Genomic DNA, 57,472 nt, shown 5'->3' on the forward strand with positions numbered 1-57,472 from the left:
AACCACGTCGACGACGCCCGAGCCTGCGGTCGGTTGGTCGATCGCCTACCCGGCAGACTGGGACCGAGCCGATTCCGAGCTGATGCCCGACCTGGCGTGGCAGTCGCTCACCCTGGCGACCTTCCCTCTCGAGCCGGGCGGCGTTCGATGCGCCTATCTCCCCGAGAACGCCATCCGTGCCCTCGGCCCGCACGACGCGATGCTCACGGCGAGCTTCACCGGCAACCCAGCGAGCGGCGCGGCGCCCTGGCCCGTTGGCGGCTTCGACGCCCACGTCCTTCCAACAACGGAGAGCACGGACGCCAACGATTGCGCCCTACCTCCCGACCTCGAGGTGCGATCGGGATCCTTCGACCTCCAGGGGAACGAGACCTTCCTGTTCGTGGCATTCGGGGCAGACGTCGATGAGGCGACTCGGGACGGTGTCTGGGCGACCCTCACGTCCGTACGGCCCGGGAGCGATCGCCCTGCGGAGAGGGCGCCCGTGTGTATCGCAACCCGACCTCCGCTGCCTCCGTTCACGCCGCCTGAGCCATACGATCCGGCACCGACGGGTGCGGGGTCGGTCTGGTATGGCACCGACGATCTGTGGACGGTGCTCCCCACGGATGGGACGTTCCGGCCGACGAAGAGCGTGTGGTGGAGCACGCATTTCAGAGGGGGCGCCGTCGAGTCGACGCCGGCGATCTCTGTCACCCACGAACCGGTCGGCTCGGATGACCCGGTCGAGCACAGCGGGGAGCTCGGCACGAACGCATACACGCCCGAGGACGGCTGGTTCATGATCGCCGACATCGACTTCGTGCCGTCCGGGTGTTGGAGGGTCACGGCGAGCTATCGAGACGCCGTGTTGAGCTACGTCGCCGAGGTGCCCTGACCCGGCTCGACGCTTCCCCCTCCGTTCCGGCGTCCCCCCGCCGCGTATGTGCGATGGGGGGACGCAAGAACGGATGGAGGCCGGGCCCCACTGCTCCCGCCGCCTAGTACACCTCGGGCACGAACGTCTGCTCGGAGATCGGCGGCCGGATGTAGCTCGTGTCGGTCTGCCTGGGAGGCAGGTCGACCGGATCCGGGGTCGTGTCTTCGTACGGGATCATCGACAGCAGGTGGGCGATGCAGTTGAGCCTGGACCGTCGCTTGTCGTCTGCGTTCACGACGAACCACGGCGCCTGCTTGATGTCGGTGTGGTCGAACATGATGTCCTTGGCGCGGGAGTACTCGACCCACTTGCCTCGCGACTCGATGTCCATGGGACTGAGCTTCCAGCGCTTCGTCGGATCGAGCATGCGGTCGGCGAACCGGGCTTCCTGGACCTCGTCGCTCACCGAGAACCAGTACTTGATGAGGATGATCCCCGAACGCACCAGCATCCGCTCGAACTCCGGGCACGACCTGAGGAACTCGCGGTACTCCTCCTCGGTGCAGAAGCCCATGACGGGCTCGACGAGGGCGCGGTTGTACCAGGAGCGGTCGAAGAGGACCATCTCGCCGGCCGCCGGCAGCTCCTCGACGTACCTCTGGAACCACCATTGCGTTCGCCTGCGGTCGGACGGCGTCCCGAGGGCGACGAGCCTGACGACTCGCGGGTTGGTTCGCTCGGCGATCCGTTTGAGGACACCGCCTTTTCCGGCGGCGTCGCGGCCCTCGAATATGACGACGACCTTGAGGCCCTGCCGCTTGATCCACTCCTGCAGCTTGACGAGCTCCTGCTGGAGGCGCGTGAGCTCGTCCTCGTAGAACTGGCGCTTCAGCTTCGGCTTGGTGACGGTCTTCTCCGGCTCGACGAGCCTGAAGTGCGACGACGCCTCCGGCTGATCTCGTGGGGAATCTCCGTCCGGCTCCTGCGGTGTTGGCCGCTCCATCGTGCCTCCACGCTCGTGTTCAACTGACCATACCGAGGCGAGGCCGCCGTTGCTCGGTGAGCCGCGCCGCTCGATCCTGACGCCGCACCCAGGCATTACCCTCGCCGTCATAGAGGCACACCAGTCCCCAACCGATGGACTCTCGTCGTGATGAGTCGGGTACCGCGGCGGTCGGTTCACGACCTGGATGAGGTCGTGTCGGTCGTCGCCGCCGTCGCCGCTTCCGGCGATCCGGTAGTCCTCATCCTGGACGTCGACAACACGCTCGCTCCCCAAGGCTCCGAGCCGGAGGAGTTCGGACGCCTCGTCAACGCGGCGATCGACCGGCTGGAGACGATCGAGGCCATCGATCGCCTGATCGTGCTGAGCAACGGTGCTCAACGAGGTGTGCCCCGAATGGTCAGTCGGGGAAACAAGCCGTGGACGACCCGTCGCCGGCTCGGGCTGCGCGGTGGTGACGACACCGTCATCGTGGTCGGCGATCAGGTGCTGACCGACGGCTTGCTGGCGTGGCGCCTCGGGGCGTCGTTCCTCTATCTGGTGATCGACGACGAGACGGAGTCCGCCCCCCAAGCCGGTATGCGACGGATCGGGCGTTGGGTGACGAGGCTGCTGTTTCGCCCCTGGCCGAACCGCTGAACGGCCGAGGCACGGCGCGTTGCCGGGAGGCCCGTGTACCTTCGGATCGTGTCGGGTACATGGCACACCCGAGGCCGGGCCTAGGGACGGCTGGCGGTGTGGATCGCTCGAAGTTCGCTCCGCTTGAGCGCCCCCGGCAGGATTCGAACCAGAAGGCACGCCGGTGCGATCCCGTCTTCCTGTGGATCACCAGGCGAGGGTGAGGGCGAGGTCGATGGTCCTGGCCGGGTGTGGGGACGGCTGGCGGTGTGGATCGCTCGAAGTTCGCTCCGCTTGAGCGCCCCCGGCAGGATTCGAACCAAAAGGCGCGCCGGCGCGCTCCCGTCTTCCTGTGGATCACCGGGCGAGGATGAGAAGGCGAGGTAGTTGACCTGGCCGGGTGTGGGGACGGCTGGCGGTGTGGATCGCTCGAAGTTCGCTCCGCTTGAGCGCCCCCGGCAGGATTCGAACCTGCGACACCCGGTTTAGGAAACCGGTGCTCTATCCCCTGAGCTACGAGGGCGTGAATTGGTGAACCGCCCGTGGGAGGCCCTCTCTGCGCCTCCCATCCAAGTCTACGGCAGCGTCAGATTCGGTTTGGGCCTCTCATGAGATCGATGTAGCCGTTCTCTCTTCATGTGGTCCGCTCTCCATCGGGTTGGTGATCGGGGTTGGTGATCGGGGTTGGTCGAGGGGTTCCACTCGTTCTTCAAGTGCCGTACAATCACCGTACAGATGGCAGCCGCACGCACTTCACGGATCGAATTGCGCGCCGACCCCGAGCGCGAGCGACGCATTCGCTACGCCGCGGAGCTGGAGCGCCAGTCGTTGAGCGCCTTTGTGCTCGACGCCGCTTCCGACCGCGCCGAGGAGGTCATTGCCTCGGCATCGGCGACCGTCGTGCCCTCCGATTTCTTCGACCAGCTCTGGGACGCTCTCGATGGGCCCCCTACGCCGAGTCCAGCCCTGCAACGGCGAGCCCAGGGCCGGCGGCGAGTCGACCAGCGCTGAGCTGTGGCCCGGTTCGTTTCCGAGCGGCTCGGCCCGCACCACCACGTCGGGGAGTTTCGCTGTGGGGTGGAGGCGCTCGACCGGTGGGTGGTCGACCATGCGATCCACGCTCAGTCGATGCGTACCGCCCAGACCTTCGTTTGGCATGCAGGCGACGAACGAGTCGTCGGCTACTTCAGCCTCGCCGCTCATCTGGTGATACGCGGCGAGCTTCCAAAGAAGCTCGGACGGGGATCACCCACGTCGATTCCAGCGGTGATGCTGGCCCGCCTCGCCCTCGATGTTGGGCTACACGGCGACGGGCTGGGAGGAGAGCTCCTCTGGGATGCACTTACTCGAGCTCGGGTCGCCTCCGACATCGCCGCGGCACGACTTGTCGTTGTCGACGCCATCAGCGCAGAGGCGGCCGGGTTCTACGAGCACCACGGCTTCACGCGCATCTCTGATGACCCGAACCGCCTCGCCCAGAAGATGAGCGACATCGCCCGCGCCCTCGACGGGAGACCCGAATAGCGATCCGGGACGGCCGGATGATGAGGATTCTTGTCACCGGTGGAGGTGTGCCACGCACGCCTCACGCCTGATCGTGCACCGGCTCAGCTCGGAGCCTGCCGTATCCGATCAGTGCACAGCCGGCGGCGATCGCGACCAGCGAGATCACAGTCAGCGCTTGCTGGGCTCCGGTGAGCGCCGGAGCATCTTCGAAACCCAGCCGCACACCGGTCGCGTAGGCGACCAGGTAGAGCACGGATCCGAGAAGAAAGGCCGCCCCTGCGATCGATGCCCTCCTTTCCAGCACAGCAGACAACCCCACCAGCCACAGTCCGATGTATATCAACGGCCCGACGGTCAGCAGCCCGGTCACGGTCGCACCGACTCCCACCCTCGTCAGTAGCCGGATGGGCCTGGACGCATCCGAATATCGCGCGTGGGCGATCAAACCGACGCTGAGAAGGCCGATCGAGAGCCCGTGGACACTCAGCGCGAATGCCCAGGGTTGGAGGTCGCCCAACCAGAAGAGGAGGAACACCACGCCGCCGGCGATCATCGACCATCCTGCGACCTGCGTGTTGTCAAGCGCTCTCATCGCGAACCCCGAGTCGGTCCCACCTCAAGCCTGCGTTACGGGCGTGGCGGCTGACCCAGCAGAAGATTCGATCGTGTTTCCTTCAGCTAACCACGACTCGATCCAACGCTCGACCTGCTCCATCCCACGGTAGGTGGGGCCGTGCGACTCGATGACAACACAGTTCGGATCGAGAGCATCCAGAATCATACTGGAGTCACCGGCCTTCCACCCCTCGACATACCGCCGCACCAAGCGGGCACCAACATCGTCTCCTGCCATCAGGGCACCCTACCGAGCGGCAGCCAGTAGACCGCGATCTCCTCAACGGACCGTGGGAGGGTTTCCTGATCGACCGGGTAACACACCACGTTCCTCAAGACGGCTTCTCTCCCGACCGATCAAACACCATCGAGACCAAGGACGATCTCCATGGCGCACCCGGTCATCCGTCGGAGAGAACCTGCAGCAACGTCTGAGCCGCAGCCCGCCGGCAAGCGTCGGCGTGCGGTGGCGGGTCTCGTCGCCGCGTTGATGGTCCTCGGGTGGTTGGGGGCTCGCTCCGCCGCTGCTCAGGAAGAGCGATTGATCTGCCCTGCCGAGTTGGGTGGTCGTGACCTCTCCTTCGAGAAGGCATGGCTCGATGAGGAGTCGTCGGTCGACGGTCAGGAGGCCGATGGGCTCTATGTGGTCACGAGCTTCCGCAAGCTCCTCTGTGGCTACGAGAACCCCAGCTCGTTCAATCTCAACACCGTGGACGTGGTCTGGTTCTCGACGGATCATGCCGATTACACATTCGGCTGTCACGACGGCTACGACGTCGCCGGAGAACCCCCCTCCGAGTATCTCGCCAGCCCCACCCACTACGTGGAGGCGATCATCCGCGTGAAACCTCGGTTGGCCGCCGCGGCGAGCGCGCTCGCCGCCCGTCTGATCTCGGCTGCGGAGGCGGTCGCCCCGCGGTGTGGCGAGCCACCTACCGAGGGCGGGGACGATGTCGAGGACACCGTCGGCGGTGGGGAGCCTGTCGGCTCGACGACCACGACGACCGAGGATGTGGCCGCCAAGGGCGACCCCGACGACATCGGCGCCGATCAGCCCGACGATGAGGCGGCCGCAGGGGGCACCCCGGCCGATGACGATGTCGATGCCCGAGCCGAGCCCGAGCCCAGCAACGAGCCCGGCGATCAGCCCAGCGATGGGCCCAGCGAGGAGGCCCTGCTGATTGCCGCAGGGTTGATCCTGCTTCTCCTCGGTGGGGGAAGCGTCGCCCGCTCGCGGCGGCGGAAGAGACCACCCGGTGAGTCGGTCGGTGATCGCGGGGCACGCCAGATAGGGGGCTTCCTCCTGCACTTCCCGCCCGATCTCCTACTACAACGGCTCGGGATCACCAAGGCGCCGGAAGAGGCCGCCCCAGCTCCTCAGGACCAGCCCGAGCATCGCCCAAGCCGAACCCCGGTACCTCCCTTCGAGGAGCTCGAGCGCCACTTCGCGGAAAGCGTGGCCTACCGCGCCGAGCAGGGATATCGCGTGCGGAACCGAAACCTGATCGAGAAGTCATGGAACACGTTCCTCGATCCGTTCTGGAACGACCCGACAAGCGGACAGTGCGGCGAGTATGCGGAGTGGGGCGAGCAATGGACGCGCGGGTTCGTGCGCGATCGGTTCGGGCCCGACGCCTTGGTGGACACCATCGTCGTCGAAGAGCGTTCGACGGTGACCCCCGACGGCATTCGTGACGGGCTGGACGGGCTGTATCGGGCGAACCATGCCGCAACCCGGGTGATCCTTCCCGACGGCCGGCGACTCGTCCTCGACTATTGGGACGCCCTCGGCCGCAACCTCGGCAGCCCGCCCCGGTTGCGCGACGAATCGGATTGGGCGGCGGACTGGATGGCGGAGATCGGTGAAGGCATGGTGGACCGACCCGAAGCGGAGCTCACCTTGAAAAACTACGTGGAGCAGTACGGCTCGGAGCGTGCCTTCGACGCCTACCGGCGAACCATGGAGAAGGAGGGGCGGGGAGCTCTCGCCGAGGTCCTGATCAGATCGTGGGACCGTCAGCCATGGTGACCGAGAGAACGAGGGTGACCGACGCGAGGGGGGCCCTGGAGCGCCGTCGCACCGAGCTCTGGGACCGGATGGGGCGGGGCGAGCTGTCGTTCGAGGAGGCGATGGGGCGTCTTGGCGATTGGGAGGTCGAGACCGGTGACGGCCGCCTTCTCCTCCACCCTCCGACCGGGGAGTGGCTGGTCTACGACCGACTGCATGACACGTACATCCCGCTGGGGGTGAAGGCGGGTCGGGCTGCATCCGGAGCCGGCCCGTCGATGGTGTGCCCGACCTGTGGTGTGACGTCGGCGCCCGGCGACCTGTTCTGCGGGGGGTGCGGAAGCTCGCTCGAGACCGCCGCACTCTCCTGTTCTCGCTGTGGTGCTTCGGCGCCGCCCGGGGCGTCCTTCTGCGTGTCGTGCGGCTCACCGGTTCGTTCCGTGGGCCGGAGGAGACGGCCCCGCTTGACGACGTTGCTCCGCACCTTGACGATGGTCGGCGGCCTCACGTTGACCGGCATCGGTGTCGCCCAGGCATTGGCCGACCGAGATCCCCCGCCGAGCGACTCGATCGCCGAGGCACCCCTCGTGACTTCGACGGCGTCCCTTCCCCCGACGACATCGGTGACGGCAGAGACCATTCCGGTGACCGCCACCCAGCCGGCCGGGCCCGGCGAAGTCACACCCACGGCACCTCAGGAGATGACGTGCCGCGACGATGGGGTGGGCTTCAGCGTCGACTACCCGTCGGGCTGGCACGTCGCCGGCACAGAGTTGGACGGTCCGTGCGCCTATTTCGACCCCGAGCCTTTCGAAGCCTCCGGGTCGTTCGAGGATCCGGTGGCGATCGCGGTGTATTGGACCGATTGGTCGTTCGCCGACCTGGTCGCGAGCTACGACTCAGATGGTGCCGTCATCCAGGAACGCGAGTCCTTCAGGTTGGCGGGGCGGAAGGCCCAGCGCCTGCTGTACACCTTCACCGGCGACGGCGGCGGAGCGTCGGGATACGACGTCATCGTCCAGCACGCCGGCGGTACCTTGGTGTTGACCACGTTCGAGGCGTTCAGCGGTGACTTCGACGCCACACGGCGCGTGGTCGACGACATGGCCGCCAGCCTCGATCTCGAGTCGCGCTGAACGCTCGGCTCGGAAGGGGACACGCCCCCGCAGGCGGCATCACCTACCCGGCGGCCGCTCCGATGAACCTCCGGAGATCGCCGGCGAGCTTTGCCAACTCGTCGACGTGGACGTACATCATGTGACCGGCCTCGTAATAGCCCATCTCGACGTTCCCGCCGAGGGACTCGTCCAGCCCGAGGTGGCCGAACGTGAACTCGGTTGCATGATGCGGCGTCGCCAAGTCGTAGTAGCCGTTGGCGACGAAGACCTTCATGAACGGGTTGCGCGACATCACCTCGCGGAGCGTCTCGGAGACATCGACGTAAGCGTTCTGGAAGTCCTCGTAGCTCCACGGCCGGACCCGCTCCGAGAGCACCTCATACGGCAGATCGCTCTCGTATCCGAGCTCACGGCGCACGTAGTCGTTGAATGCCGACGTGTATGCGGGCATGACCGCATCGATGGACGGGTCGTTCTCCATCATCTGGCCGCCCCCGAAGCGCTCGATGCCCGTGTATCGGCTGTCGATCCTGCCGACCGCCCGCCCCTGATCTCGGAGCAGCTCCTTGCAGAACCAGAGGATCTCGATCCTCAGATCGTGCTTCTTCACGTAGTCGGCGGAGAGCCCCGTGTAGCGGGCGACCTTCGCCGCCACGGCGTCGTAGCGCTTCTCCGGCAGGCCGGCCCCCGCCAGCAGAGCGGAGGCGTACTCCCCATCGACGAAGGCCTCGACCTCGTCGAGTACTGCCCTCAAGCTCTTCCTCTGGAGGTCCTTGGGGAGCCGCTTGTGGTACCACGCCGTCGCGGCGTACGTCGGCAGGAAGAGGATGTACGGCAGGTCGTTGCCCCTGCGGAAGGTCCACGTGCCCGGGTCGAACCCGGCGGTCTGGAAGTTGAGGATCGAGGACACCAGCACCAATCCGTTGAATGCGATGCCGTGCCTGCGCCACAGGTGACCCGCCAGACCCGCCGAGCGAGTCGTCCCATAGCTCTCGCCGGCGATGAACTTCGGGGACGACCAGCGGCCGTTGCGTGTCAGGAAGATCCTGATGAACTCGCCGACCGACTCGATGTCCTTCTTGAAGTGGTGGTAGTCCTTGGCCTTCTTCTCGGGTATCGCCCTGCTGTACCCGGTCGAGACCGGGTCGATGAACACGAGGTCGGCGACGTCGAGGAGCGAATGCTCGTTGTCGACGAGGCGGCCGGGTGGCGGCAGCGCCATGCCGTCCGGCTGCATCTTCACCCGGCGCGGCCCGAACGCTCCGAGGTGGAGCCACACGGATGCCGATCCGGGGCCGCCGTTGAACGAGAAGACGATCGGCCGGCTCGCCACATCCTTCACGTCCTTCCTGGTGTACGCCACGAAGAAGAACGACGCCTCTTTCTTCCCCTCCTCCTCTGCGAGCACGATTCGGCCGGCCGTCGCCGTGTACGGGACGGACTTCCTGCCGATCTTCACCTCGTGCTCGGTCTCGCTGATGGCCTCCTCGTGATGAGGCGGCGGCTCGACCTTGGCGCCTGCGTCGTCGCCGTCCTTGCCGTTCGCGTCCTTGCCGTTCTCGTCCCTGTCCTGGTCGTCGTCAGGCATGCGTGGTGTCCCCTTCGTCCGGGAAGTACGTGTAGACCCGCTCTCCGGCGAACAGCCGTGCTTCGGGGTCCCAAGGGAAGAAGATGACGACGCGCCAGCTGAGGCGCGCCCCGGTCGGCTCACGGCCGATCCACTCCTTGTGGTGGGTGCCCGACGCGACTGCTTCCTCGCAGACACCCTGCGGACCGACGACGATGCTCGTGAGGTTGAACTCGATGTCCGGGAAGGCGCCGAGCAGGCCGGTGTAGAAACGGGTGGCACCCTCGTGGCCTTCCCACCGGTGGCCGGACTGCACCAACTCGTATACGCAGTCGTCGGTGAGCGTGGAGAGCAATCCTGCGATGTCCCTGGCATCCTCGGCGAGTGAATGACGCTTCCACAGCGCCTTGATGTCGTCGTAATCGTCTGTCGCCCTGGCGAGCAGCTCTCGCACGGCGTCCCGCCTCGATCGCCACTCGGCGTCGAGGGCTTCCGCAGCCGCAGTCATCTGGTCGGTTCCTCCTGGTGGCGGGCCGGCACCGAGCCTACCGGCGCGTCCCCCGACGCTTATGGCCCACAGAGTCCCCACTAATGCCATGGCGCGACGGGTTCGATACATGAGTAAACCCGGCGACCCCCTCCGGCGAGTGACACAGAGAGCAACGTGACGGCCCAGCCACAGCACTCGAGGCGCCGCAGCGCCGCGGCGGCCGATCCCGCACGACGCGGGGTCGGAGCCGGGCCTGCCCCGGTGAAGGCCGTCACGACGTTCGAGTCGTTCTACCAGAGGGAGCTGAAGGCCGTGATCGGGCTGGCATACGCGCTGTCCGGCAGCCGGAGCGCCGCCGAGGACCTCGCTCAAGACGCCTTCCTGGCAGCCCATCGCTCCTGGGACAAGATCAGCCGATACGACAAGCCCGAGGCGTGGGTCCGGCGGGTGGTCGCCAACATGTCGGTGTCGATGTTCCGCAGGAAGATCCGCGAGGCGAGAGCCGTCGCCCGGATCAACCGCAACGAGGCGATCCTCCCGGACCTCCCGGCGCAGGACCACGAGTTCTGGATGGCCGTTCGATCGCTCCCGAAACGCCAGGCGCAGGCGGTCGCCCTGCACTACCTGGAGGATCGCCCGATCGCAGACATCGCCGGGATCCTCGAGTGCGCCGAGGGCACCGTGAAGGTCCATCTCCACAAGGGCCGCATCCGGCTCGCAGAGAAGCTCGGCCTGGAGGTGGAATCGTGACGACGCTCGACATGCGGGCCGCCCAAGCCAGCACGTCACTCAAGAGTGCCGTGGCCGGTCACCACACCGCCCTCACGGTCGACCAGCTCGCCAGGAGGCGCATCTGGAACCAGGCGGCGTCAGCGGCCCTGGCGGTGGCGGCGATCGCCGCACTGCTGGGCATCGCCCTCACGCTACAGGTCGCACTGCCGTTCAACCGGGTTGCCGGCCCGACGACGTCCACGGTGGCGCCCACGTCGACGGTGGCCCCACCGCAGGACGGCATCGTGCCGCCCATCGTGGACGGCCCGGGTGGTGGGGACGACGATCCCGGGTCCACCGTGCCGGAGACGACCACGACCACCACCGTGACGACGACGCTCCCGCCGGAGACGACCACGACCGAGGCGCGTGACTCGGATCCGCCCCGCCTCGTGATCCTCAGTCCCGAGGACGGAGCCCACGTCACCGAGCGGACGGTGCGCTTCTCAGGCGAGACCGAGCCGGGAGCGACGGTCACGGCGGGTCGATACGAGGCAGACGTGACGGAAGGCGGACGATGGTCGATCGTCCTCGTACTCGAGGCGGGACCGAACAGGGCGACGTTCACTGCCGCCGATCCGGCAGGCAACGAGACGACCGCAACCATCGTCGTCCATCTCGACGTCACGGACAAGCCCCCCGACGAACCTCCTCATGAGTTCACGGCGCACGCCGAGTTCGGGTCGTGCTCCGAGGTGCCGCCGTTCGACGTGTATTACGGCACCGGGGCACCGGGGTCGGTCATCCGCATTCGATCCGAGTTCGGCTCCGGCGAGACCGTGGTGAACGAGAGGGGCCGCTGGGAGGTCAAGGTGCTGTTCCCCGAAGCCCCGTTCGGCGAGACGTTCCGCGTCACCGTCCGTGACGACGGCGGACACCAGAAGCGCTTCGAGTTCACGAGCTACGCAGAGCGCTGAGGCCGGCGGCTACTCCAGCTCGAGCTCGCCTTCGGAAGGCAGGACGTCGTCGGGGTCGAACCACTCGATCTCGCCCAATGGGTCGGTGACCTGTCCTCGTTCCGGCTCGCCCTCGGGCTCGACGTCGATCGGCGGTTCCACCGTCGGGCTGGGCGAGGGCTCGCCGACGGCACTCGCTGATCGGGCCCGACGAGTCGAGGTGTACTCCGCGACCTTGGCCCGCAGCTTGCGGATGGCACCGCTGGCCTCCTCGGGCGCCTGCATGAGGATCTCCGGGACGTGGCGGATCCAGCCGACCGCACGCAGCGTCCCGACCATGGCGGTTCCGGTCACCGCGACGATGCCGATGGCCGCCATGAACACGACCGGCCGGGGCAGGGCCAGCTCGAAGAACTCCTGAGCGGGTGGTGCCAGCATGAGGACCACCAGCAGCGCAGCCATCCCGGCGATCAGCCAGCGCTTCCACGCGATGAGCGGGCGCATCACGATCCCGAGGGCGAACAGGCCGAGCGCCGAGAGCACCAACGTCGCCATGCTCCTCGCCTCGACGAGCGACACGCCCTCTCTGATCGCCAGCTCGTAAGCCACGAACGATGCGATCCCCGCCGCCAGCCCGGTCGGAATGGCGAAACGGAGGACGCGCATCACGAACCCCGGCCTGGCGCGCCGTGACGATCGCGAGAGAGCCACGAAGAAGGCCGGGATGCCGATCGTGATCGAACCGACGAGCGTGAGGTGGCGGGGCAGGAACGGGAACGGCCGGTTGACGAGTCCGACGACGAGGGCGATGAAGATGGCGTACACCGTCTTCGTCACGAAGAGGTTGGCGACCTTCTCGATGTTCGAGATGACTCGGCGTCCCTCGCCCACCACCCCCGGGAGGGTGTCGAAGCTGCCGTCGACGAGCACCAGTTGGGCGACGGCGCGCGATGCTGCGCTCCCGCCCCCGATGGCGATGCCGATGTCGGCGTCCTTCAGCGCCAGCACGTCGTTGACGCCGTCGCCGGTCATGGCCACCACGTGGCCGCGCGACTGGAGCGCCCTGACCATGGCGCGCTTCTGTTGAGGCGTCACCCTTCCGAACACCGTCCCCTGCTCGACGACCTCCGCCAGCTGATCCGGGTCGTTCGGCAGTCGCCTGGCGTCGACGACTTCGTGAGATCCCGGCACCCCGACCTCTCTGGCGATGGCGGCCACCGTGTCCGGGTGGTCCCCCGATATCACCTTGGCCTGGACGCCCTGGTCGGCGAAGTACCGGAGCGTCTGCGCCGCGTCCGGGCGGATGCGGTCCCCGAGGGCGACGATCGCCACCGGCTCCACCGCGGAAGGGACCGCGGCGGCGGCGAGCGGCTCGTCCGTGCGCGCCAGCAGCAGCACCCGCCTGCCGCGCCAGGCGTGCTCCCGCACGGAGGAAGCCACGTCGGCATCGTTCGGCAGCAGGATCTCGGGTGCCCCGAGGAGCCACGAGCCCTGCCGCTCGAACGTGGCGCCACTCCATTTCCTGGCAGAAGAGAAGGGGACGGACGACACGCGGCGCCACCCTTGCGGCGCCGCGAACTGGTCCTTGACGGCGCTCAACGTGGCGTTCGGGTCCGGCTCGGCAGCCCCGAGGGCACCGAGCGCCGCCCGCGCTCCATGTTCGTCGGCGGCGAGCACCTCGAGAGCCTGCACGGTCAGCTTGCCCTCGGTGAGCGTCCCGGTCTTGTCGAAGCAGACGGTGTCGACCCGGGCAAGGCCCTCGACGGCGGGCAGCTCCTGCACGAGGACGTTGCGCCTGCCGAGACGGATGACCCCGATGGCGAAGGCCACCGAGGTGAGCAGGACCAGGCCCTGGGGCACCATCCCGACGGCACCGGCCACGGCCGAGCGGAGTGCCTCGACGAAGCTGTTGTGGACCCGCATCTCGCTCCACACGAGAAGCAGCACGACGGGCCCCACCGCCCAGCTCACGGCCAGGAGAACGAAATCGATGCCGTCGCGCAGCTCCGACTTCACCAGGGCGAAGCGCTTCGCTTCCCGGGCCAGCCCGGCGGCGTAGGCGTGGGGTCCGACCCGGGTAGCCCGGTAGAGACCCGAACCCGCCGCGACGAAGCTACCGGAGAGACCTTGGTCCTCCGCCTGCTTGGCGACCGGCTCGGACTCGCCGGTGAGAAGCGACTCGTCGATCTCGAGGCCCCTGCTGGAGATCACGGTCCCGTCGACCGGGAGCTGGTCGCCCGCCCGCAGATGGATGACGTCGTCGACGACGATCTGATCGACGGCGACCTCGCGGGGCTCACCGTCACGCACGACCCGGATGGTCGGCGACGTGAGCACAGCCAGCCGATCGAGGGTCGCCTTGGCCCGCAGCTCCTGGATGATCCCGATGCACGCGTTCGTGATGAGGACGATGCCGAACAGCGCATCCCGCGGCTCACGCACCGCGACGAGGATCACAACGAGGAGCGCCCCGAGGAGCATGTTGAACCGAGTGATGATGTTGGCCCTGAGTATCTCTGCGGTCGTGCGGCTCGGGCTCTCCTGCACGACGTTGATCTCGCCCCGGGCGATGCGCTCACGAACCTCGGCCGTGGAGAGACCGGGGTGGGCCGCAACCTGCTCTCGGGTCTCGGTTGCCATGGCGACGAGACTACCGGGGGGCAGCACTCGGAACGGAGGACGGGACGCTCCAGCGCCGTGGCGGACGATCCGTCGGGGAATTACACTGCTGTAAGTCGCCGACAGGGAGGAGCGCCGCCGTGGCGCTGGTCATCGAGAAGTCCGTGGCCATGAGGGTTCTCGAAGCCGCCGCCGTCTGTTGCATCGGAGCAGGCGATGCGGCGCGAGAGTCGACGCTCGCCGGGCTCGATCTCGGTATCCCCGGCGGCGACGATGCCCACTGCGTCGTCGTCGCCGACCGTCGCCGGATCGAGGTGGTCGTCGAGCCCGGCTGCGACCTCGGTGCGCTGAGAGGGCGCCTCGAGGCCCTGTCACGACGCGACTGGGAGATCGTGGTGCTGGTTCCCCTCACGGACGTGGGGGCGGCCCACGGCGTGCTGCGCGGCACGACCTGCAGGCTCCAGCCGTGGTGGCTCGACGGCGCGACCGTTCAGTTCGGTGCCTCCGAGATCCCTTGACCCGGCGCCCCGATCGGCTTTCGGCTCCCGTCGGCGGGACGATGGGGGACTTCGCGGCTCGACGTTCCTAACCTTCCCGGGATGCCGATCGCTCTGCACACGCAGACCGTTGTCGCCTTCCTGTGGGACTTCGACAGGACGCTGATCGCCGACAACATGCAGGGGCCGATCTTCGACGAGTACGACGTCGATCCGGTCTTGTTCTGGCAGGAGGTGGACGGTCTCGTCGAGTATCACGCCAAGCGCGGCGAGGTGCTCGCCAGGGACCTCGCCTATCTGCTGCACATCTTGTCGTACGTCGAGGCAGGGGCGTTCCCGGGCTTGACGAACGCCAAGCTCAGAGAGCTCGGTGGGAAGCTCGAGCCGTGCCCCGGCATCCCCGAGTTCCTCGAGGCGACGAGGCAGAAGGTGATGGACGTCCAGGCGTTCGCCAGAGAGGGCATCACGGTCGAGCATTACATCGTGTCGACCGGGCTGCGAGCGATGATCGAGGGGAGCTCCATCGCCCCCCACGTCGACGGGATCTGGGCGAACACGTTCGTCTCGGCGAACGCATCCCCCGGTTACCTCGAGCGGCTCCAGGTCGACGATGCCCGCGGGCCGATCAAGCACCTCTCGTACGTCATCGACAACACGTCGAAGACGAGGCCCGTCTTCGAGATCAACAAGGGAGTCAACAAGAACCCCCAGGTGGACGTGAACGCCCGGATGTCGGAGGCGCAGCGGAGGGTGCCCCTGCGCAACATGATCTACATCGCCGACGGCCCGAGCGACGTCCCGGTGTTCTCGATCCTCAACCAGAACGGCGGCAAGACCCTCGGGGTGTACACGCTCGAGCCCCGCAACAACCACAAGCAGGTGAAGCAGCTCTCGGAGCAGGGCCGGGTCCAGGGGATGGCGGAAGCCGACTATCGGCCCGGCAAGGCGGCGTTCCTGTGGCTGATGGACAGCCTCGACCAGATCAGCAGCGAGATCGTCGAGGCGCGTCGCATGGCCTTCGCCGAGATCAAGAACCCGCCCGGCCATACGTGATGCCGGCGGTGTTCCGGGTCCGCGTCGCCGGGGTGGCGGTCCACGACGGTCGGGTGCTCTTCCACAGGGCGGCGCACGACGACTTCTGGGCGCTCCCGGGAGGGCGGGTTGCGGCCGGCGAGACCCTCGCCGAGGCGCTGGTACGCGAGATCCAGGAGGAGGTCGGGGTCGAGGCGGTCGCCGGGCCGTTGTTGTGGGTCATCGAGAACTTCTTCGATCACCCGTCTCTGCTTCGCAGCCCGCCGGCCGGGCCTCCCGTCGCCCACCACGAGATCGGCCACTACCTGCAGCTCACGCTGCCCCCTCCTCTGCGCGCCGCCGGCGACTTCACGGGTGTCGAGATGCGCGGCACCGCCGATGAGTACGTGCTCGAGTTCAGCTGGTTCTCGGTCGACGAACTGGACGGCGTCGATGTGCGGCCGAGGATCGTCGGCGACCTGCTCGCCGAGCCCCTCCCCGCCGGCATGCGAACCATCGTCGTCAGTGAGTGACGTTCAGAAGGCCCGCACCCGATCGACGGCGATCCTGACCGGCACGGGGTAGTGCTCGGCGAAGTAGCCGATGGTCCACTCGTAGCTCTCGAGCTTCTTTCGATACTTGGCGAAGAAGGCGTCGTGCTCGTCGGGGCTCGGCGTCTCGTCGTCGATCCTGGCCGTGCCTTCGATCGTCACGATTGCGCCACCCTCGCCGTCTCCGTCGAGGTTCATCGCCACCTTGGGGTGGGTTGCGACGTTCGCCAGTCTCACCGAACGCTTCGAGTACACGAGGATGTCGCCACCGTCGACGACGAACCAGACGGGAGAGGTCTGGGGTTGGCCGGCAGGCGACACGGTCGTGAACCAGATGATCAGGTCGTCGTCCAGTCGGGCCCTGGCGGCCGGTTTGAGTGTTTCGAGTGTCATGACAGGAGACTATCCGCTGCTCAGACCACCAGGAACGCCAGAACACCGAAGCCGACGCAGTACCCGCCGAAAGGCACGAGGCCGATCCTGCGGATGAGGCGCAGCAGCAACGCGATCGCCATGTAACCGGCGACGGCGGCGACGGCGACGCCCACCCAGGTCTTCGCCGGGATGCCCTGGGTGCTCTGCATCAGCTCGGCGCCCTCGAGGAGCCCTGCCCCGGCGATGGCTGGGATGCCGAGCAGGAACGAGAACCGGGCGGCCTCCCCCGACCGCAGGTCCATCACGATGCCCCCGGTGATCGTCATCCCCGATCGCGTGATGCCGGGAATCAACGCCAGCGCCTGGGCGGCGCCGATGACCACGGCATCGCGGTCGGTCACGGTCTCGATGCCACGCCTTCCCTGCCCGATGAACCGAGTGGCGATCATGACGCACCCGGCCACGACCATTGCGATCGCCACGGCGCTCGGGTCCTCGTTGAGTCGTTCCAGGGGGCCTTTGGCGGCCAAGCCGATGGCGGCGGCCGGGATGGTCCCGATCACGAGGAGCCTGAGCAGTCCCCGGCCGCGGGCGTTGAGCTGCACCATGTCCTTCACGTCCCGGCGGAAGAAGGCGAGCACCGCGATCAGCGTGCCGAGGTGGAGCACGGCCGACGTAGCCAGGTCGGGCCCCTCCCGTCCGAGCAGGGCCGGGACGAGGACGAGATGCCCGCTCGACGAGATGGGGAGGAACTCGGTGAGGCCCTGGATCAGGCCCCAGAAAGCGGCTTCGATCATGCGACCGGGAGACTAACGGCGCTTGGGGACTCACCCACGCGGCTACGGAGAGACGAGGACGATCACGTTGCCGGCCGCCGCCGCCGTCGCCACCAGCACCGATTGCTCCTCGGCGACTGCGACGAGACCCGCCTCCTCGACCCCGAACGTCCCGCTTCCTCCGGGCGACACCACCACCCCGTCGACGGAAGACACCGGATCCGTCACGACGATCTTGACCGGAGACCCCGGAGCGGCGCCGTCCGAGAGCGGCACGGGAACCGACCACCACCCGTCCGGGACCGGCGACTCGGATGCCAGTGCTGACGGCACGAGTGGCTCGCCCGCCGCGATCCTGCGGGAGGCGACCGGTAGGGACAGGTCGGGGTCCGGCAGGATGCCCACAGGCACGTCTCGCCACTCGACCGCCGTTTCGTCGACCACGGCGCCGCGAGGCATAGCGCGGGAGGCGAACGGGTAAGGCGTCGTCTCCCTGCCGCTCAGCTCGAGGACCAGAGCGAGGGCGACGACGGCACCCGCGGCGAGCCACCGGAGGTAGGGCGGCTTGGCGAACCAATACACGCAGGCGACCGTATCGGACGACGACGGGCAACGGAAGCCGTCTCCCGCGGGGATCGACACGAATGGGCCCCTCCCCGTTCCCTCCCTCCGTGAGGAGGGAGGGCGCATCACGCAAGCAGGGGGAATGGTGGGGGACTTGCGATCAGCGACACGGGGAGGGGATCTCGGCGGCACCGCCCAGGGGCGGCGCCGGCGCGGGGCCGGTCGGCCACCTCGAATCAACGCGCTCTGTGGTGGCGGACTCTCTCATGGTGTTCCTGGCGGCCAGGCGGTCATTGTGGTCGGCGTCGATCCCACAGGGAAGGCTTTCACTCCTGTATCGACCCGCGGCAGGAGTGGGTGGCGTCCACTCGGGGGATCATGTCCACAACGGCGGCGCGTAGCGTGTCGAGCGACGCCTCGAACTGCTTGAGGACCTGCGCGTGCGTGACAGGCTCGGCCTCGGCCACGACGCCGGCGTCGTAATCGGTGACGACTGAGATGTTGACGTAGCACATCCCGAGCTCCCTGCTGAGAGCGACTTCCGGCTCCTGGGTCATGTTGATGACCGCCCAGCCGTGTGACGAGAAGAACGAGGACTCGGCGCGTGACGAGAACCGGGGACCCTCGATCACGACGACGGCGCCTCCGTCGTGCACGCGGGCGTCGACGCCCTCCAGCGACTCGATCGCCACCCGGCGGAGATCTTCGCAGTACGGGTCGGCGAAGCTCAGGTGCTCGATGTCGGGGCCGTCGAAGTACGTCCTCGCCCTCCCCCTCGTCCAGTCGACGAGCTGGTCGCACACGACGAAGTCCCCGGGCTCGATCTCGGTCTTCAGGCTGCCGACGGCGCACGGCCCGATGAGGCAGCTCGCCCCGAGCTGGCGCATGCCCCAGACGTTCGCCTTGTAGGGGACCATGTGTGCCGGGAAACGGTGATCGGCGCCATGACGAGGGAGGAAGGCGACCTCGACGCCCGAGACGGTGCCGACGGTGTACGGGGCGGCCGGGGCCCCATAGGGCGTCTCCACCTCGACGCTGCGCGCGTCGTCGAGGAACTCGTAGAACCCGGAACCGCCAAAGACACCGATCATGAGATGTTGAACGCACCCTCCAACCCTCGTGATGGTAGTCACGCAGAGTGGCGGCCACCGCTCCCAACCGGTCCCTCCCAGCTTCTGGCCCATCGAGGGCCGGCGTCGTGAACCGCCGACCACCCTCCACCTACACTCGCCGCGGTGGAGGCTGCCGTCGCCATCGTCGTTGCGTACCTGCTCGGGAGCGTCGATTTCGGTGTGATCGTGCCCCGGTTGCTGGGCGTCGACATTTACCAGCACGGCAGTGGCAATCCAGGCACCTCCAACGTCTTTCGGACACTCGGGAAGAAGGCGGCGGCCGTCGTCCTCGTCGGTGACGTCGCCAAGGGTCTGCTCGCGGCGGCCATCGGTGCCGGGTGGGTATCGGTGCCGGTCGGCTTCGCCTGCGCGACGGCTGCGGTCGTCGGTCACACGTTTCCCGTATGGCACGGCTTCCGAGGGGGACGCGGTGTGGCGACCGCCCTCGGCGCCGCCATCTGGCTGGAGCCGGTCTTCGGCCTGGTGACTGCGGCGGCATGGGGAGGGCTCGTCGCCGCGACCAAGGTCGCCTCGGTGGCGTCGCTCGCCGCCATGGCCGTCTACGTGCCCGGCTTCGTCCTGGCGGGCCACCGAGGATGGTCGCTCGCTTGGGCGGCGGCGACGGCGGCGATCGTCGTCGCCCGCCACGCTCCCAACATCCGCCGCATGATCCGCCAGGACGAGCGGAGGATCACCGGCTGATGCGGCCCCTCGCAGACGCCCAGCGAGATGTTCTCGCCGCCATGCCCGCCTTGCCGGCGATGTCCACCTCGATCAGGGAGTCGCTCGGGCTCGTCCTCGCCGAGCCGGTCGTTGCGTCGCACGACCTTCCGCCATTCCCGAACTCGGCGATGGATGGGTACGCCGTCCGGCACGCCGACCTGGCGTCGATTCCGGCCGAGCTGCCGGTCCTCGAAGACGTGCCCGCCGGGAGCGTGGCGACGATGGCCGTCGCTCCGGGCACCGCCATCAAGATCATGACGGGAGCCCCGCTGCCGGACGGGGCGGACACGGTGGTGCGGGTCGAGGACACCGAGCCGGGGGAGCGATCTGTTCGGGTGCTCGCCGCCCCGGACCGCGGCACCTCCGTGAGAGCCGCCGGCGGCGACATCGAGGCGGGCACCGTCGTCGTGGCGGCCGGGGAACGGCTCGCACCTGCTCACCTCGGGCTGCTCTCGTCCCTCGGTGTGACGGCCCCGGTTGTCGCCCGGCGGCCGCGGGTCGCCGTCATGTCGACCGGCGACGAGGTCGTGGCGCCCGAGACCGCCGTGCTGGAGCCGGGGAAGATCCGCGACTCGAACCGCTTCGTGCTCCATGGCGTGCTCACGGAGCTCGGAGCCGAGATCCTCGACTTCGGCATCATCGGCGACGACGCCGACCTGATCGGTGAGACCCTCCGGAAGGCTGCCGACGAGGCCGACGTCGTCGTCACCAGTGGCGGGGTGTCGATGGGGGAGTACGACCTCATCAAGCAGGAGCTGACCAAGCTCGGCACGGTCGACTTCTGGCAGGTGGCGATGCAGCCTGCCAAGCCGTTCGCCTTCGGGGCGATCGGCGGCGTTCCGCTGTTCGGCCTGCCGGGCAACCCGGTCTCCGTCTTCGTTGCTTTCGAGCAGTTCCTTCGCCCGGCGCTGTTGCGCATGATGGGCGCCCGCAGGTTGTTTCGCCCCCGCACGGCCGGAGTACTCGCCGAGCGGGTGGAGACGGACGCCGAGAAGACCGTCTTCGTGCGGGTTGCCCTGGCATCGGCAGACGACGGCGCCTTCCGGGTGACGCGGTCCGGCGGCCAGGGCTCGAACGTGCTCTCGGCGTTGGCAGCGGCGGACGCCTTCGGGGTCGTCCCGGTCGGGGTCGGGGCGCTCGACGAGGGAGACCTCGTCACGCTCGAGTTGTTCCGCGCCGCCGAGACGCGAACGAGCGAGGAGGCCCTCGGTGGTGGATGAGCCGCGCACCGGCGAGTTGTCCCACCTCGATGCAGAGGGGCGGGCACATATGGTGGACGTCGGAGCGAAACCCGTGTCTGCCCGGATCGCGGTAGCCGAGGCCTTCGTGACCATGTCGGCTCCGGTGCGAGCCAGGCTATTCCAGGGCGACCTTCCGAAGGGCGACGCGGTGTCGGTGGCGCGCATCGCCGCCATCCAGGGCGCCAAGCGGACGTCGGATCTCATCCCGCTGTGCCACCCGCTTCCCCTAGACGCCGTCGACGTGGCCATCGAGCCGACCGAGACCGGCGCCAGGATCGAGGTGACTGCTCGGGTGTCGGCGAAGACGGGTGTCGAGATGGAGGCGATCACCGCCGCGGCCATCGGGGCGGTGACGATCTACGACATGATCAAGGGCCTCGACCGCTCAGCCGAGATCGGCCCCGTGAGGCTGCTCTCGAAATCGGGCGGCAAGTCGGGGGACTGGCACCGATGAGAGCAGCCGTCGTGACGGTCAGCGACAGGGTGAGCCGCGGTGAGGCCGCCGACCGCTCCGGCCCGGCCGCCGAAGAGGCGCTGCGCACCATCGGATTCGAGATCACATCGACGGCCGTCGTGCCCGACGGCGTCGAATCGGTTGCTGCCGCGCTGCGCGGCCTCATCGGGAAGGCCGACCTGGTCGTGACGACGGGAGGCACCGGCTTCACGGACAGAGATCTCACCCCCGAGGCCACCCGTCTGGTCATCGAGCGCGAAGCGCCCGGGCTCGCCGAGGCGATGCGGGCCGCCACGTTCGGCGTCAACCCGCACGGCATGCTGTCGCGGGGAGTCGCCGGGATCGCCGGATCGACGCTGATCCTCAACCTGCCCGGCTCCGTTTCAGGGGTCACCGAGTCGCTTGCCGTCATTGCGGAGGCGCTGCCGCACGCAGTGGAGTTGCTGACTTTGCAGCGATCGGACCACAACGTTTCTTGATCTGAGCGTCCTGATCTGATCGAGATCCTTCGAGATCGCGAAAATCCTTGGTGTCGGTGGGCCTGCGGCCCACGCTCGACAAGGCAGCGGAGTTGCTGAGTGCGCAGCGATCGGACCACAATGCGTCCTGATCTGATCGAGATCGCGAAATCCTTGGTGTGGGTGGGCCTGCAGCCTACGCTCGACAAGGCAGCGGAGTAAGGGACCAACTTGGAGATCGTTGTCTTCATCGTGATCGCCCTTGTGTGGGCGTTCTTCCTGCTGCCATCTTTCTTCGACAACCGCCGCCAGGCACCTATGAGCTCGACGAGGAGCTTCGCCCGCTCGACCGCCCTCCTGGCATCCGTCGCCAACAGCCCGGCCCACGAGGTCACGTCGCGACGGATGGCGTCCACCCGGCGGCGCAGGGTGCTCGTCGGACTCGGCGCCGGCGCCGTCGCCGCCCTGCTGCTCGCCATCACGGGAGGCAGCGCGCTCTGGCTCACCGTCGCCATCCTGTTCGACCTCGCCCTGTCCGCCTACGTCGGGCTCCTCGTCGCGATGCGCCAGCGGGCCTCCGCCTTGGCATCCGTCATCACCATCGAGCGGGCCGCCGAACCGGTCGTCGTGGACGCCCAGCGCCACACCGTTCGTGTCGTCGCCGGCTGACGTGCCGTCGCCGGACATCGGCCTAGACGCTCTCGAGTCTGCGGTCAGGTCCGAGCTGGACGACAAGTACGGGGCTCGCGAGCTGGCGCTCGAGAACTGCCGCAAGATCATCCGGTCATCGGCGAACGCCATCAGAGCGCTCCACCGCAACGAGACCGCCGAAGCTCGCCACCTGCTCGCCGAGGCCCGCCGGCTCATCGAAGAGGCGGAGGGCCCGCTGTCCGAGCATCACGACATCTACCACGCCGGCTTCTTCTACGACGCAGTGAAGGAGTACGCCGAGGCGGAGACGACAGCCGCCCTGTTCGCAGGGGAGAAGCTCCCTCTTCCGTCGGACATCGGCGTCCACTCCGTGCCGTACATGAAGGGGCTCGGCGAAGCGGTCGGCGAGCTGCGCAGGCGGCTGCTCGACCTGCTGAGGGCCGGCCACCTCGCCGAGGCCGAGTCGGTGTTCCGCCAGATGGAGGCGATCCACGATCTCATGACGTCTCTCGACTACCCGGACGGCATGACGGACGGGCTGCGGAGGACCACGGACGTCGCCAGGCAGCTCATCGAGCGCAGCCGGGCGGACCTCACCACGACGGTCGTCCAGGAGCGTCTGCGGATGCAGCTTGCTGACGGCGGCGAGCCGGCGACGAGCTGACGAGAGCGGAGCGGCCGCCGCCTACAATGCTGCGCTGCCAGGGGGTGTAGCTCAGCCCGGCAGAGCGCTTCGTTCGCAACGAAGAAGTCACGGGTTCAAATCCCGTCACCTCCACGCCCCGGGGAGCACCCGGACCCGCCGCCAGCGTGTGAGGCGGAGGCTCACCGCGATCCAACACCGAACTGCCCAACAGCGAACCGCCGAACAGACCGTCGACCGAGACACTCGCGGCCTCGAACGCTGAGCCCCCGCCGCCGGGGCGGGCGCCACATTTCCCACGTATCGGTGCGGTAGCGCCGACTGCCGGTCATGTGTGAGTGATTCGGTGGATTCTTGGTGGTGACGGCCGCGCGTCATGCATCCATTGCGCAAACGTGACTAAGCGGGCCGTAGTCTCAGAGAATCCGCCCTGCGACTCGTGACCGAGTGAAAAGCCATCCGAGGCCGAATGACGCGACCACGCCCAAGGTGAAGACGCTGACGAACTTCAGTTCGGCTGGGACTACGACTTCTCGCAGGGCTGTGGCGAGCAGGATGGTAATCGGGACGTGCAGGAGATAGGCGACGAAGGACGCTCGCCCGAGGCCACCCACCAGCGCGCCTGCACGGTTGGTGCGGCGACGGAACCAGTCGATCAACCACAACGACATGCCCAGCGCGAGGGTGGCTTCGATGAGCGGGATCAGCGTCGCCTCGAACCGCAACCCCCCGAGGAAGGGATCCGGATCGTCGGTGATGGCGATGCCAGCGCCCACGAGCGCGGCAAGGACGACACCGAGGGCGGCGGCCCGCCCGCAGGTCCGCCGCAGCTGTGACGGCAGAACGTCGGACAGCCAGCCCCGCTCTCGAGCGAGGACGCCGAGCGCGAAGAGCGCGGACATCTGCGGGTACTCCCAGAGGTTCAGCGTCAATAGCGCCTCGCCGCTGAGTACCGGGAACTCGAGGCGCACAAGAAACGACGCCACGGCGATGAAAATGCCCACGTTCACCAGATCGCTACGTCGGAGCGGGACTATGCCCTCAGTCCGGACGGGACGTCGCGACCGCCAGGCGGCATAGGCGAGTGAGAACATCAGGAGAGCGGCCATGAACCAGGCCACGCCAAGCTCGACGTCGTCCCAATAGGTGCGACGGAAATAGTCGGCGATCGTCTCCCCCTCGCCCATCGCCCGGGCGCCGAAGAAGTTCATCGCCGGGTTGACCATGAAGAGATAGACAGCCGTGGGGATGCCGAGACGCCAGAGCCGGTCGATGACGAAGCGACGAGCACCCTTGCGTTCGAAGGCCGGAGGGGTGAACCACCCTGCTACGAAGAACATCAGGCCCATTCCGAAGAGCAAGCCAGGCGCGAACACCCCGGCGAGAACCGCCTTGGCGATCTCACTGGCGGTTCGCTCCTCGTACCACCATCCGACATCGAGGGCGTAGATCACACTGACGTGCGAGCCGATGACTCCCACGATGATCGCAACCCGCAGGTTGTCGATCCAAGTTGCGCGACGACCGGCCCTGTCAGAGACCGCCGGACCACGGGCAGGTGCCGTCTGCGTCATGTGCTGATCGTGTGCCAGCCGTACGATCCGCACGAGAGGCGAACGTCACCTCTTCCAAGGGTCCTCGCTCGCCTGACCCCCCGGTTCTGAACAGCACTGCAACGCCTCAGCAATCGCAGCGGATCTGTGATCGCGGCGGGCGGACCCATCACGCGGACTCGCGGAAGTCACGGAGATCGCACTCGAACCGAGCGCTACTGGGTCTCGGCGGCGTACCAGTCGGCGGACTCGCCGGAGACCGACTCACCCCCGGCCGGCTCGGGCTCTGCATCGTCGACGGCCTCGACGGCGTCGAAGGCATCGAACGTGTCATCCCTGTCGGCAGCCGCGGGTGTGGCAGCGTCGGCCTCGGCGCTCTCGCTGGCAGCGTCGGATGCGGCGGCGGCCTCGGCTGCGGTCGGCGGGACGACGGTGAGGCCCCTCGTCGGCGTCTCGACCTTGAGGGCGCCGGCGTCTGCGTTCACGGAGGCCTTCGTCACAGATCCGTTCTCACGGAGGGTGTCGAGGGCCGGCTCGAGGCGATCCAGCAGATCCTGGAGCAGCGGGAGCTTCTCGGCGAGCATGGCACGCACGTCCACAGCCTCGTCCGTGAGGACGCCGATCTGCCGCTCGGCGTCGGCGAGCATGTCGCGTGCCTTGTCCTGGGTGGCGTTGACGACGGAGTCGCCCTCAGCACGGGCGGTCGTGCGGATGCGCTCGGCCTCCGCTTCGGCGCCGGCGACGATCGCGCTCGCCTCGGCCCGCAGCTGGTCGGCCTCCTGCTGCGCCTTGGCGAGCAGATGCTCCTTGGTCTGCTGGGCGGCTGCCAGGTTGGCACGCACCGTCTCGGCGGCCTGCTCGGCCTCCGCGACGATGCGCTCCATCTCTTTGTCGAGAGCGCCGAAGTCGCCCGGTGGCTGGAATGCGTCGTTGTCCATGAAAGCGATCTCCTCTTGGGCTACCCCTCGCTCAGGTTCCATCGGAAAGAATGCAGGCCGGGGTGAGTAGTTCTTGCGGCCCGGCGCGCAGACTCCCACACACGACAACGCCTCGTTCCACTACCTTGCCGATGTGGCAGCGACGCCGAACCTCATCGCGCTCGTCCTCGCAGGCGGCGAGGGGAAGCGGCTCTATCCCCTCACACGGGATCGGTCGAAGCCTGCGGTCCCGTTCGGCGGCGCATACCGGCTGATCGACTTCGCGCTCTCGAACCTGGTCAACGGCGGCTACCGCAGGATCGCAGTGCTCACCCAATACAAGAGCCACAGCCTCGACCGGCACCTGGCGTTGACATGGAGGATGTCGACGATGCTGGGCAACTATGTGACGCCCGTCCCCGCCCAGATGCGTCGCGGGCCGCACTGGTTCGCCGGGTCGGCGGACGCCATCTTCCAGAACTTCAACATCCTCACCGACGAGCAACCGGACCACGTGATCGTGTTCGGCGCCGACCACATCTACCGGATGGATCCGAGTCAGATGGTCGACCACCACCTCGAGACGGGAGCCGGAGTAACGGTGGCGGGGATCAGGGTGCCGAGGGAGGAGGCGACGGCGTTCGGTATCATCGCCGTGGACGCCGCAGGGAAGATCGTCTCGTTCGACGAGAAACCGGCCGACCCGCGGCCGACCCCGGACGATCCCGACGTGGCGTACGTGTCGATGGGGAACTACGTGTTCGATACGGCGGTGCTGCGTGAGGTGATCGAGGAGGACTCGAACGACCCTGACTCACGCCACGACATCGGCGGCAACATCATCCCGCGCCTCGTCGACCAGAAGGTCGCATACGTCTATGACTTCGCGACCAACGACATCCCGGGACAGACCGAGAGGGAGCGCGGCTACTGGCGTGACGTCGGGACGATCGACAGCTACTACCAGGCGAGCATGGACACCATCTCGGTCGATCCGATCTTCTCCTTCTACAACCTGCAGTGGCCGATCTACACCCATCAGCCTGCCCTCCCACCGGCGAAGTTCGTCTTCGACTTCGCCGATCGGCGCGGAGTGGCGGTCGAGTCGATCGTCGGCCAGGGAGTCGTGGTCTCGGGGGGGACGGCCAGGCGGTCGATCCTCTCGAAAGGAGTGCGGATCCATTCGCACTCCGCCGTCGAGGACTCGGTTCTCCTCGACGACGTCGACGTCGGTCGGGGGGCAGTCGTCAGGCGGGCCATCATCGACAAGAACGTCGTCGTGCCGGATGGCGCCGAGGTCGGAGTCGACCTCGACCGAGACCGGAAGCGGTACACGGTGACGGACAGCGGGCTCGTTGTCATCGGCAAGGGCGACACCGTCGAGGTGTGACCCTCACGACCGGTGGCGCCGCCGCAGGGAAAGGGCGCCGCTTCGGTAGCCTGCCGTCCGAATGCGCCCCTTCCGACGTGAGCTCCTCGTTTGCGCAATCGCCGGCGTCCTGGCCGCGTGCACTCCGGTGGCTTCCACCACCACGACGGTGGCGCAGTCGCCGGCGACGACGACGACGGTCCCTGCGCCGTCGAGCACCACGACCCAGTTGGCTGAGGGCGTCGATGCGGCGGCTGCGGCAGCCAAGGAGGGCGAGGTGAGGGCGCTCCTCCCCGAAGTCGAGGCGCTGCGCGGGTTGCCGTTCCTCGTCGAGGTCGAGGTGGCGTCGGCGACCCCCGAGGGAGTGTTGGCGAGGATCGAGAGCGAGGTCGACCGATTGCTGCCGGCCGCCGAGCACGACGCCGCGGTGTACGAGTTGCTCGGGCTCCTCGACCCGGGGAGCGACCCGGGAGCGGTCCTCACCGCGCTGTACGCCGTCGCCACGCCTGCCTACTACGACGCCGCCGCCCACGAGCTCGTCGTGGACGCCGCCTGGGGTGACTGGTCCCCGTACGACACGAGCATCGTGGTGCACGAGCTGATCCATGCCCTCGGCGACCAGCACTTCAGATACGGCGCATCGATCGACGGCCTCGCCGACCGTGGAGGCGACGCCCTGCAGGCCTTCCAGGCCCTCACCGAGGGAGACGCCACGTACTTCCAACTGCTGTATCTGCAGAGGCTGGCACCGGAGCTCCAGGTCGCCGCCGCCGAGGCTGCGCTGGGGCGGAGGCTGCCCGCCGGTGTGCCCGAGGTGATCCTGGAGGACCTCGGATTCGTCTACCAGTCCGGGGTCACCTTCGTCGAGCGCCTCATCGCCGAGGGAGGGATCGCCGCAGTCGACCGGGCCTACGTCGACCCGCCGTCGTCAACCGAGCAGATCCTCCATCCCGAGCGATTCGAGGGGGGTGAAGGGCCGCGAGCGACGGTCGAGCAGGTCGACGTCGAGCTGGCGGGCTACCAGGGCTCGCCGGTGACCTCACTCGGGGAGTGGAGGCTGGGGCTGGTCCTCGATGAGGTGCTCACCAAGGGTCAGCTGGCGCAAGCCGCCGATGGCTGGAGCGGCGACGCCGTGAAGGTGTTCGACAACGGTGCCGACCGGGCCCTCGCATACGTGTTGGCGGCCGCCAGCGACGACGACGCCATCGAGGTCACGCAGGCGATCGTCTCCTATGCGCGTGACGTGCTGCAGCTCGGAGACGGTGTCGACGCCTCGGGAGGCATCCTCTTCGACTCGTCGACGTTCCTGTTCATCGACAGGATCGGCGACGGGCTGCGCTTGATCATCGCCGACGATGCCTCGGCCGGTGCCGAGCTGATGGGAGCGGTGCGGGTCCCCTGAGCGGACGGCACCTCAGGCGGGGCTACCGGGTGGCGGCGTCGCCGCGTATGTTGCCGGGATGCCGCGCGACAGCCATCGCATGTGGTGGGCGGGACGAGAGGCGGATCAGCCGCGACCGGCGTTCGGCCGCCGACCGTGGTTCGCCTTGTTGCGGCGGGCGCGCAGCTTGCGTCTCTTTGCCTTTGCCATGGGCCGGAGGGTACCACGGGACGCCCGGCCGCCGACCCGCCGGGCCAAGTTGGCCGTCACGATCGGCGGGGCCGGCCCCTGGCGAGTTCGTCTGGCGGTTACGTCGAAGCAGCGTCTCCGGGGGCTGATACCCCGTTGGCGAGACGAGGGCCTGCTGTTGCGCGGGACGGGCGTGCACGGCTGCTTCATGCGAGAGCCGCTCACGGTGCTCGGACTCGACGCCACCGGCCGAGTCGTGGCGGTCAAGCACCTCGCCCCGTGGCGCTTCGTCCGCATCCGGCGAGCTCACTGGATCGTCGAGGTGCCCGCAACGGCCCAGGCAGGCTCGGTTCCCGAGGGAGCCCTCGCCGTCGTCGCACGCCTCCGGTCGTAGAGTCCTCCCATGCCAGGCCGCCTCTATGTGTGCGCCACCCCGATCGGCAACCTCGGCGATGCCTCGGCGCGGCTGCGGGAGGTTCTCGACTCCGTGGACCTCATCTACGCAGAGGACACCCGCCGCACTGGGATCCTGACGAGGGCGCTTGGCATCGAAACGCCGCTCCGGTCGTACTTCACCGGTAACGAGGCCGGGCGTGCCGCCGAGCTGAGGGCCCGCCTCGAGGACGGGGCCGACATCGCCATCGTCAGCGACGCCGGCATGCCCGGTATCGCAGACCCGGGCCACACCGCGGTGAGGGCCGCCATCGATGCAGGAGCCGAGGTGACGGTGATCCCCGGCGCGAGCGCCGTGACGACCGCCCTGGCCGGCTCCGGCCTGCCGACCGAACGGTTCGTGTTCGAAGGATTCCTGCCACGAAGCGGGGCGGAGAGAGAAGAGCGCCTCGAGGAGGTGGCGATCGAGACGCGAACCGTCGTCGTCTTCTCGGCCACGTCCCGGGTGGCTCGCGACCTGGCCGACCTGGCCGCCGCCACCGGCGCCGAGCGGCAGGTCGTCGTGGCGAGGGAGCTGACGAAGTTGTACGAGGAGCTGTGGAGGGGCACACTCGGCGACGCCGCTCGCCGCTGGCAGGAGGAGACCCCGCGCGGCGAGTTCACCATCGTGATCGCCCCGGCACATCCGCACGCCCCCGACATGGCGCAGGCAATCGAGGCGGTCAAGGAGCGGATGGGATCCGGCGAGTCGATGGCGGACGCGGTCAGGAACGAAGCAGGCGCCCGCGGGATACGCAGGCGCCGGCTGTACGAGTCGGTGCTCGGCTCGAGAGGCCCGGAGTCCTGACGGCCTACGAGCTCGAGATCTCAGCCCGGCAGCGGGCACACAGGCCCCGCCCCTTGAAGCTCTTCACGTCGACCGTGGAACCGTCGAAGACACACGTCGCTTCGAGCTTGCGGAGGATGATCGAATCGTCCTCGACCGAGATGGCCAGCTCGTCACCCTCCCGGATGTGAAAGAGGCGGCGCGTTTCGGCAGGCACCACGATCCTCCCGAGGTCGTCGATCTTTCGGACCATGCCTGTATCCAACATCAACCTCCAGTTGCTCCCACGTCTTGGCCGTCCCCGCAGGCCTGCTCCGTCATGCCGGGCGGAGTGTATATAACTTCCGGGTGCTACGAGTCGAGCCAAAACCTGGTTGGGTTCGTGGAGGCGGCCGGCCGGGGATCGACCTGCCGCCCGCCGTCGCAGGGCAGGAACGAGCCTGAACTACCATCGCCGATCGTGGAAACCCCCCGCAAGATCCTCGTGGCGGTCGCATGGCCGTACGCCCAGGGCCCTCTGCATCTCGGGCACCTCGCCGGCGCCTACCTGTCGCCTGACATCTTCGCCAGGTACCACCGCGCCGCAGGCAACGACGTGCTCATGGTCTCGGGTAGCGACGTCCACGGCACCCCCATCACGGTCAAGGCCGAGGCGGAAGGCGTGACCCCCCAGGAGATCGTCGACCGATACCACCCCGAGTTCCTCGGCTACTGGAAGACGCTCGGCATCGACTTCGACCTCTTCACGACGACGGGCACGGCGACTCACGCCCGGGTGGCGCAGGGCTTCTTCACCAAGCTCCTCGACAACGGGCACCTCTACCGCAAGACGGTCGACCAGTTCTACGACGAGCATCATGGACGCTTTCTCCCGGACCGCTACATCGAGGGCACCTGTCCGCATTGCTCGTACCCTCACGCCCGCGGCGACCAATGCGACAACTGCGGCAAGACCCTCGATCCCGTCGATCTCATCGACCCCGTCAGCAAGCTGTCCGGCTCGCGTCCCGTGCTCCGCCCGACCGAGCACTACTACTGGCGGCTGAGCGCCTTCGGCGAGCCGCTGCTGAAGTGGCTCGGGTCGCGCCACGGATGGCGGCCGCACGTTCTCAACTTCGCCATCGGGATGGTCGAGGAGGGTCTCCACGACCGCTCCTTCACCCGCGACCTCGACTGGGGCATCCCGATCCCCGTCGACGACCTCGGGCCGGGCAAGTCGATCTACGTGTGGTGGGAGGCGGTCATGGGCTACCTCTCTGCTCCGCAGGAGTGGGCGGAGCTTGGCGGTGACCCCGACGCGTGGAAGGCCTGGTGGGAGGATCCCGAAGCCGAGTCGTACTACTTCGTCGGCAAGGACAACGTCCCGTTTCACGCCGTCTACTGGCCGGCGTTGCTGATGGGCCACGGTGGCCTCAACCTGCCGACGGACGTCCCCGCCAACCATTTCGTCACGTTCGGTGGCGAGAAGGCATCGAAGTCGCGGGGAGTCGGGAGGTCGCTCGGCTGGTATCTCGAGCGCTTCGAGCCCGACGCCTTGCGGTATGCGATCGGGACGAACCTCCCGGAGACGAACGACACCGACCTGTACGACGACGAGATGGTCAGGAGCATCAACGACGAGCTCGTCGCCAACTGGGGCAACCTCGTCAACAGGGTCGTATCGATGACTCACCGGTACTTCCACGGCGTCGTGCCGGAGCGCACCGCGCCCGGCGACGAGGACGTTGCGCTGCTGGAACGTCTCGCAGGAGCTTTCGACGAGGTCGGCGGGCTCATCGAGCAGGTGAAGCTGCGGGCCGCTTTGGCTGTCGCGATGGGAGCCGCCCAGGCGACGAATGCCTACCTCAGCGAGGCCGAGCCATGGCAGACCGCCAAGACCGACCTGGGGCGCACCGGGACGACGCTCAACGTCGCCCTCAACGCGGTGGCGCTCATCGCCACGGTGCTCGCCCCGTTCCTGCCGTTCACGTCGCGGGCGATCCTGCAGGATCTCGGGGTCGACGTTCCGCAAGCCGGGCCGCTGTGGGAACCGGTCGTGATCCATCCGGGGCGGGAGATCGCTCCGCCGCACCCTCTGTTCGCCAAGATAGAGGGGGGCCTCTGAGTGGCCGCCGACCTCGCTGAGGGCGCCGGGCGGCCGGTCCGGCCACCCCTCGAGGACGAGTAGGCGCCGGTGGCGGCCTGGGTCGACTCGCACTGCCATCTCTTCCTCGCAGACGAGGCTGCCGGGACTCTCATCGGGCGCGCCCGCCAAGCCGGCGTGGCGTGGGTGATGTGCCCGGGAACCGACCTCGGGTCGTCCCTCGAGGCGAGGTCACTGGCGGCCGAGCATGCCGGGTTCGTCCTCTGGTCGGCGGGCCTCCATCCGCACGATGCGGCCTCGTGGGCCCGCCAGGGTGGCCGCATCTCGTCGCTTGCGGTGGAGGCGGCGGCGGTCGGCGAGTGTGGCCTCGACTTCTACCGGGATCTCTCTCCACGCCAAGACCAGGTCGCCGCCTTCCGGGCCCAGCTCGAGCTGGCCGGCCGGCTCGCCAAACCGGTGGTCGTGCATTGCCGCGACGCCTTCTCGGAGGTGCACGCCGAGCTGGAGCGAGCCCAGCTCGGGGAGCGGGCGGTCTTGCACTGCTGGACCGGCGGACCGAAGTGGACGAAGCGGTTCGCCGACCTCGGCGTCACCTTCTCGTTCGCCGGTCCCGTCGCCTTCGAGACCGGGGACACCGTTCGCCGCGGTGCCGCAGAGGCGCCACCGGAGAGGACGATGGTCGAGACGGACACCCCGTACCTCTCACCCCCGCCACACCGGGGTGAGCCCAACGAGCCCGCCCGGGTTGCCTTGGTCGGAGCCGCCCTGGCGGACGTGTGGGGCGTCGACGTCGACGAGGTGGCTGCGCTGACCTCCGAGACGGCGACGCGGGTGTTCGGCGGGCCGCGATGACCGCCCAGCGCCGCACCGAGATAGCGGAGCTCCTGACCCGTCACGGGCTTCGTCCCGACAAGCGGCTCGGCCAGCACTTCCTCGCCGACCCGAACATCGTCGGAAAGATCGTGCGGCTCGCCGAGGTGGCGCCCGGGGACCGCGTCCTCGAGATCGGTGCCGGTACGGGGACGCTCACCATGGCGCTCGCCGATGCAGGGGCGTCGGTGGTGGCGTACGAGGTCGACTCCTCGCTCGGCCCCCTCCTCCGCGAGGTGCTCGCAGGGAGGGACGTGACCCTGCGGATCGCCGATGCCACGAGGTCGGACATCGCCGAGGACGTCACCGGCGGCCGATGGAAGCTGGTCGCCAACCTGCCGTATAACATCGGGACGCCGCTGTTGCTCGACATGCTCCGCGACCTGACCGCCGTCGAGTCGTTCACCGTGATGCTGCAGCGCGAGGTGGCCGATCGGCTCACCGCCGAGCCGGGCAGCAGGACGTACGGGCTCCCGTCCGTCGTCGCCCGCCTCTACGGCACGGTGCGCTTCGGGTTCGCGGTGCCGCCCCAGGTGTTCATCCCGCCGCCAGACGTCGGCTCCGCAGTCATCCGCATCGATCGCATCAGTCCCCACCCGGCCGCCGGCAGGGCGGAGTCGCTTGCTGCGGCCGCCTTTCGCATGCGTCGCAAGATGCTGCGTCGCTCCCTCGAAGCGACCCTGCATGACCCGGTCGCCACCCTCGAGTCCGCAGGAATCGAACCGACGGCAAGGGCGGAGGACCTGTCGGCCTCCGAGTATCTGCGGCTGGCGGAGGTCGCCGGGACATGAGAGGCATCGCCTGTGCCAAAGTGAACCTCGGGTTGCAGGTCTCGGGCACGCGACCCGACGGATTGCACGACCTGACGGGGCTCTTCCAGTCGATTGCGTGGACCGACCGCCTCCGGCTCGTCACCGGGGTGGATGAGGACTCGATGGCCGCCTTCGATCCGGGCCGGCCCGTCCCCGAAGGCGACGAGAACCTCGCTTGGCGGGCTGCCGCCGCAGTACGCCAGGTCGCCGCCAGTCCCCGGCCGATGTCGCTCGAGCTCGACAAGCGAATCCCCGTGGCCGCAGGGCTCGGGGGCGGTTCGGCAGACGCCGCCCTGTCGCTCGTGATGGCGGCCTGGGCGTTCGACGTCCCGATGGACGACGTCACGCCGCTGGCGCCGATGCTCGGCTCAGACGTGAGCTTCTGCCTGCTCGGCGGCACTGCGGTGGTGAGCGGGGGAGGCGAAGCGGTCGCGGCGCTGCCGGACGCCGCCGGGTTCGCCCTCGCCGTCGTCGTTCCGCCGATCGAGCTGTCGACTGCCGCCGTGTACGCCCGCTGGGACTCCCTCGGGGGGCCGCAAGCAGCCGGCGTGGGAGGCGCCGACCTGCCTCCCTCACTGCGAGACCTCGCCCCGCTGCGAAACGACCTATACGGCGCAGCGGTCGCCGAGGCGCCGGCGGTCGACGAGTGGCGTTCCGAGCTGGCCGGGAGGTTCGATCGTACGGTCCTCATGTCCGGCAGCGGTCCTGCGCTCTTCGCCTTCTTCGTCGACGTCGACGAGGCCGCCGATGCGATCCGTCGGCTGCCGGCCGGCGCCAGGGATGCGTGGGCCGGCGAGCCGGTCCCTTTCGGGTGGGCGGTGCGTCGCCGGGAAGGCGATCCGATCGCCGCCGGCTCGGGGACGACGTGGACCGAGGAACAGGAAACCCGCTGGTGGCCGGGTACGTTCGACACGTGATGGGACGATGCGTCTCCGTACCTACACTTCGTTGTCGCCATCGTCTGGCCCCTGATTGGGGGGTGGTGTAACTGGCAGCACTAGTGGTTTTGGTCCACTCGGTCCGGGTTCGAGTCCTGGCCCCCCAGCGATGACGGTTCCACGCGTTCACGCTGTCGTGCTCGCCGCCGGCAAGGGCACTCGTATGAAGTCGGAGCTGGCGAAGGTGCTGCACGAGGCGGCGGGAATGCCCCTGGTCGGCTGGGTGATGGCGGCCCTCACCAAGCTCGATCTCGCCGACGTGTGCGTCGTCGTCGGCTACCAGGCGGACGAGGTTCGCGCCCTGCTGCCCGAGGGAGTCACCACCGCCCTCCAGTCCGACCAGCACGGCACGGGCCATGCCACCCAGGTGGCGCTCGAATCGCTCGAGCTCAGTGAGGGTCTCGGTGAGGGTGACGTGATCCTCGTGGTGCTCGGCGACATGCCCCTGCTCCTTCCGGAGACGCTCGAGGCGGTCATCGCCCGGCACACGGAGGCGGCCGCCCACGCCACCATCCTCACCACGGAGCTCGGCGACCCGACGGGGTACGGGCGGATCGTTCGCGACGGCGCCAGGGTGACGGCGATCGTCGAGGACCGCGATGCGAACGACGAGCAGCGGTCGATCTGCGAGGTCAACACGTCGATCTATGCGTTCGACGCCGCCGCGCTGCGCGAGGCGCTCGAGAGGGTGGTCCGCCACAACGCCCAGGGGGAGATGTACCTGACAGACGTCGTCGCCATCATGGTCGAGGATGGAAAGGACGTCGTCACCCTGTCCGGCGACGCGGTGGAGGTGATGGGGGTCAACTCGCACGACCAGCTCGCAGCGGCCGCCGGAGAGCTGCGCCGCCGCATCAACAGGCGCTGGATGCGTGACGGCGTCTGGATGGCAGACCCGGACCGGACGTACATCGAGCCCTCGGTCACCCTGGCGCCCGGAGCGCGCATCCACCCCGACGTGCACCTCGTGGGCGCCACCGTCGTCGACGCCGGCGCCGAGGTCGGCCCGTCCGTATACGCCGAGGACAGCGCCATCGGGCCGGACTCCAAGGTGTGGTACGCCGTCCTGCGCGGCGCCTCGATCGGCCCGGGAGCCCAGGTTGGGCCGTACGCCAGCCTCAGGCCGGGCGCCGAGTTGCTCGACGAGTCGAAGGCGGGGACGTTCGTCGAGGTGAAGGCGTCGACCATCGGCCACGGATCGAAGGTCCCGCACCTCTCATACATCGGCGACGCCACCATCGGCGAAGGCTCGAACATCGGCGCCGGCACGATCACCGTCAACTACGACGGTTTCGCCAAGCACAGGACGAAGATCGGCGCCCGGGTGAAGATCGGCAGCGACACGATGCTCGTCGCTCCGGTCGAGGTGGGGGACGACGCATATACGGGGGCGGGCTCCGTCATCACCGAGGACGTGGCGCCCGGGGCGCTGGCAGTCGAGCGGTCACCGCAGATAGAGATCACGGGCTACGCTGCGCGTCGGGAACAGCGGGCTCGCGAGGAGCGTGACTGATGGAGATCACGAGCCGAAAGCGTCTCATGGTGTTCAGCGGGTCGGCCAACGAGGGTCTCGCCCGCGAGGTCTCCAACATCCTCGGGACGAACCTCGGCGGCGTCGAGCGCTCCGTGTTCGCCAATGGTGAGGTCTACATCCACTACACCGAGAGCGTCCGCGGGGCGGACTGCTTCGTCATCCAGAGCCACAGCCATCCGATCAACTTCCACATCATGGAGCAGTTGATCATGATCGATGCCCTCAAGCGGGCCTCGGCCAAGCAGATCACCGCGGTCGTGCCGTTCTTCGGCTACGCCAGGCAGGACAAGAAGGGCAGGGCACGCGAGCCGATCACCGCCAAGCTGATGGGCGACCTGTTCATGGCGGCCGGTGCAGACAGGATCGTGTGCGTCGACCTCCACACCGGGCAGATCCAGGGCTTCGTCGACAAGCCGTTCGACCACCTCACCGCGCTGCCGGTCTTCGTCGAGCACCTCACCAAGTCGCTCGACGGGCCGACGACGATCGTCTCGCCTGACGCCGGCAGGGTGAAGATCGCCGCCAAGTACGCCAACCACCTCGACGCCGAGGTGGCGTTCGTGCACAAGCGGCGCCGCACGGACGTGCGCAACCAGGTGTCGGCTCTCGAGATCGTCGGCATGGTCGAGGGCAGGCACTGCGTCATCGTGGACGACATGATCGACACTGCGTCGACCGCGGTGGCCGCCGCCGAGCTCATCATGGCCCGTGGCGCCCTCAGCGTGCGCCTGGTAGCGACCCATGGCGTGCTGTCGGAGCCCGCCGTCGATCGGATCAAGAACGCCCCCATCAGTGAGCTGGTCATCTCGAACACGCTGCCCATCCCGGACGACGCCACGGATCTCGACAAGCTCACCGTGCTCTCGATCGGATCACTGCTCGCCGGCACGATCAACGCCATCTTCACGGACGCCTCGGTCAGCGAGATCTTCAAGGGCGAGAACATCTAGCTTCGCCCGCGTTCCGCCTCAGGCCGGCGGAAGCTCTTGGAGCAGGGCGGCGGCGTCGCGGGGCCCTTCGACGGGAGCGGTCTTGGCCCCTTCCGCCCATTTGGCGAGGGCGAGGGCGACGACGCCGTAGCCGAAGAAGGACAGGATGAGCGGGTTGGCGGTGCCGTCGAACGCCCGGTCCGTGATCGAGCCGAGGACGGCCCCGCCTGCCATCGAGATCGTGCCGAGGACGGCGGCTGCGGTCCCGGCCAGCTTGCCCATGTGGTCCATGGCCAGGGTGTTGGCGCTCGGGATGAGCAGGGCGTGGCACACGAGCAACGCCGTCAGGCCGACGACGAATGGCCAGAACCCCGGCACGCCGTCGGCGGCCCGCACCATCCACAGCACGCCCGCTCCGAGCACGACGTATGCCGTCAGGGCGGCGTGCGCCAGGCGCTTGGTCCCGACGCGCTCGACGACCATCGCGCTGGCGACCATGGCAGCGCCCATGACCGCTGCGATGCCACCGAAGATGAAGGGGAACTGGTCCTCGAGGCCGAACACGTCGGAGAAGATGATCTCGCTGCTCGCCAGGTAGGAGCTGAACGGGGCGAACAGCGCCGTGGTGACCAGCCCATAGCCGAGCGTCTGGCGATGGGTGAGCACCTGGCGGGCGCCCCGCAGCACCGGGGTGAACTGCAGGGGCCGTCGGTGCTCCTCCCTCAATGTCTCGGGGAGCCGGACGATCCAGACGGCGAGCGTCAGCGAGAACAGGACGCAGACACCGAACACCCACTGCCACGGTGCGACCGCGATCACGGCGGCGCCGACGGTCGGCGCCACGACCGGCACGAGCACGAACACGGCCATCACCATGGACATCGTGCGAGCCATCCGCTCGCCGGAGAACGAATCGCGCACGACGGCGATGGCGATCACCCGGCCGCCTGCAGCCCCCGCTCCCCAGATGAAACGGGTCACGTACATGAGACCGATCGAGGGCACCAGGGCGGACGAGAGCGCTCCGAAGGCGTAGATGGCGAGGCCTCCGTACAGCGCCGGCTTGCGCCCGAATCGATCGGCTATCGGTCCGTAGAACAGCTGACCGAAGGCCAGCCCGAAGAAGTACGCCGTCACGATGCCGGCCACGGCCGTCGAACCCTCGGCGAGCCCGAAGTGCTCCCTGATCACCGGGAACGCCGGGAGCATCAGGTCGATGCCGAGCGCGCCGAGCGCCATGATCATCGAGATCATGGCGACGAACTGCTTCTCGCCGAGGGAAGCCCGCTCGAGTGCCTGCGTACCTGCCATCCGAGGCGACCCTAGTGGTGGCCCGTCGACCGGCTGATCGGTTTCGACCGAGCCGGCGGGCCGCAACTATCATCGGGGGACCTCATCCGGGCTTCGCGGCAGGTACGCGCGCCCCGGGTACCGTTGACACAGGAGAGATCATGGACCAGGTCACGTTGCGCGCCGCCAAACGAGACGGCAAGGGCACGCGCCCCGCTCGCAGGCTCCGCCGCGAGGGCCGGATCCCGGCCATCGTATACGGGCACGGGATGGAGGCGCTGGCGGTCACGGTCGGCTCGCGTGACCTGTTCGCCGTCCTCCACAGCGAAGGGGGATTGAACGCCCTCATCGACCTCGACGTGGAAGGCGGCAAGAACGTCCTCACGGTGGCGAGGGAGATCCAGCGCCATCCGGTCCGCGGCGAGATCACCCACCTCGACTTCATCCAAGTCTCGCTCGACGAGGAGATCAGCGCCGACGTGTCGGTCGACTACGCCGGCATCCCGGCCGGCGTGTCCGAGGACGGCGGTGTCGTCGAGACGATCGAGGCCACGGTTACGATCACCGCTCTCCCGACCGCCATTCCGTCGTCGATCGAGGTCGACATCTCGCACATGGAGATCGGAGACACGCTGCGGCTGTCCGACCTGCCTGCCATCGAGGGCGTCACCTACACGGCCGACCCGGAGCGGCCGCTTCTCACAGTGCTGGTGCCGCGCGTCGAGGAGGAGCCCGAGCCGGCGGAAGGCGAGGAGCTCGAAGGCGAGCCGGGTGCCGAGCTCGAGGCCGGGGACGAAGCAGAGCCGGCGGACGAAGAGAGCGAAGCGGACTGAGCGCCACCCAGACGCTCGCCGTCGGGCTCCGCAATCCGGGAGCTCGCTACGAGGCGACGAGGCACAACTTCGGAGGCGACGTCGTCGCACTCGTCGCCGAGCGCCACGGAAGCTCGTTCAAGAAGGCGAAGCGGTTCATGAGAGCGGAAGTCGCCGAGATCACGACGGCCGCATTCCGGCTCGTGGTCGCCAGGCCGACCACGTTCATGAACGAGGCGGGCCAGGCCGTGGCCCCGCTGGCGCGCTACTTCCACGTCGAGCGGGACGACCTCCTCGTGGTCCACGACGACATCGACGTGCCTTTCGGCAGGCTCAAGGTGCAGTTCGGGAGAGGATCGGGCGGCAACAACGGCGTCGCCTCGGTCATGCGATCGCTCGGCACGGGCGATTTCTGGCGTCTCAAGTGCGGTGTCGGCAGGCCACCGGGCTCGGTCGATCCCGCCGACCACGTCCTGCACCGGTTCACCAGCACCGAGATCGAGGAGGCGGCCCTGATGCGCACCCTCGCCGCAGACGTCGTGGAACTGTTCGCCGAGCAAGGCGGCGAGGCGGCGAGGCAGCGGGCCGGCGAGCTGAGCGCGCCGTGACGAGACTCGTCGGCGCCATCGACCAGGGAACGACGAGTACGCGTTTCGCGCTCGTGGACAAGTCGGGCGGCTTCGTCGCCATGGCACAGAAGGAGCATCGCCAGCACTACCCGCAACCCGGTTGGGTGGAGCACGACCCATCCGAGATCTGGGAGAGCACGCAGGCAGTCATCACCGAGGCCATGGATGCGGCGGGGGCGACCGCCTCCGACCTCGCAGGGGTGGGCATCGCCAACCAGCGTGAGACGACGGTGATGTGGGACCGCGGTACGGGGGAACCGGTCGCCAACGCCATCGTCTGGCAGGACACGAGGACCGACGCCCTCTGCCGGATGCTCGGTGTGGACGAGGGGCCGGACCGATTCAGGGAGGCGACCGGGCTGCCGCTCGCCACCTACTTCTCCGGTCCGAAGATCCGCTGGCTGCTCGACAACATGAGCGGCCTGCGAGACCGTGCCGATCGGGGAAGCGTCCTGGCCGGGACGATCGACTCGTACCTGCTGTGGAAGTTGACCGGCCGGCACGCCACGGACGTGACCAACGCCAGCCGGACGATGCTGATGAGCCTCGCCTCGCTGCAGTGGGACGGCGGGCTGCTCGGCGACATCGGTGTGCCACGCTCCGTGCTCGGCGACATCGTCCCCTCCGTCGGCACGATCGCCGCCATCGATGGCGGGCCCCTCGGAGGCGTCCCGGTCGCCGGGATGCTCGGCGACCAGCAGGCCGCCATGTTCGGCCAGGCGTGCTTCGCCCAGGGCGACGCCAAGAACACGTATGGCACCGGTTGCTTCATGCTCGTGAACACGGGGACGCGGATCGCCCGATCCGGGCACGGACTCCTCACGACGGTGGCGTATCAGGTCGGGCACGGCAAGGCGCGCTACGCGCTCGAAGGGTCCGTCGCCATCGCCGGTGCCGGCGTTCAGTGGCTGCGCGACAACCTGCGCATGGTGCCGGACGCCGCCGCCGTCGAGGCCCTGGCCGCCGGGGTGGCCGACAACGGGGGCGTCTACTTCGTGCCTGCCTTCTCGGGGCTCTTCGCCCCGTATTGGCGTTCGGACGCCAGGGGCATCATCGCCGGGCTCACCAGGTTCGCCGAGGCAGGCCACATCGCCCGGGCGGTGCTGGAGGCGACCGCCTACCAGACGCTCGACGTGCTCGACGCCATGCGGTCCGACGCCGCCATCGAGCTGTCCGAGCTGCGGGTGGACGGGGGAATGGTGGGCAACGAGCTGCTCATGCAATTCCAGGCGGACCTCCTCGGCCTTCCGGTGGTCCGCCCGGTCGTCACGGAGACGACCGTGCTCGGTGCCGCCTATGCCGCCGGGCTCGCCACCGGCTTCTGGTCGTCTCCCGACGAGCTGCGCACCATGTGGCACGAAGACAAGCGATGGGAGCCTCGGATGGAAGCCGGTGAGCGGGATCGCCTCTACTCGGGATGGAAGAAGGCGGTCGACAAGAGCCTCGGGTGGGAGGAGCAGTAGCGGGCCGTCAATGGGCCGCGGCGCGGTGGGCGCGCAGCGGGTCCCGTCCGAAGTCTCGGCGGGGGTCCCGCCAGACTGAGTGGATGGGAGTCTCGGGTGGGAGGAGCAGTAGCGGGCCGTCAATGGGCCGCGGCGCGGTGGGCGCGCAGCGGGTCCCGTCCGAAGTCTCGGCGGGGGTCCCGCCAGACTGAGTGAATGTGATTGGCGCCGTCCTGCACGCAGTCGTACTCGACGAGGAACGTGGGCCCTTGCAGCCGGTAGTAGTGGGGCGTTCCTTCCTCGGCGGGCCCGGCCCAGGCGAAGTGGATGGCGTCCAGGCCGGCCTCCTCGAGCCTGGCGAGCTCGGCGGCGGCGATCGGGTCGGGGAGGCGCTCGACGTATACCGCGATGAGGTCATCGAGGAGTGCCCGGGCGCCGTTGCCCATGTCGGAGCGGGGGATTCCGACCGGAACCGCCAGGTCGAGGGCGAGGGTTTCTCTCTCGTCATCCGACAACGCCAGGTACAGCTCCTGGAACCAGCCGAGGGGGTGCTCCAGGTCACCCGGTCGCAGCCTGGCAGGAACCTCGGACACCCTGTGGATCACCATGTCGATCGGTGCAGGGGCGTCGAGCGTCGCCCGCCGTCGCCCGTCCGGGTCGAGTGACAGGAGGAGCGCCCGGGCGGCGTCCTCTTCCGGCCCGCACGGGCGGCTGACCGTGCGACCGTGCTTCTCGACGCGTGCCGGGTTGGCGCCCAGGAACAGGGGGGTCGAGGCGACGACCTGGCCGTCGATGACCACGTGGTTGACGGAAACGTGGTGGCCCTCGAACTGCCACGACCACCGTCCCGAGGACGCCGGCTCTCCGAAGATCGCCACCCAGTAGCGCAGCGGGTCGCGTAGAGCGGTGTCCCGGTAGTCCTCGAGCCAGTCGAGCGGAAGGTCGAGCGCCATGATGGCGGCGATCTGGGCGTACGTGGCGAAGTCGACCCCGGTGGTCAGCAGTCGCATCACGAGCTTGCGCTGGCCGAACGTCATCTCGTGGAGGCCGACGCCGGTGTACGAATCGCCGCTCATCTCTCGCGGCCAGTACATCCAGGTCTGGCGGCGCCCATCGTCGAACGCCGGATTGGCGGCGGCGCGCTGCTCGGCGTCCAGGGCCTCGAGGACGGCGGCTGCCGCGTCGATCATGTCGCCTGCAGTCACCGTGGGCTTCCCTCCTGCCGGCACGCTACCCGGCCGCCGCAGGGATCACCGGAACGAGCAGGTAGGCGGGATGCTCCGGCCCCACGTGGAGGGTGGTGGTCCCCGCGAAGACCTCACCCGGCCGATCGCGCTCGTCATCGTGGAGGAATGGGCCGCAGCCCCTCAGCTCGTTCTTGAACGCCGACAGCCGGAGGCCCGTGGTGTCGCCTCCCCACTCGTAGTCGCGGCCCAGGATCGTCAGCGCCAGCCGATATCCGGCGGGAGCGACGACGCACGTCGGCCAGATCTCGACATCGAGCTCGTAGACGCCTCCCGGTTCGAGTGGCTCACGGCGCTCGTGTGCGTGGTACGGGCGCCACGGCCGGCTCAACGCCGGGTCGAGCCGGCGATGCGATGCCCGGAGCCACCCCTGGGCCAAGGGCGTGTGCGGGTCGATGGCTCCTTGGAACGTGACCTCCTCGCCCTGGCGATCGAACAGGCGGACCACGAGGAACAGGTCGGCGTCCTCGGTCGAGGAGGATACGCTCAGCTTGGCGGCGAGAGGCCCGGTGATCTCGGTCGCCTCGGCGAACGGCGCCGTCGAGAACGTGATGCCGTCCCCGAGGGCGTCGAAGGACAGGGTTGCCTCGGAAGGGCTCGGCTCGAGGTCGAGGGTCATGCCCTCGGGGTCGAGGTGGTACTCCGTCCACCTCGTGGCCGGGATGGGCCAGTCGACCTCGTGGCGGGGCTCGAAGCTGCCGTCGGCGTGCCTGACCTGGAGGAGAACCCGCGGGCGGTCCGGCCAGCGCTCCTCCATGCCTCGCAGGAAGCGATCGAAGAAGCGGAGCTGCAGGTCACGGCCGTAGTCGGTGTAGAAGTGGGTCCAGTGCTCGATTCCGTGCACCTCGAGCCACTTGTCCCGGCCGGCCGACCGGACGAAGCCTTCGAAGTTGCCACGGGCATGCAGGCCCTGGCCGCCCCAGTTCGCCGCCGAGAGGAGGGGGACCGCCACCTCTTCCCACACCGGGGAGCGGCTGCGGTGATAGTCGTCGTCGAGGGGATGGGCGAGGATCTCGTCACCGAACGGCGCCCGGTTGCGTTCCAGGTCCTCGTCGCTCAGCGTCTCGTCGCCGCAGATGAGCTGGCCCGTGATCGGGTTCCGTCCGCCGGCCTCTCCTCGGCCGTACTGGACGGTCTTCACCTGCATGTCGTACCAGTTCTCCCAGAACGTCGACAAGATGCCGCCGTGGTGCGTCATATCGCGGTACCAGTCGGCGGCTCCCTCCCACACGCACATCGCAGCCAGGTGGGGCGGCTGCAAGGAGGCGACGTGCCACTGGTTGATGGCGTAGTAGCTGATGCCGTTGAGGCCGACCTTCCCGGTCGACCACGGCTCGGCCGCCGCCCACTCGATGCAGTCGTACAGGTCCCGAGTCTCCCGGGGCGAGAAATGGTCGATGTAGCCCGGTGACCGTCCCGTGCCCCGAGAATCGACCCGCACGCAGGCGTAACCGTGCGGCACCCACTTCTCAGGGTCGACGACCTCCCAGCTCTGGTAGGCGTTCGTGGACCCGGCGGCGACGTCCGGGTGTTCGGCCGTCATGCGCTGCCAGGCGCTCGGATATCCGGTCTGGAACGGCAGCCCCTTGGCGTACGGTCCGTAGCTGAGGAGCACCGGGTGGCGGTCGCCGTCGTCCGGGCGAAAGACGTCGGCTCGCAGCACAACGCCGTCGTCCATACCAACGGCGACGTCCCAGTCGATGCGCATCCCGTCACGCGATTCCGACCTGAACAACTGCACGGTCCTTCCGTCCGGGACGCTCGCCGCGGCGTGGACGGCGCCGGATGGTAACGAAGGTGAGACGGACATTCTCGGGCTTCTGGCCTCCGGGGCCGCCCTCACTACCATCGGCCGGGCGATGAACGTCCCGAACCTCCTCGCCTACGTCCGCATCACGCTGACCCCGGTCGTGATGGCGTTCGTGCTCCTCTCGCGGCGCATCGACCATGCGTTCGGCTTGGCGCTCCTCTTCTTCGTGGCGGCCGCCCTCACGGACTTCGCCGACGGCTACCTGGCGAGGCGCTGGGAGATCACCACGACGCTCGGGGCGTTCCTCGACTCCGTCGCCGACAAGGTGCTGGTCACGGGGAGCTTGCTCGTGCTCATCGAGGTCGGCAGGGCGTGGTCGTGGGCGGCGTTCGTGATCATCGGCAGGGAGCTCGCCGTCATGGGGCTGCGCGGCGTCGCCGCCCTCGGGAGAGGCAAGGTGCCGCCCAGCCCCCTCGGGAAGGCCAAGACCATCACACAGTTCACCGCCATCGGGCTGGCGATGGTCCGCAGCTCCAGCGAGATCGGGCCGTACTTCCTGGATGAGTGGCTCATGCTCGTCGCCGTCGCCGCCACCCTGCTCTCGGCATGGGACTACTTCTCGAAGTACGGGTCGGCGCTCAGGACGGCAACACCAGCTTGACCCGATGACGGCCCCGCTCCGCTCCCTCGTCGACCGCTGGCCTGCGCCGCTCCTGCCGAACGTGCCGGGCAGGATCGCCGTTCCTCCGGGCTTGCGGGCGTATGCCCTCGCCGGCATGGCGGCCCGGTCGGCCCGCCCGATCCTGGCGATCGTCCCGGGCGAGCGGGAGGCCGAGGACCTGGCCGACGACCTGGAGCTGTTCACCCACGACGTCGTCATGCTGCCGGCGTGGGAGACGCTGCCGTTCGAGCACATCTCCCCGAACGTGGCCACCATGGCCCACCGTGCCGTGGCGCGGCATCTGCTGTCCGAAGCCCCCGGCGGCCTCGTCGTGGTTGCGTCGGTGAGGGCGGCGACGCAGCGCCTCAGCCCGAGCTCGCCCCGCCCGCTCGAGCTGGCAGTCGGCACGACGGTCGACGACGTCGTCGCGGCGCTGAGCGAGCTCGGATACGAGCGCACCGATCGGGTCGAGACGCGCGGTGAGTTCGCGGTGCGGGGCGGGATCATCGACTGTTTCCCCGCCCAAGGTGAGACCCCCGTCCGTGTGGAGCTCTGGGGCGACGAGGTCGACGAGATCCGCAGCTTCGCCGTCGCCACCCAACGAACCACCGAGCCGATCGACCGGCTCGTCGCCTATCCGGCCCGCGAGCTCCGCCCCGACCCGCCACTTCGCAAGCTTGCGGAGGAGCTGCGCGACCGGGAGCCGTGGGCCGCATCGACATGGGACAGGATCGCCGAGGGGCTCACGTTCCAAGGTATCGAGTCGTGGCTGCCGTGGCTGTCCCACGAGGAGACGGCGCTGGAGGCGTACGACGCCGACGTGGTGCTCTTCGATCCGGAGCGCTCGTTGGCGCGTTCCAACGACCTGCTCAGGGAGGAGGCAGACCTGGCCGCGGCACTCGCCCCGACCTGGGGAGCAGATGCGCCGGAGGCGGGCGACCATCCGGCCCTCTACCTGCCGATATCCGATCGGGCCCGCCTCGACGCCCCGCCCCGGCCCGCCACGCCCACCGAGTCGACGCTCGAAGCGCGTGGCCTCGACGCGGTTCCCGGTGACGCCCCTTCGGTAGCCAAGGCGCTCAACGAGTGGAAGCTGCGTGGCGTGGACGTGGTGGTCGCCATGGACGGCGAGGGGGCGGCCAGGCGGGTCTCCCGGGTGTTGTCGGAAGCCGGCATCGATCTTCCCGTGGTGGAGCGTCTCGAGGGCCCTTCGCCGGCCGTCTTGGCGACCGGTATCCACCTCGGTTTCGTGGCCCCCCAGCTCGGTGTCGGCGTCGTCGGGGAGCGTGAGGTCGCCGGCAGGCGCCGGGCCCACCGCCGGGTGAGGCGGACGAGCCAAGGCCTCGTCGACGCCTACCGCGATCTCGAGCCGGGCGACTTCCTCGTGCACCATCGCCACGGGATCGGCCGATTCGAGGGCCTCGTCCACCGCGAGATGGCCGGCGTCGAGCGGGACTACCTCCTCGTGGCGTACCACGGCGGCGACAAGCTGTACGTGCCGACCGACCAGCTCGCCGCGGTGAAGCGGTACACCGGAGGCGAGTCGCCCCGCCTGTCTCGCATGGGTGGATCCGACTGGGCGGCGACCCGGTCGAAGGTCCGCAAGGCGGTGGCCGTCGTCGCCGAGCAGGTGGTCGATCTCCACCGTCAGCGAGCCGCCGCGGCCGGCCACGCCTACGAGGAGGACAGCCCATGGCAGCGGGAGCTCGAGGCGGCGTTCCCGTACGAGGAGACCGCCGACCAGCTGACCGCCATCGCCGACATGAAGCAGGACATGGAGTCGGAGCGACCCATGGATCGGCTCATCTTCGGGGACGTCGGCTTCGGGAAGACCGAGGTGGCGCTCCGAGGCGCATTCAAGGCCGTGCAGGCGGGGCGTCAGGTCGCAGTGCTCGTCCCGACGACGCTGCTGGCGCAGCAACATCAAGCGACCTTCCAGGACCGGCTGGCGCCCTACCCCGTCCGGGTCGAGATGCTCAGTCGGTTCCTCACGTCGAAACAGCAGAGGGACGTCATCCGCGCCATCGCCTCGGGTGAGATCGACATGGTGATCGGAACCCATCGCTTGCTGTCGGACGACGTCGTCTTCAAGGACCTCGGGCTGCTGGTGGTCGACGAGGAGCAGCGATTCGGGGTGGCCCACAAGGACCGCCTGAAGCGCCTCCGGACCTCGGTCGACGTGCTCACCCTCACGGCAACTCCCATCCCGCGGACCCTCGAGATGGCCCTCACCGGCATCCGCGAGGTGAGCCACATCCGAACGCCACCCGAGGATCGCCATCCGATCCTCACGTACGTCGGGCCGTACGATGCCCAGACCGTCTCGGCGGCCATCAGGCGCGAGATGCTCCGCGAGGGTCAGATCTTCTACGTGCACAACCGGATCCAGTCGATCGACCTGGCCGTGGCGCGGTTGCGCGACCTCGTGCCGGACGCCCGCATCGGCGTCGCCCACGGGCGGATGAGCGAGGGTCAGCTCGAGCAGGTGATGTACGACTTCTGGAATGGCGAGTATGACGTGCTGGTCGCCACGACGATCATCGAGTCCGGGCTCGACCTGCCGCAGGTGAACACGCTCGTCGTCGAACGGGCGGACCGGCTGGGGCTCGCTCAGCTCTATCAGCTGCGCGGCCGGGTTGGGCGCTCCAGCCAGCGTGCGTACGCCTACCTCTTCCACCCGCCGGAGCAGACGCTCAGTGAGGACGCCTACCGGCGCCTCGAGGCGATCGGGGAGTTCTCCGACCTCGGGTCGGGGTTCCAACTCGCCATGCGCGATCTGGAGATCAGAGGGGCGGGGAGCATCCTCAGCGAGACGCAGGCGGGCCACATAGCCGCCGTCGGGTTCGACCTCTACGTCGAGCTGGTCGCCGATGCGGTCAACGAGCTACGGGGCATACCGTCAGGCGTCGAGGAGCTGCCGGAGGTGCGCATCGACGTCCCGGTCGACGCCCACCTCCCCGCCGACTATGTGGAGAGTGGGGAGCAGCGGCTCGAGGCGTACCGCCGGCTGGCGGCGACGAGGACGCAGAGCGAGGTCGAGGATGTCGCCGCCGAGTGGCGCGACAGGTACGGCGCCCTCCCCGAGGAGGCCGGGGCCCTCATCGACGTCGCCAGGCTGCGCCACGAGGCACTCCGCATCGGGCTCACCGAGATCGTCCAGGTGCGCAACGAGGTTCGCATGTCGTCCGTCGCCCTCAGAGAGTCCGAGGACGTTCGGCTGAAGCGCCTGGCGCCACGCGCCGTGGTGCGCGGCGACGTGCTGTTCGTGCCTGTCTGGCCGAGGGGCGGCATCGCCCCCATACTGGAATTCCTTCGTACAATGTGGCCTCCGCCGGAGGAGTGAACCTGATCCCACGTTCCAGATCGCTCATCGCCGCCAGTGCACTCGTGGCAGCCGTCGCGGCGTGCGGCGACGCGGGCCTCGGAACGGTCGCCACGGTCAACGGAGATGCGATCGTCGTCGGTGAGGTCACCGGGCTGCGCAACAGCTACGCCGGCGACGTCGTCAACACGAACACCGAGCAGTTCAGGACGGACCTCGGCAATGTGATCTTCCTCGACGTCCTCGTCGCGGCGGCGGAAGAGCAGTACGACATCACGTTCACCGAGGCCGAGGTGAGGGACCGCCTCGCCAACCCCCCGGAGCGATACGCCCAGGTGTTCGCGCAGGTCGAGGCGGACGCCGACCTCACCGACGACGCCAAACGGCACCAGGCGCTCATCTCGCTCATCCGCGACTCGGTCACGAACAGGCTGGTGGCGGACGACGCCACGTTCTGGGACGACATGGTCGGGGAGACGCCGGAGCTGCTCACGAGCGCATGCGTGCGGCACGTCCTCGTGGCCACCGAGGGGGAAGCGGCCCAGATCATCGACCGGCTCCAAGGCGGAGAGGACTTCGCCGCGGTCGCCGACGAGGTGTCTCTCGACACTGCCAGTGCCGGTGGGGCCCTCGTCGATCAGGCCGGCGAGTGCATGCTGCCACTGCAGACATACGTCGCCGAGTTCGGCAATGCGGCAGCGACGGCGGTGGTCGGCGAGGTCTCCGGACCCGTGCAAACCCAGTTCGGGTTCCATGTCATCCTCGTCGACCGGCGGGAGGACCCGCCTCCCGTCGAGGTCCTCGAAGCGGATCCGGTGGCGTACCTCGGCAACACCGAGGTGAGCAGCCTCTTCAGTCCATGGTTCAACGACGTCGTGAGGGCCGCCACGATCGAGATCGATCCGGTGGTCGGTAGCTGGTCGACCTCCGGTGTCGGGATCGTCCCACCCGAGTGAACGGGCTTCGCATCGTCGGTCTGGGGCCGGCAGGCCTCGACCGGGTCCCCGCAGGAGCGATGGCGGCGCTGACAGACCCGGCCGGTGTCGTCATCGTTCGCACGCTGCACCACCCCGCCGCCGCAGAGCTCGCCGCATCGCGGGCCGTGACGACGTGCGACGACCTCTACGACTCCCTCGACGACCTCGATGCGGTGTACGCCGCCATCGCCGGGCGGGTCCTGGAAGTGGCCGGGTCGCACTCGGTGGTCTACGCCGTCCCCGGGAGCGCCTCGGTCGGCGAGCGGGCGGCTGCTCTCATCGTGACGGGCGCCAACGAGCGCGGGATTCCGGTCGACGTGCTCCCCGGCGAGTCGTTCGTCGATCTCGCCCTACTGGCGGTCGGCGTCGACCCGCTCGCCAAAGGGCTGCAGATCCTCGACGGCCGATCTCTGCCCGACCCACTTCCGCTCCATGTGCCGACCCTGATCAGCCAGGTCGACACGCAGCTGGCGCTCGCCGAGGTGGCGACCTCGCTCGGCAAGGTGCTCGACGGTGAGACGCCGGTGGTGTTCCTCGACTCGCTCGGCGGTCCGAACGAGCGGATCGAACGGATCCCACTCCGCCGCCTCGACGAGCTCGTGCCGGGACCGCGCACGTCGCTGTTCGTCGATCCGCCGCCGGTCGGCTGGTTCGGACTGGTCGCGGTGAACCGCGCTCTCCGCCTGGAGTGCCCGTGGGACCGCGACCAGACCCACCACTCGCTCCTCGAGCACCTGCTCGAGGAGGCGTATGAGGCGATCGAGGCGATCGGGCGGCTCGGCTCCGATGCTCCCGCCGGGGAGGTCGACTACGGAGCGTACGCCGAGGTGGAGGAGGAGCTCGGGGACCTGTTGCTCCAGGTCGTCTTCCACGCCACCCTCGCCCGCGAGGCCGCCGCCTTCGACGTCGAGGAGGTGGCCGAGGGGATCCGCCGCAAGCTCGTGCACCGCCACCCCCACGTCTTCGGGGACGTCGTGGCGCACGATGCCGAAACCGTGAGGTCGAACTGGGAGACCCTCAAGTCGCAGGAGAAGAGGCGGGATTCACTCATGGACGACGTCCCCAGAGTGCTGCCTGCGCTCGCCAGGGCCGCCAAACTGCAACGGAGGGCGTCGACGGCCGGCTTCGACTGGAGCGACACCGAGCCGGTGGTCGCCAAGATCCACGAGGAAGTAGACGAGCTCGACGTCGCCGCAGGGAGCGCATCGACGTCGCACGAGCTCGGTGACGTCCTCTTCTCCGTCGTCAACCTCGCTCGTCATCTCGACATCGACCCCGAAGGAGCGCTGCGGAGCGCCAACGAGAGGTTCGAGGGTCGATTCCGATCGGTGGAAGCGTCCGCCGTTGCCGGCGGCCGTTCGCTGGAAGCGCTGTCGCTCGAGGAGATGGACGAGCTGTGGGAGGCGGCCAAGCTGGCACCTGGGACGTGATCTGCACCGATGCTCGGCGACACTGCGGAGGGGTGATAGCCTCCCCGCCACATTCGAAAGGGCCCGACGTGACGACCATCAGCCACATCCGGGCTCGTGAGGTCCTGGACTCTCGGGGTAATCCGACGGTCGAGGCCGAGGTCCTCCTCGCTGGCGGAGGTTTCGGCCGTGCCGCGGTGCCGTCGGGGGCATCGACCGGGGCACTCGAGGCCAACGAGCTTCGAGACGGCGGAGACCGCTTCGGCGGCAAGGGTGTCTCGCGAGCCGTCGCCAACATCACCGAGACCATCGCCCCTGCGCTCCTGGGACGCGACGGGACCCGCCAGGAGCAGATCGATCAGGTGATGATCGACCTCGACGCCACACCGACGAAGTCGAGCCTCGGGGCCAACGCGATGCTCGCCGTCTCGCTGGCGACGGCGCGGGCTGCGGCCGCCGGCGTCGGTCTGCCTCTGTACCGCTACCTGGGGGGAACGGCAGCCAGGGTGCTTCCGGTGCCGTGTCTCAACGTGCTCAACGGGGGCGCCCACGCCGCCAACTCGGTCGACATCCAGGAGTTCATGCTCGTCCCGGGGGGCTTCCCCAGCTTCCGAGAGGCGCTGCGCGCAGGCGTGGAGACGTACCACGCATTGAAGAAGGTCCTCGGCGGCCGCGGGCTCGCCACGAACGTGGGAGACGAGGGCGGCTTCGCCCCCGATCTGGCGGCCGACCGGGCTGCGCTCGAGCTGCTCGTCGAGGCGATCGAGGCAGCCGGTTACGAGGTCGGAGAGGAGATCGCCCTCGCGATCGACGTCGCCGCCACCGAGCTCTACCGGGCGGGCCACTACGAGCTCGACGGCGGCCAGTTCAGCACGGGCGGAATGGTCGACTACCTGGCCGAGCTCACCTCCGGCTTCCCTCTCGTCCTGATCGAGGACGGTCTCGGGGAGACGGACTGGGACGGCTGGAAGGCGCTCACCGAGCGTCTCGGGAACCAAATCCAGCTCGTCGGCGACGACCTCTTCGTCACGAACGAGGACCTCGTCGCCAAGGGCATCGAGTTGGGCGTGGCAAACGCCGTGCTGATCAAGGTGAACCAGATAGGGACCCTGACGGAGACGCTCCACACGATGGAGCTGGCGGAACGGAACGGCTACGGGCGGATGGTGAGCCACCGATCCGGCGAGACCGAGGACTCGTTCATCGCCCACCTCGTCGTGGCGACGAATGCCGGCCAGATCAAGTCGGGCGCTCCGGCGCGCGGCGAGCGCACCGCCAAGTACAACCAGCTCCTCCGGATCGAAGAGGCGCTCGGCGACGAGGCGCGCTACGCCGGGTGGGACCCGTTCAGGAGGGCTCGATGAGCCGAGGCGGCGAGCGCAGGCGGCGCCGGTACGCCTCGCCCTTCCTGGCGCTGCTGCTCCTCGTCGCCCTCGCCGTCGTCCTCGGCGGCATCTTCCCCTTCCGGCAGATCCTCGCCCAGGATCGGCAGGTGGCGAACACGCGCGCCAAGCTCGACGCCCTGGTCGGGGAGAATGAGGCCCTGCGTCAGCGGATCGATGCCCTCGGGACGGAAGCCGAGGTGGAACGTCTCGCACGGGAGGAGCTCGGGATGGTGCGTCCCGGAGAGACCGGTTTCACGGTCACGTCGCCCGAGGACGAGCGAGCCGTCGACGTGCCAGCACCGGAGCCGGAGCCCGCCGAGGATGAACGAACGATCACCGAGAAGATCTGGGACTTCTTCACCGGGAGAGACCTCGTCCCGGATGAATGACCGCGCGGTCGTGGCCGCCCAACTGGGGCGCCCGCCGCGGTCCGTCGTCGAGGTGCGAGCGCGTTGCCCCCTCGACGTCCCGGTGGTGATCGCCGTCCCGCCCCACCTCGACGACGGCACCCCGTTCCCGACGAGATACTGGCTCACGTGCCCTCTGGCCGTTCGTCGTATCGGCCGGATCGAGGCGGCGGGGGGCGTCAAGGCGGCGGAGCGCCTCCTGGAGTCAGACGAGGTGCTGCTGGCGCGCCACCAGGCGGCCACCGCCCGTTACGTGGCGGAGCGGGACGCCCTGGTCGCCGCGGACGCCCCGGCTGCGTTGCCGTCGGGCGGTATCGGGGGGACCCGAGAGGGCGTCAAGTGCCTGCACGCCCAGTACGCCGACCACGCCGCAGGCAACGACAATCCCATCGGGGAACTGACGGCTCATCAGATCGAGCCGCTCGACTGCACCGTGCCGTGCGTCGTGGCGGTCGATGGCGAGGTGGGCGCCAACCCGGACTGGGTCGAGCCGTCGCGTTGAGAGTCGCCGCCGTCGATATCGGCACGAACACGGTGCGGCTGCTCCTCGGAGAGGTCGCCGGGGGCGGGCTGCTGTCGATCGCCGAGAAGCGGACCGAGATCACGAGGTTGGGCAGGGGTGTCGACGAGCGGCGCAGGCTCGACCCCCGTGCCGTGCAGCTCACCGTCGACGTGCTCGGTGAGTACGGCTCGGCGGCCGATCGATTCGCGGCCGAACGCCGCGGCGCAGTCGCCACCTCGGCGACGAGGGACGCCGAGGATCGGGAGGCGTTCCTCGACCTGGCCGCAACGGCCTTCGGGGCGCGTCCCGATGTCATCGCCGGCGAGCGAGAGGCCGAGCTGGCATTTGCCGGCGTGAGGTCGGCGGTTCGGCCGGCCGGGCCGATCCTGGTCGTCGATCTCGGAGGGGGCTCCACCGAGTTCGTGTTCGGGGAGGACGACGTCGAGTACGCCAGGAGCGTCGACGTCGGGTCCGTGCGGGTCACCGAGCGCTGGCTGGCGAGACGCCCCATCACGACGGAGGCTCTCGCCGCCGCCAGGTCGGCCGTCGCAGGTGCGCTCGCTCCACTCGAGATCCCGGGCGCGCCGGGGCTCGTCATCGGGGTGGCCGGCACGTTCACGACGCTGGCTGCCGTCCACCTGGAGCTGGCTGTGTACGACCGGGACGTGGTCCACGGGTCGGTTCTGCGACTCGACGACCTGATGAGGATGGTCGAGCGGCTGGCCGCGCTGTCCGTCGAGGACATCGCGGCGATCCCGACGGTGCCGCCGGGCCGAGCAGACGTGCTGCTCGGGGGCGCCATCGTCGCCGAGGCCGCCGTTGCCCGATCAGGCCACGGCGAGGTCACGATCTCGGAGGCAGACCTCCTGGACGGGATTGCTCTGGCCATCGGGACCGACTGATCCGTTCTTGCGTCCCCCTGTCGCATTTGTGCGATGCAGGGACGCCGGAGCGGCTCTCAGTCGTCGTCGGAGACCTCTTGGGCCACCTTGTCGACGAGATGGGAGGGCAGCAGCTCGTAGTGATCGTGCGACGCCGTGAACGTCCCCCACCCCTGGGTGAGCGATCGCAGGTCGATGGCGTAGCGCATGATCTCCGACGTCGGCACGAGGGCGGTGACCATCTGCCTGCCGGAGGCCGCCACCTCGGTCCCCTGCACCTGGCCTCGCCGCGACGAGAGGTCGCCCATCACGTCACCCTGGTACTCGGGAGGCACGGTGACGACGACCCGCGAGATCGGCTCGAGGAGCACGGGGTTCGCCTTGCGCATGGCCTCTCGGAAGCCGAGGCGGCCTGCCATCTTGAAGCTCATCTCGGATGAGTCGACCGAGTGGTACTTCCCGTCCACGCAGTAGACCCGAACGTCGACGACCGGGTACCCGAAGATCCCTCCGCTCCCCATCGTCTCCCGAATACCGTGCTCGACGGCGGGGATGAACTGGCGGGGGATCGATCCTCCCTTGATGGCGTCGACGAACTCGAAGCCCTCGCCACGGGCCAGCGGCTCGACGCGCAGGATCGCAACGCCGAACTGGCCGCGACCGCCCGATTGCTTCTTGTACTTGCCCTCGGCTTCCGAGGGCGTCGTGATCGTCTCGCGGTAAGGGACCCTCACCTCGTGCTGATCGACCTCGACACCGAACTTGCGGCGCAGCTTCTCGAGCGTGATCGTCAGGTGAGTCTCACCCATGCCTCGCAGCACCGTCTGGCGGGTCTCTTCGCTCCGTTCGACGATGAGCGCCGGGTCCTCGGCCTGGAGACGTCGCAGGGAGTTCGCCAGCTTGTCCTCGTCCGCCGTCGTCGATGCGCTGATGGCGATCGAGAGGACCGGAACGGGCCGGGCGATGGCCGTGACCTTCACGGGCTTGTTCTTCGGAGTGAGCGTGTCACCGGTGGCGGTGTCGGTGAGCTTGGAGACCGCTCCGATGTCGCCCGCCTGCAGCTCGGGGAGCAGCTCGCTCTCCTTCCCGATGACATACCCGATCTTGGCGAGGCGCTCATCGGCGCCGGAGCGGCCGTTGTGGAGGACCGACTCGGGCTTGATCGTCCCCGACAGCACCTTGAAGAGAGAGATCTGGCCGACGTATGGATCGGAGATCGTCTTGAAGATGAACGCCAGCGGGTCGCCGCTCGGTGTGCCGTCGATCGTGACGGTCTCGCCTCCTGCCTCGACGATCACCTGGTTTCGGCGGGCAGGCGAAGGGCCGATCTCGACGATGAAGCTGGCGAGCCGGTCGACCGCGATCGGGCCGGCGGCCGAGCCGCAGACCACGGGGAAGACCGTTGCTTCCGCCACCCCGACGGCCATTGTCTTCTCGAGCTCCTCGACGGACGGGATCTCGCCTTCCAGGTAGCGCTCCAGGAGCATGTCGTCTGCGACGACGATGCCCTCGACGAGGTTGTCGTGGACCTCGTGCTCGCGCTGTTCGAGCTCCTCGGGGATCGCGGCCTCCTCGGCCTTGCCGGAGTCGTACACGTACGCCCTGTTGGTGAAGAGGTCGGCGACTCCGTGGAACGACGACTCGGAGCCGAGCGGCAGCTCGAGCGGGGCGATCCCGGCCCCGAACCGCGATCGAAGCTGCTCGAGCGTCCGGTCGAAGGAGGCGCGTTCCTTGTCGAGCTTGTTGATGAAGATCATGCGCGGAACGCCGAGCTGCTCGGCGATACGCCAGATGGCGTCGGTCTGCACCTCGACGCCCTCGACGGCGCTCACCACGAAGACGGCCAAGTCGACCACTCTGAGCGCGGCGTGGACGTCGCCGATGAAATCGGCGTAGCCGGGGGTGTCGATCAGGTTGATCTTGTGGTCGTGCCACTCGACCGGGGCCATGGAGAGGGCGAGTGACATCCCTCTGGCGTGCTCCTCGGGGTCGTAGTCCATCACGGTGTTCCCGTCCTCGACCCGGCCGAGCCGTTGCAGCGCACCGGCGCGATACAGCATCGCCTCGGCGAGCGTCGTCTTGCCCGACCCGTTGTGGCCGACGAGGGCGACGTTGCGGATCATCTCAGGCGGGTACACCTTCACGGGGGAAGACCTCCGGGCGCTCGGTTGGGAAGGCGCCAGGATAGAGGGGCGCCGAACCGGGTGTTTCGCTCGGCGATTGGCTTCGAGCTACCAGGAGTGTCGCCGGTCCGACCAAGTGGGGGTCGTATCGTTCGGGAAGTGTTGACGAGAGCGACCGGCGGAACGCACCCCCGTGGCCGCCCGGCGGCCTCTCGATCCGAGCCGAGCTCGACCATTGAACGAAAGGACGTCCGGATCATGGAACTGGGAATGGTCGGTCTCGGACGAATGGGGACCAACCTCGTCCGCCGGTTGCTGCGTGGCGGGCACCAAACTCCTTCTACCAGGACGACTTGCGGCGCTCGGCGGAGCTCTCCGAACGTGGCATCCGCCTGGTCGACGTGGGGACGAGTGGCGGCGTGTTCGGTCTCGAACGAGGATTCTGTCTCATGATCGGAGGCGAAGCCGTGGCCGTCGCCCATCTCGATCCGGTGTTCCGGACGCTCGCTCCCGGGATGGCGAAGGCGGCACGGACCCCCGGGCGCAGCGGAGAGCCGAGCCCGGCCGAGCACGGCTACCTCCATTGCGGTCCGAGTGGCGCCGGTCACTTCACGAAGATGGTCCACAACGGCGTCGAGTACGGCCTGATGGCGGCCTATGCGGAAGGACTCAACATCCTCAAGCATGCCGGGATCGGCTCGGTCGATGTGATCGCCGACGCCGAGATTGGTCCTCTGCAGAACCCGGCAGCTGCCCTCTTTGGTCGCTTCGACAGTCGCGGCCGCGACGAGTTCGCCAACCAGGTGCTCTCCGCCATGCGCAAGCAGTTCGGCGGGCATGACGAGAAGGCGGAACCTCGATGAGGGAGCCCGCCAACGCCCTGGTTCTGTTCGGGATCAGTGGAGATCTCGCCCGGAGGAAGCTCTTCTCCGCCCTCTACGAGTTGACCGCAAGTGGCCAGCTCGACATGCCGGTGGTGGGGGTGGCGGCGAGTGACTGGGACGATGTCGTGCTCAGAGAGCACGCCCGGTCGGCGTTGATCGAAGCGGGGGAGACGGTCGACGAAGAGGTGTTCGGCCGCCTCGCCGACAACCTGTGCTACGTCGGAGGCGACTATCGGGAGACCTCGACCTACGCAGCCATGTCGAAGCGACTCAGGGGGGGCGACCACCCCGTCTTCTACCTGGCCATCCCGCCCGACCTGTTCGACGACGTCGTGGAGGGGTTGGCGTCGGCCGGGCTCAACCGGCGGGGGCGGCTCGTGCTGGAGAAGCCTTTCGGCCGGGACACTGCATCGGCGGCCGAGCTCAACGAGATCATCCACCGGCACTTCCCCGAGGAACAGGTCTACCGAATCGACCACTTCCTCGGCAAGGACGCCATCCAGAACCTCATGATCTTCCGGTTCTCGAACACCATCCTCGAGCCGATCTGGAACCGTCACTACGTGGGCGGGGTGCAGATCACGTTGGCCGAGGACTTCGGGGTGGAAGGGCGCGGCTCGTTCTACGACCAGGTCGGTGCGTTGCGAGATGTTGTCCAGAATCATCTGCTCCAAGTGGTCTCACTGCTGGCGATGGAGCCGCCGGTATCCGATCGTCCCGACGCGCTCAGGGACGAGCGGGTGAAGGTGCTCAGCGCGGTGAGGGCGATCTCGCCCATCGACCTGATTCGCGGCCAATACGATGGGTATCTCGCCGAGCCGGGGGTGTCGGCCG

At 68.5% G+C, this 57,472-nt stretch carries 55 protein-coding genes, 3 tRNA genes and 1 pseudogene (1 of these 59 cut by a window edge); 42 read left to right on the forward strand and 17 right to left on the reverse strand.

All coding sequences use genetic code 11. The features are described 5' to 3' along the window. Positions 1-877: hypothetical protein (locus tag VGC47_00505; GenBank protein HEX9853783.1), on the forward strand; the 877-nt coding region annotated here is incomplete at its 5' end. A 103-nt stretch (positions 878-980) separates the two neighbouring features. On the opposite strand, the gene ppk2 is transcribed toward VGC47_00505, so the two are convergent. Next, positions 981-1,862 (reverse strand): polyphosphate kinase 2, encoded by an 882-nt coding sequence (ppk2, locus tag VGC47_00510; GenBank protein HEX9853784.1) that lies wholly within the window; start codon positions 1,860-1,862, stop codon positions 981-983. 150 nt (positions 1,863-2,012) lie between these two features. Between ppk2 and VGC47_00515 the strand changes: the two genes are divergently transcribed. Then, positions 2,013-2,501: a hypothetical protein gene (locus VGC47_00515; protein ID HEX9853785.1), complete on the forward strand. Its 489-nt coding sequence runs from the start codon at positions 2,013-2,015 to the stop codon at positions 2,499-2,501. 429 nt (positions 2,502-2,930) lie between these two features. Here the strand turns inward: VGC47_00515 and VGC47_00520 are convergent. Further along, a tRNA-Arg gene (locus tag VGC47_00520) sits at positions 2,931-3,003 on the reverse strand. Between the two features lie 212 nt (positions 3,004-3,215). On the opposite strand from VGC47_00520, the gene VGC47_00525 reads away from it, so the two are divergent. After that, positions 3,216-3,491 (forward strand): DUF1778 domain-containing protein, encoded by a 276-nt coding sequence (locus VGC47_00525; protein ID HEX9853786.1) that lies wholly within the window; start codon positions 3,216-3,218, stop codon positions 3,489-3,491. A 3-nt stretch (positions 3,492-3,494) separates the two neighbouring features. Then, a complete protein-coding gene (locus VGC47_00530; protein ID HEX9853787.1) occupies positions 3,495-4,004 on the forward strand; it encodes an N-acetyltransferase in 510 nt (169 codons plus the stop codon). 61 nt (positions 4,005-4,065) lie between these two features. Here VGC47_00530 and VGC47_00535 read toward each other — a convergent pair whose 3' ends face one another. Then, positions 4,066-4,578 carry a hypothetical protein gene (locus VGC47_00535; GenBank protein HEX9853788.1) on the reverse strand — a complete coding sequence of 171 codons (513 nt, stop codon included), beginning with the start codon at positions 4,576-4,578 and terminating at the stop codon, positions 4,066-4,068. A 489-nt stretch (positions 4,579-5,067) separates the two neighbouring features. Between VGC47_00535 and VGC47_00540 the strand changes: the two genes are divergently transcribed. Beyond that, positions 5,068-6,630, forward strand: coding sequence for a hypothetical protein (locus VGC47_00540; protein HEX9853789.1), 1,563 nt, complete (start codon positions 5,068-5,070; stop codon positions 6,628-6,630). After that, entirely contained in the window at positions 6,627-7,745 is a 1,119-nt protein-coding gene (locus tag VGC47_00545; protein ID HEX9853790.1) for a zinc ribbon domain-containing protein, read from the forward strand. Before VGC47_00540 ends, VGC47_00545 begins: the two co-directional genes overlap by 4 nt. Positions 7,746-7,788: 43 nt before the next feature. On the opposite strand, the gene VGC47_00550 is transcribed toward VGC47_00545, so the two are convergent. Together VGC47_00550 and VGC47_00555 are read right to left on the reverse strand one after the other, a co-directional pair. Then, positions 7,789-9,315 (reverse strand): peptidase S10, encoded by a 1,527-nt coding sequence (locus VGC47_00550; protein ID HEX9853791.1) that lies wholly within the window; start codon positions 9,313-9,315, stop codon positions 7,789-7,791. Next, a complete protein-coding gene (locus tag VGC47_00555; protein ID HEX9853792.1) occupies positions 9,308-9,802 on the reverse strand; it encodes a nuclear transport factor 2 family protein in 495 nt (164 codons plus the stop codon). The genes VGC47_00550 and VGC47_00555 overlap by 8 nt, the downstream gene beginning before the upstream one ends. Before the next feature lie 156 nt (positions 9,803-9,958). Here VGC47_00555 and VGC47_00560 point away from each other — a divergent pair, with 156 nt between their 5' ends. Together VGC47_00560 and VGC47_00565 are read left to right on the forward strand one after the other, a co-directional pair. Continuing rightward, positions 9,959-10,534 carry a SigE family RNA polymerase sigma factor gene (locus VGC47_00560; GenBank protein ID HEX9853793.1) on the forward strand — a complete coding sequence of 192 codons (576 nt, stop codon included), beginning with the start codon at positions 9,959-9,961 and terminating at the stop codon, positions 10,532-10,534. Further along, positions 10,531-11,472 (forward strand): hypothetical protein, encoded by a 942-nt coding sequence (locus VGC47_00565; protein ID HEX9853794.1) that lies wholly within the window; start codon positions 10,531-10,533, stop codon positions 11,470-11,472. The genes VGC47_00560 and VGC47_00565 overlap by 4 nt, the downstream gene beginning before the upstream one ends. A gap of 9 nt (positions 11,473-11,481) precedes the next feature. Here the strand turns inward: VGC47_00565 and VGC47_00570 are convergent, their stop codons facing one another. Beyond that, positions 11,482-14,091, reverse strand: coding sequence for an HAD-IC family P-type ATPase (locus VGC47_00570; GenBank protein ID HEX9853795.1), 2,610 nt, complete (start codon positions 14,089-14,091; stop codon positions 11,482-11,484). Positions 14,092-14,210: 119 nt separating this feature from the next. On the opposite strand from VGC47_00570, the gene VGC47_00575 reads away from it, so the two are divergent. The 3 genes from VGC47_00575 (at position 14,211) to VGC47_00585 (ending at position 16,111) form a co-directional block, all read left to right on the forward strand. Then, positions 14,211-14,588: a hypothetical protein gene (locus VGC47_00575; GenBank protein ID HEX9853796.1), complete on the forward strand. Its 378-nt coding sequence runs from the start codon at positions 14,211-14,213 to the stop codon at positions 14,586-14,588. A gap of 81 nt (positions 14,589-14,669) precedes the next feature. Next, positions 14,670-15,620 carry an HAD family hydrolase gene (locus VGC47_00580; protein HEX9853797.1) on the forward strand — a complete coding sequence of 317 codons (951 nt, stop codon included), beginning with the start codon at positions 14,670-14,672 and terminating at the stop codon, positions 15,618-15,620. Beyond that, positions 15,620-16,111 (forward strand): NUDIX domain-containing protein, encoded by a 492-nt coding sequence (locus VGC47_00585; GenBank protein ID HEX9853798.1) that lies wholly within the window; start codon positions 15,620-15,622, stop codon positions 16,109-16,111. Before VGC47_00580 ends, VGC47_00585 begins: the two co-directional genes overlap by 1 nt. A gap of 3 nt (positions 16,112-16,114) precedes the next feature. Here the strand turns inward: VGC47_00585 and VGC47_00590 are convergent, their stop codons facing one another. From VGC47_00590 to VGC47_00605, 4 genes are all read right to left on the reverse strand, one after another. After that, the gene (locus VGC47_00590; protein HEX9853799.1) at positions 16,115-16,522 is read right to left on the reverse strand and encodes a TIGR03667 family PPOX class F420-dependent oxidoreductase; all 408 of its coding nucleotides are present in this window, start codon (positions 16,520-16,522) and stop codon (positions 16,115-16,117) included. A gap of 20 nt (positions 16,523-16,542) precedes the next feature. Then, positions 16,543-17,301 carry an undecaprenyl-diphosphate phosphatase gene (locus VGC47_00595; GenBank protein ID HEX9853800.1) on the reverse strand — a complete coding sequence of 253 codons (759 nt, stop codon included), beginning with the start codon at positions 17,299-17,301 and terminating at the stop codon, positions 16,543-16,545. Positions 17,302-17,343: 42 nt separating this feature from the next. Further along, positions 17,344-17,862, reverse strand: coding sequence for an SAF domain-containing protein (locus VGC47_00600; GenBank protein ID HEX9853801.1), 519 nt, complete (start codon positions 17,860-17,862; stop codon positions 17,344-17,346). Between the two features lie 308 nt (positions 17,863-18,170). Beyond that, on the reverse strand, positions 18,171-18,935 hold the full coding sequence (locus tag VGC47_00605; GenBank protein ID HEX9853802.1) for an S-methyl-5'-thioadenosine phosphorylase: 765 nt from the start codon (positions 18,933-18,935) through the stop codon (positions 18,171-18,173). Positions 18,936-19,079: 144 nt separating this feature from the next. Here VGC47_00605 and plsY point away from each other — a divergent pair, with 144 nt between their 5' ends. The 7 genes from plsY to VGC47_00640 all read left to right on the forward strand — a co-directional run bounded on the left by plsY (position 19,080) and on the right by VGC47_00640 (position 23,261). Continuing rightward, the gene (gene plsY, locus VGC47_00610; protein ID HEX9853803.1) at positions 19,080-19,658 is read left to right on the forward strand and encodes a glycerol-3-phosphate 1-O-acyltransferase PlsY; all 579 of its coding nucleotides are present in this window, start codon (positions 19,080-19,082) and stop codon (positions 19,656-19,658) included. Next, the gene (gene glp, locus VGC47_00615; GenBank protein ID HEX9853804.1) at positions 19,658-20,899 is read left to right on the forward strand and encodes a gephyrin-like molybdotransferase Glp; all 1,242 of its coding nucleotides are present in this window, start codon (positions 19,658-19,660) and stop codon (positions 20,897-20,899) included. The genes plsY and glp overlap by 1 nt, the downstream gene beginning before the upstream one ends. Then, entirely contained in the window at positions 20,892-21,374 is a 483-nt protein-coding gene (moaC, locus tag VGC47_00620) for a cyclic pyranopterin monophosphate synthase MoaC (GenBank protein ID HEX9853805.1), read from the forward strand. Before glp ends, moaC begins: the two co-directional genes overlap by 8 nt. Continuing rightward, on the forward strand, positions 21,371-21,853 hold the full coding sequence (locus VGC47_00625) for a MogA/MoaB family molybdenum cofactor biosynthesis protein (protein HEX9853806.1): 483 nt from the start codon (positions 21,371-21,373) through the stop codon (positions 21,851-21,853). The genes moaC and VGC47_00625 overlap by 4 nt, the downstream gene beginning before the upstream one ends. A gap of 210 nt (positions 21,854-22,063) precedes the next feature. Further along, positions 22,064-22,501, forward strand: coding sequence for a hypothetical protein (locus tag VGC47_00630; protein HEX9853807.1), 438 nt, complete (start codon positions 22,064-22,066; stop codon positions 22,499-22,501). 1 nt (position 22,502) lies between these two features. After that, the gene (locus VGC47_00635; GenBank protein HEX9853808.1) at positions 22,503-23,147 is read left to right on the forward strand and encodes a haloacid dehalogenase; all 645 of its coding nucleotides are present in this window, start codon (positions 22,503-22,505) and stop codon (positions 23,145-23,147) included. 40 nt (positions 23,148-23,187) lie between these two features. Continuing rightward, positions 23,188-23,261: transfer RNA gene (locus VGC47_00640), tRNA-Ala, on the forward strand. 281 nt (positions 23,262-23,542) lie between these two features. Here the strand turns inward: VGC47_00640 and VGC47_00645 are convergent. After that, the gene (locus tag VGC47_00645; protein HEX9853809.1) at positions 23,543-24,700 is read right to left on the reverse strand and encodes an acyltransferase; all 1,158 of its coding nucleotides are present in this window, start codon (positions 24,698-24,700) and stop codon (positions 23,543-23,545) included. Positions 24,701-24,894: 194 nt separating this feature from the next. Further along, entirely contained in the window at positions 24,895-25,659 is a 765-nt protein-coding gene (locus VGC47_00650) for a hypothetical protein (GenBank protein ID HEX9853810.1), read from the reverse strand. Between the two features lie 91 nt (positions 25,660-25,750). Here VGC47_00650 and glgC point away from each other — a divergent pair, with 91 nt between their 5' ends. The 4 genes from glgC (at position 25,751) to rsmI (ending at position 29,775) form a co-directional block, all read left to right on the forward strand. Next, positions 25,751-26,986: a glucose-1-phosphate adenylyltransferase gene (gene glgC, locus VGC47_00655; GenBank protein ID HEX9853811.1), complete on the forward strand. Its 1,236-nt coding sequence runs from the start codon at positions 25,751-25,753 to the stop codon at positions 26,984-26,986. Positions 26,987-27,047: 61 nt separating this feature from the next. Next, positions 27,048-28,367 carry a hypothetical protein gene (locus VGC47_00660; protein HEX9853812.1) on the forward strand — a complete coding sequence of 440 codons (1,320 nt, stop codon included), beginning with the start codon at positions 27,048-27,050 and terminating at the stop codon, positions 28,365-28,367. A 346-nt stretch (positions 28,368-28,713) separates the two neighbouring features. Further along, positions 28,714-28,929 carry a hypothetical protein gene (locus VGC47_00665; GenBank protein HEX9853813.1) on the forward strand — a complete coding sequence of 72 codons (216 nt, stop codon included), beginning with the start codon at positions 28,714-28,716 and terminating at the stop codon, positions 28,927-28,929. 9 nt (positions 28,930-28,938) lie between these two features. Beyond that, positions 28,939-29,775 (forward strand): 16S rRNA (cytidine(1402)-2'-O)-methyltransferase, encoded by an 837-nt coding sequence (gene rsmI, locus VGC47_00670; GenBank protein HEX9853814.1) that lies wholly within the window; start codon positions 28,939-28,941, stop codon positions 29,773-29,775. Between the two features lie 4 nt (positions 29,776-29,779). Here rsmI and VGC47_00675 read toward each other — a convergent pair whose 3' ends face one another. Next, positions 29,780-30,007, reverse strand: coding sequence for an AbrB/MazE/SpoVT family DNA-binding domain-containing protein (locus tag VGC47_00675; protein ID HEX9853815.1), 228 nt, complete (start codon positions 30,005-30,007; stop codon positions 29,780-29,782). A 207-nt stretch (positions 30,008-30,214) separates the two neighbouring features. Between VGC47_00675 and metG the strand changes: the two genes are divergently transcribed. From metG to VGC47_00710, 7 genes are all read left to right on the forward strand, one after another. Next, positions 30,215-31,858 (forward strand): methionine--tRNA ligase, encoded by a 1,644-nt coding sequence (gene metG, locus VGC47_00680; GenBank protein HEX9853816.1) that lies wholly within the window; start codon positions 30,215-30,217, stop codon positions 31,856-31,858. A 69-nt stretch (positions 31,859-31,927) separates the two neighbouring features. Next, on the forward strand, positions 31,928-32,689 hold the full coding sequence (locus VGC47_00685; protein HEX9853817.1) for a TatD family hydrolase: 762 nt from the start codon (positions 31,928-31,930) through the stop codon (positions 32,687-32,689). Then, positions 32,686-33,498 (forward strand): 16S rRNA (adenine(1518)-N(6)/adenine(1519)-N(6))-dimethyltransferase RsmA, encoded by an 813-nt coding sequence (gene rsmA, locus VGC47_00690; protein ID HEX9853818.1) that lies wholly within the window; start codon positions 32,686-32,688, stop codon positions 33,496-33,498. The genes VGC47_00685 and rsmA overlap by 4 nt, the downstream gene beginning before the upstream one ends. After that, positions 33,495-34,436 carry a 4-(cytidine 5'-diphospho)-2-C-methyl-D-erythritol kinase gene (gene ispE / locus VGC47_00695; protein HEX9853819.1) on the forward strand — a complete coding sequence of 314 codons (942 nt, stop codon included), beginning with the start codon at positions 33,495-33,497 and terminating at the stop codon, positions 34,434-34,436. The genes rsmA and ispE overlap by 4 nt, the downstream gene beginning before the upstream one ends. Positions 34,437-34,492: 56 nt before the next feature. After that, a tRNA-Gln gene (locus VGC47_00700) sits at positions 34,493-34,564 on the forward strand. 2 nt (positions 34,565-34,566) lie between these two features. After that, complete coding sequence (gene glmU, locus VGC47_00705) at positions 34,567-35,970, forward strand: bifunctional UDP-N-acetylglucosamine diphosphorylase/glucosamine-1-phosphate N-acetyltransferase GlmU (protein HEX9853820.1); 1,404 nt, start codon at positions 34,567-34,569, stop codon at positions 35,968-35,970. After that, positions 35,970-36,941 (forward strand): ribose-phosphate diphosphokinase, encoded by a 972-nt coding sequence (locus VGC47_00710; protein ID HEX9853821.1) that lies wholly within the window; start codon positions 35,970-35,972, stop codon positions 36,939-36,941. Before glmU ends, VGC47_00710 begins: the two co-directional genes overlap by 1 nt. A gap of 18 nt (positions 36,942-36,959) precedes the next feature. Here the strand turns inward: VGC47_00710 and VGC47_00715 are convergent, their stop codons facing one another. Then, entirely contained in the window at positions 36,960-38,231 is a 1,272-nt protein-coding gene (locus VGC47_00715) for a multidrug effflux MFS transporter (GenBank protein ID HEX9853822.1), read from the reverse strand. A gap of 140 nt (positions 38,232-38,371) precedes the next feature. Between VGC47_00715 and VGC47_00720 the strand changes: the two genes are divergently transcribed. The 3 genes from VGC47_00720 to glpK are packed head-to-tail and all read left to right on the forward strand — an operon-like array spanning position 38,372 to position 41,114. Next, positions 38,372-39,043 carry a 50S ribosomal protein L25 gene (locus tag VGC47_00720; GenBank protein HEX9853823.1) on the forward strand — a complete coding sequence of 224 codons (672 nt, stop codon included), beginning with the start codon at positions 38,372-38,374 and terminating at the stop codon, positions 39,041-39,043. Next, a complete protein-coding gene (gene pth, locus VGC47_00725; protein ID HEX9853824.1) occupies positions 39,040-39,630 on the forward strand; it encodes an aminoacyl-tRNA hydrolase in 591 nt (196 codons plus the stop codon). Before VGC47_00720 ends, pth begins: the two co-directional genes overlap by 4 nt. Next, positions 39,627-41,114, forward strand: coding sequence for a glycerol kinase GlpK (gene glpK, locus VGC47_00730; protein HEX9853825.1), 1,488 nt, complete (start codon positions 39,627-39,629; stop codon positions 41,112-41,114). Before pth ends, glpK begins: the two co-directional genes overlap by 4 nt. Positions 41,115-41,233: 119 nt before the next feature. Here glpK and VGC47_00735 read toward each other — a convergent pair whose 3' ends face one another. After that, positions 41,234-42,298 (reverse strand): DUF3500 domain-containing protein, encoded by a 1,065-nt coding sequence (locus tag VGC47_00735; protein ID HEX9853826.1) that lies wholly within the window; start codon positions 42,296-42,298, stop codon positions 41,234-41,236. 25 nt (positions 42,299-42,323) lie between these two features. Continuing rightward, positions 42,324-44,078, reverse strand: coding sequence for a CocE/NonD family hydrolase (locus tag VGC47_00740; protein HEX9853827.1), 1,755 nt, complete (start codon positions 44,076-44,078; stop codon positions 42,324-42,326). 118 nt (positions 44,079-44,196) lie between these two features. On the opposite strand from VGC47_00740, the gene pgsA reads away from it, so the two are divergent. From pgsA to VGC47_00780, 8 genes are all read left to right on the forward strand, one after another. After that, positions 44,197-44,748: a CDP-diacylglycerol--glycerol-3-phosphate 3-phosphatidyltransferase gene (gene pgsA, locus VGC47_00745; protein HEX9853828.1), complete on the forward strand. Its 552-nt coding sequence runs from the start codon at positions 44,197-44,199 to the stop codon at positions 44,746-44,748. A 4-nt stretch (positions 44,749-44,752) separates the two neighbouring features. Then, positions 44,753-48,091 (forward strand): transcription-repair coupling factor, encoded by a 3,339-nt coding sequence (gene mfd / locus VGC47_00750; GenBank protein ID HEX9853829.1) that lies wholly within the window; start codon positions 44,753-44,755, stop codon positions 48,089-48,091. Then, on the forward strand, positions 48,088-49,026 hold the full coding sequence (locus tag VGC47_00755; GenBank protein HEX9853830.1) for a peptidylprolyl isomerase: 939 nt from the start codon (positions 48,088-48,090) through the stop codon (positions 49,024-49,026). The genes mfd and VGC47_00755 overlap by 4 nt, the downstream gene beginning before the upstream one ends. Next, entirely contained in the window at positions 49,023-50,477 is a 1,455-nt protein-coding gene (gene mazG / locus VGC47_00760; GenBank protein ID HEX9853831.1) for a nucleoside triphosphate pyrophosphohydrolase, read from the forward strand. Before VGC47_00755 ends, mazG begins: the two co-directional genes overlap by 4 nt. Before the next feature lie 68 nt (positions 50,478-50,545). Continuing rightward, positions 50,546-51,820: a phosphopyruvate hydratase gene (eno, locus tag VGC47_00765; GenBank protein HEX9853832.1), complete on the forward strand. Its 1,275-nt coding sequence runs from the start codon at positions 50,546-50,548 to the stop codon at positions 51,818-51,820. Beyond that, the gene (locus tag VGC47_00770; protein ID HEX9853833.1) at positions 51,817-52,230 is read left to right on the forward strand and encodes a septum formation initiator family protein; all 414 of its coding nucleotides are present in this window, start codon (positions 51,817-51,819) and stop codon (positions 52,228-52,230) included. The genes eno and VGC47_00770 overlap by 4 nt, the downstream gene beginning before the upstream one ends. Then, the gene (locus VGC47_00775; GenBank protein HEX9853834.1) at positions 52,223-52,750 is read left to right on the forward strand and encodes a DUF501 domain-containing protein; all 528 of its coding nucleotides are present in this window, start codon (positions 52,223-52,225) and stop codon (positions 52,748-52,750) included. Before VGC47_00770 ends, VGC47_00775 begins: the two co-directional genes overlap by 8 nt. After that, complete coding sequence (locus tag VGC47_00780) at positions 52,747-53,652, forward strand: Ppx/GppA phosphatase family protein (GenBank protein HEX9853835.1); 906 nt, start codon at positions 52,747-52,749, stop codon at positions 53,650-53,652. Before VGC47_00775 ends, VGC47_00780 begins: the two co-directional genes overlap by 4 nt. 56 nt (positions 53,653-53,708) lie before the next feature. On the opposite strand, the gene fusA is transcribed toward VGC47_00780, so the two are convergent. Next, positions 53,709-55,775 (reverse strand): elongation factor G, encoded by a 2,067-nt coding sequence (gene fusA, locus VGC47_00785; GenBank protein HEX9853836.1) that lies wholly within the window; start codon positions 55,773-55,775, stop codon positions 53,709-53,711. A 237-nt stretch (positions 55,776-56,012) separates the two neighbouring features. Between fusA and VGC47_00790 the strand changes: the two are divergent. Continuing rightward, positions 56,013-56,617: pseudogene (locus VGC47_00790) on the forward strand (NAD(P)-binding domain-containing protein). Then, positions 56,614-57,472, forward strand: the 5' portion of a protein-coding gene (zwf, locus tag VGC47_00795) for a glucose-6-phosphate dehydrogenase (GenBank protein HEX9853837.1). 512 nt of this gene lie beyond the right edge of the window; 859 of the gene's 1,371 nt are visible here — the first part of the coding sequence; it begins with the start codon at positions 56,614-56,616; its stop codon lies beyond the right edge, outside the window. The pseudogene VGC47_00790 and the gene zwf overlap by 4 nt, the downstream one beginning before the upstream one ends.

The organism is Acidimicrobiia bacterium (assembly GCA_036396535.1).
Taxonomy (GTDB): domain Bacteria; phylum Actinomycetota; class Acidimicrobiia; order Spongiisociales; family UBA5794; genus DASWKR01.

Coding starts and splice junctions, on each gene's coding strand:
- ppk2 (HEX9853784.1), bottom strand. CDS start 1,862: ATGGAGCGGCCAACACCGCAGGAGCCGGACGGAGATTCCCCACGAGAT.
- VGC47_00515 (HEX9853785.1), top strand. CDS start 2,013: ATGAGTCGGGTACCGCGGCGGTCGGTTCACGACCTGGATGAGGTCGTG.
- VGC47_00525 (HEX9853786.1), top strand. CDS start 3,216: ATGGCAGCCGCACGCACTTCACGGATCGAATTGCGCGCCGACCCCGAG.
- VGC47_00535 (HEX9853788.1), bottom strand. CDS start 4,578: ATGAGAGCGCTTGACAACACGCAGGTCGCAGGATGGTCGATGATCGCC.
- VGC47_00550 (HEX9853791.1), bottom strand. CDS start 9,315: ATGCCTGACGACGACCAGGACAGGGACGAGAACGGCAAGGACGCGAAC.
- VGC47_00555 (HEX9853792.1), bottom strand. CDS start 9,802: ATGACTGCGGCTGCGGAAGCCCTCGACGCCGAGTGGCGATCGAGGCGG.
- VGC47_00570 (HEX9853795.1), bottom strand. CDS start 14,091: ATGGCAACCGAGACCCGAGAGCAGGTTGCGGCCCACCCCGGTCTCTCC.
- VGC47_00580 (HEX9853797.1), top strand. CDS start 14,670: ATGCCGATCGCTCTGCACACGCAGACCGTTGTCGCCTTCCTGTGGGAC.
- VGC47_00585 (HEX9853798.1), top strand. CDS start 15,620: ATGCCGGCGGTGTTCCGGGTCCGCGTCGCCGGGGTGGCGGTCCACGAC.
- VGC47_00590 (HEX9853799.1), bottom strand. CDS start 16,522: ATGACACTCGAAACACTCAAACCGGCCGCCAGGGCCCGACTGGACGAC.
- VGC47_00595 (HEX9853800.1), bottom strand. CDS start 17,301: ATGATCGAAGCCGCTTTCTGGGGCCTGATCCAGGGCCTCACCGAGTTC.
- VGC47_00605 (HEX9853802.1), bottom strand. CDS start 18,935: ATGATCGGTGTCTTTGGCGGTTCCGGGTTCTACGAGTTCCTCGACGAC.
- glp (HEX9853804.1), top strand. CDS start 19,658: ATGCGGCCCCTCGCAGACGCCCAGCGAGATGTTCTCGCCGCCATGCCC.
- VGC47_00625 (HEX9853806.1), top strand. CDS start 21,371: ATGAGAGCAGCCGTCGTGACGGTCAGCGACAGGGTGAGCCGCGGTGAG.
- VGC47_00645 (HEX9853809.1), bottom strand. CDS start 24,700: ATGACGCAGACGGCACCTGCCCGTGGTCCGGCGGTCTCTGACAGGGCC.
- VGC47_00650 (HEX9853810.1), bottom strand. CDS start 25,659: ATGGAACCTGAGCGAGGGGTAGCCCAAGAGGAGATCGCTTTCATGGAC.
- VGC47_00660 (HEX9853812.1), top strand. CDS start 27,048: ATGCGCCCCTTCCGACGTGAGCTCCTCGTTTGCGCAATCGCCGGCGTC.
- rsmI (HEX9853814.1), top strand. CDS start 28,939: ATGCCAGGCCGCCTCTATGTGTGCGCCACCCCGATCGGCAACCTCGGC.
- VGC47_00675 (HEX9853815.1), bottom strand. CDS start 30,007: ATGGTCCGAAAGATCGACGACCTCGGGAGGATCGTGGTGCCTGCCGAA.
- rsmA (HEX9853818.1), top strand. CDS start 32,686: ATGACCGCCCAGCGCCGCACCGAGATAGCGGAGCTCCTGACCCGTCAC.
- ispE (HEX9853819.1), top strand. CDS start 33,495: ATGAGAGGCATCGCCTGTGCCAAAGTGAACCTCGGGTTGCAGGTCTCG.
- glmU (HEX9853820.1), top strand. CDS start 34,567: ATGACGGTTCCACGCGTTCACGCTGTCGTGCTCGCCGCCGGCAAGGGC.
- VGC47_00710 (HEX9853821.1), top strand. CDS start 35,970: ATGGAGATCACGAGCCGAAAGCGTCTCATGGTGTTCAGCGGGTCGGCC.
- VGC47_00715 (HEX9853822.1), bottom strand. CDS start 38,231: ATGGCAGGTACGCAGGCACTCGAGCGGGCTTCCCTCGGCGAGAAGCAG.
- VGC47_00720 (HEX9853823.1), top strand. CDS start 38,372: ATGGACCAGGTCACGTTGCGCGCCGCCAAACGAGACGGCAAGGGCACG.
- pgsA (HEX9853828.1), top strand. CDS start 44,197: ATGAACGTCCCGAACCTCCTCGCCTACGTCCGCATCACGCTGACCCCG.
- mfd (HEX9853829.1), top strand. CDS start 44,753: ATGACGGCCCCGCTCCGCTCCCTCGTCGACCGCTGGCCTGCGCCGCTC.
- VGC47_00770 (HEX9853833.1), top strand. CDS start 51,817: ATGAGCCGAGGCGGCGAGCGCAGGCGGCGCCGGTACGCCTCGCCCTTC.
- VGC47_00775 (HEX9853834.1), top strand. CDS start 52,223: ATGAATGACCGCGCGGTCGTGGCCGCCCAACTGGGGCGCCCGCCGCGG.